This is a genomic window from Streptomyces sp. Pv4-95, from assembly GCF_045782725.1.
Classification (GTDB): domain Bacteria; phylum Actinomycetota; class Actinomycetes; order Streptomycetales; family Streptomycetaceae; genus Streptomyces.
On record NZ_CP127172.1, the window covers coordinates 229337 to 285048 of the forward strand.

A 55712-nucleotide genomic window follows, 5' to 3' on the forward strand; every position below is an offset into this window, starting at 1 on the left:
GCGACTGCCGTAGCGCATGAGGGGCTTGTCGAGTACGGGCTTGGGGTCGGCCACAGGGGTCGAGGCGATGGCCTGCATGGGTACCTCCCGACAGCGGAAACCAATTACGTGACTGCCAGTATCGATATGCACCCATGGCGGGGCAAGGGGTCGGGGCGAGTTGTTTCGATACGTGGTGCGCACGCGCGGCGTGGCCGAAGCCGGGCGCGGCGAAGCGAAGCGACGCGAAGGGCCGACTACCCGGCATGCGTGCATGGATTCGGTGCGTGGACGCGTGCGTGCGTACGCGCCAGAAGCGTCAGTCGGGGTACGGCCGGGCGCCGACTGCCCGGCCGATCAGGTCCACCATCGATTCGACAAGCGCCTCGTCCGGTATCCGCTGCTCGCCGACCAGGCGGAAGAACAGCGAAGCCGCCACGAGCGTCGCAGCATCCGTCACGTCGGCGTCCGGCCGTACGTCACCGCGCGCGATCCCTCGCTCCAGCAGGTGCCGCGTCTCGCTCATCACGCGGGACGTGTAGTCGCGATAGGTCCCGGGCTCCGCTCCGGCCTCCGCGGCGGCACCGATCACCCCGGCGAGCAGCCGACCCACGCCGGGCTGCCGATAAGCCTCCATGCGCGCCGTCAGTACGGCCCGCAGCTCTGCCCGGAAGTCGCCCATATCAGGCACGGTCAGCGGGCCGATCCGGGACTCCATGGCGGCGATGACGAGGTCCTGCTTGGTGGGCCAGCGCCGGTACATCGCAGGTTTGCTCACCCCGGCGCGGGCCGCCACGGCGTCCATGGTCAGCGCGTTCATACCGCTCTCCGCCACCAGGTCGACAACGGCGTCGAGGACGGCCCGCGTGACGTGCTCCTGACGCGGCCGGCCCGGCCCCCTCCGCGTGCGATGCACCTGCTCGTCAGCCATGCGGTGACCCTACGCGGCCCCCGACCGCGCCGCTCGTGGGGGATGTGGCACCTCAGCCGCTCACCACACACGCCGCCTCGGCCAAGTCACCCCGGAGCATGCTTGGCGATCGTCCCGGTGAGCGTAGGCAGCTCCCGGCCCAACACCAGCACGCGCGGCATCTTGTGGCGATCGATCCGCGGCACCCTCCAGGTGCTGTTGCGCACCGTCGCGCGGCACCACCACGTCGGCCGCGGCATGAGGAGACGTGTGAAGCCGTACGGGTGGGGCCCCGGGTTGAGCCCCACCCGTGCCGACGGTCTGCGGATCAGCCCGTGACGCGCCAGGTCAGCGCCGCGGACAGGTGCTTGCGCAGGGCCGGGGTGCGGACCGCGCGCGTGGGGTCGGCGGCCTTGGCGGTGACGGTGTGGGTGCGGCCGTCGGCGGGGACACCGAGGGATCCGGGCTCGACCGAGGTCCGGCCGCGGGCGGCGGCGACCTCGTGGCCGTCGACGTACCACGTCACCCGCGCGCGGGCGGCCGGGGTGACGCGGATCCGGTCGTCGCGGGACAGGGACTGCGCGGTGCCGACCCTGCTGGTCAGTACGCTCGCGTGACGGTAGAAGCCGGCAATCATGGCCTCGCGGCCCGGGAGGTTGAACTCACGGCCGAGCGTGCGCATGATCGAGTTCTCGGTGGGGCGGTTGAGCCCGAACTGGTAGTAGCCGCCGCCCTCGTACGCCCCGACCGTCCCGCCGTCCGGCGACTCCTGACCGATCCAGCGGTACCACTTCTGCTGCCGGCCGGTCATCTCCTCGGCGGAGAGGGTGGAGAGGTTGACCTCGGTGGGCTCGGGACCGGAGTACGTCCCCGGCTGCCCGTAGTCGTATTCGTCGGCGAGCTTGCCGAGCGAATGGCCCGTCTCGTGCACCGCGATCTGGTCGGACTGGGCGTTGTCGGAGGAGGCGGTGGCGATGCCGTCGTATCCGACCTGCGAGGAGACGGCGTTGTAGCCCGCGCCGCCATACTTGGTGGAGTTGGACAGCACGACGACGAGGTCGGCGGCGGGGGCCTTGGCCGCGTACGACTCGACCTTGTTGGTGTCGACGCAGAGCAGCCGCTCGGTGCCGTCGCAGAAGAACGCCGAGCCGAGGGCGGTGTCGCGGGTGACGTCCTGGGTCGGGTCGCCGGAGACACCGGAATCACGCGAGACGGCGTCGACGGCCCAGACGTTGAACAGGCCGGTGTACGAGGCGTACGGCTCGACCTCGGTCATCTTGGCCCACTTGGCGCGGATATCGGCGTGGAAGTCCTCCTGCTGCGCCTCGGTGTATCCGTCTCCGACGAAGACGACGTCCAGCTTGCTGTCGACGGGGCCGCTCTGGACGATCGAGGTGACGTCCCCGTCGGCGGCGATGGACGCCTTGTCGGCCGGTGACAGCGGCTTCGGGGCCGCAACCTTGGTGTGCCGGGGGTGGCCGTCCGGGCCGGTGAAGTACTCGACCGTCTGCTGGGTCTCAGGGGATTGAGGGGTCGGCGCCGGGGCCGCGCCCTGGGCCGTGGTCGCGGCGGCTGTCGCGGCGACCACGGCCGCGAGGGTCGTCCCGATGACCGCTGCGGTACGTCCGGATATGGAGGTGCGTCTACGCATGTGGGGGTCCTCCCGAAGCTCACCGCGACGGCGGCGAGTTGAGCCAGATTTTGGCGCGGCTCAATGTATGGGCTCGGGAGGCGACGGACAACGGGTGTTACTCAAGTGACGTGTGATGAGGGGTGGTTCAGGCCATCAGCCCTCGGCGGTGGCGGGATCCAGGAAGCCGCCCCGCAGATGCAGGAGAACGCCGCCCGGACGATCGCCGATGCGGGCGGCCCGGGAACTTCCGGTTGTGCGGCCGCTTCCCGCACTGGGGGCCGCGCCCTGTGCTGCGGTGTCCGCGGCGACGGATCAGTGTGGAGGTACGAGGAACCCTTCGACCACGCGGCGGACCTTGTCCACGACGCCGTAGGCTTCCTCGTCGCTCATCCGCAACGCGGTGTTCGCGGCGATGAGAACCGCGTCGATCTGGAAGGCCGCGAGCTCGACATCGAGTTCGGCGATCTCCCCGGCGTCGGCGGCGTGTCGCAGCTCGGCGGCAAGGAGGGCCCGCCAGTCCCGCTGGCACTGGAACAGCGCGTCGCGGACACGCCCGGGGCGGCTGTCGAAGTCCGCAAGATTCGCCGCCCAGAAGCATCCTCCCGGGAACAGCGGCACCTCTGCGTACTCCACCCACCGCTCGATCAGCACACGCACTCGCGCGGCGCCACGAGGTGCGGTCCGAGCGGGGTGGACGACGGCGTCGTTGAACACGTCACGGGCCACCTCGACCGCGGCGGCTTGCAGGTTCTCCTTCGTCCCAAAGAGGGTCTGGACACCGCTCTTGCTGATCCCGAGGTCGGTGGCCAACCGCCCGAGGCTGAGTCCGCCCAGCCCTTCCAGTGAGGCCACGTCCACGGCATGGCGGACGATCGTCCGCCTGGACCGCGCGCCACGCAGCAGGCGCTGATCCGAAATCACCGCGTCGCCCCCCTCACCGCCGCCCGAGTGGACGACGGCGTCCGCATCCGACCGCTGCTTCCGTTCGCTCATCGCCGTCATTTTGCCAGACGCTCTTGCCTAAACGTACGACCGGTCGTACTTTTTGTTTGGGGCGGCCATCTGAGCGCCCTTCATCGCGGATTCCGGCCCCGCACGCACTCGGTTCGGCCCTTCGAGTCCGCACAGCAACAAACGGGGGTGCACGTACATTGGACGGCCATCGAATGTTCGAACTGGCCCAGGAGTTGGCAGTCGCCAAGAGCCGGCAGGACGTACCCGCGGCCATGAAACTCTTCCACCGCGACATGGTTCTGGAGGCTCCGGCATTCGGGACGACCGCCCGTGGCCCGGATGAGAACGAGAAGGCGCTCAACGCGTTCTTCGCCTCGTTTCCCGACTACAGCGTCGAACTCCAGGGCCATGCCGACAACGGCGACGCGCTGGTCTGCTGGGGGACGGCGAGGATGACCATGACGGGCGACCGGTTCCGCGTGGTCCCCAACGGGAGGCGCGCCGAGCTGCCCGTGTTCATCCAATTCGCCTTCAAGGACAGCTTGATCGCCGGCGAGCGGTTCTTCTTCGATCTGTCCGCACTCTGCGTCCAGGCAGGCGTCTCGGCCGACGCAGTCAGGCGAACGCTCTTCGGGGACGCCGTGGATCCCGTGGGTCCCGTGGATCCCGTGACGCTGCCGCAGGGGCATCACCGCCCAGGCTTCTTGGCAGCGCGCCACCCGCATCCCCCGTCTTCGACCAGCCGGATCGAACCGATCAAGGGCGATGAGAAATGACAGCAGATCCAAGGGCCAAGACAGACCCCAGGGTGAAGACTGTCGGCGAGATCAAGACCGCGCATCTCTTCGACATGGTCGTCGACTTGCGTCCGCGGCTGAACATCGGCGACGGCCCACTGGGACAACGGGTCCTTTTCGGCGCTGCCGGCGGGACGTTCCAAGGGCCGGGGCTACGGGGCGAAGTGCTGGCGGGCGGCGGCGATTGGACGTTGTTCCGCCCCGACGGAGTGATGACCCTGGACGTCCGGCTGGCACTGCGCACGCACGATGATGCCCTTCTGCACATGACCTACGGCGGCCGCTGGGTCACCCCACCCGACCTGCGGGCCGACATGGCCGATGCCGTCAAGAGGCACCAGGTCGACCCCGCTCGCTACTACTTCCGAACGAATCCGCTCTTCGAAACAGGGGCGAAGCGATACGCGTGGCTGAACGACATCGTCTGCGTGGGGTCGGGATACCTGGTCGAAGGCGGAATCGCCTACAAGGTCTCACGCGTCGCGTGAAGACCGCGTCGGCTAGCGGCGGCGCGTCGCCCAGACATAGCCCCGCGTGCGGGCGCCCCGTCCCCGGAAGGGGGCGAGGCGCCCGCATCCCACGCGGAAAGGGACATCAATGAGGAAGGGGTTACAAGGGGCGGACCATTTCCGCTTGCGGACCCTTCTGCCCCTGGGTGACCTCGAACTCCACCCGCTGGTTCTCTTCCAAGGCCCTGTATCCGTTGGTCTGGATGGCCGAGAAGTGCACGAACACGTCGGCGCCGCCATCGTCCTGGCTGATGAAGCCGTACCCCTTGTCCCCGTTGAACCACTTCACAGTGCCTGTTGCCATCGGTCCCAGTCCTTCACTCAGGTTCCACGGTGCGCTCGTGACGCCCGGACACGGCCCGAATCGAGCAGCCTCCGGAGCTTGATCATTTCCTCCCGCCCCAGCAAAATCCAGCATCCTCCCTGCACCTCACCCTTGGGGATGAACCAAACCTCACAGGTCACGGCTCTCCCCCGGGACTCCGCGCAGGGCCCGCGCACCGATCGCGCCTGCCGGGGTGTGTCACCAGGTGTGCGCGACGTCCACGATCAGCTGGCCACCGGACTGCTGCACGCGGAACGGCAGCTTGGCGCGCACGCCCAGGCCGACCTGCGTCTGGCCCTCGAAGCTCGCCCCGAACTTGGTGTCCTTGAAGGTCTTGTAGCCGGAGATGTTCACCCCCGGCAGCGGCTTGCCCGCCTTCCCGGCGTAAGTGAGCCGGCCGGACGCCGGGTCGTAGCTCGGCGTGGACACATAGATCTGGAGGATGGCCCCGCCGCCGACCGGTATCCGCTCCCCGGACCCGTCCTGGTGGAAGGCGGGGACGTAGCCGACGTGGTAGCCCGTCTTGCCCGGTCCGCTGCCGATGTCGAAGACCATGCGGTCGAAGCAGGGGTTCTGGCTGGTCGTGATGTTCTTCAGCGGCTTGGTGTTCTCGTTGGCGGCCGACTTGGTGCCGCTTCCCCAGGCGGTCGAGCAGGCAGCTGCCGGGGCGGCCTTGGCCACCGGACCGCTCGCCGCCTCGGCCACCCCGGCCCCGCCGACCAGCCCCACGCCCGCCAGCACGAGCGCCGTGGACGCCGTTCCCAACCGTCGCATGATGTACCTCCACAACAGGATGTGCGTACGACTTCGCGTACGAGTGCACGTGATAGGAGGGCAGGGACGGCGAAGGCGTTGCCCTGCGGGGTGGCTTCTGGCCAAACGGTCGTCGAAGTTGTCGTGAAAGGTGAGCGGCCCCGGCCAGGAACGGTTCGCCAACCGGCCCGCATCGCGCACCAGGGCCTGACGGAACCGGCGAGCATACGTCTCAGCGGTACTCCAGGGGCCGCTCGGCGCGTTCGTCAGCAACCGGCGGTCCGGGCGTCGTCGCCTCTCGCCGGAGCTGGCCTACGCAGCAGGATCCCTTTCCGTATAGCCCGGGCGCGAGACCTGAGAGATCTCCCCATTGTGATCGGGGGGCGTCGGGGTGAGGCAGAAGACGCGGATGTCCCGGCCGGCGCGGGCAGCGTACGTGTCGTAGAAAGGCAGGGCCAGCTGGATGCGGTGGCGTTGCTGTTCCTTCTCGGAAGCGGTGAGCTGTCGTGCACTCACTCTCCAGGAGCTCCCCTGAGCGGAAAGGGTGGCTTGAGGGTCGTGGAGCAGGTTGTTGCTCCACGCCGGGTGGTTGGGGCGGCCGAAGTTGCTGCCGAAGACCATCCAGGTTCCATCTTCGGCTCGATGCGCGGACAGGGGCGTGGCGCGTGGGGCACCGGTGCGGTGCCCGGTGGTACCCAGCACGATGGTGTCCAGGAAGAGCCGGCTCGGCAACAGGCGGCCCCCGGTCAAGCGGTGGATCAGCAGATCGCACTGGGGCAGCACGTAGGGGGCGAGTCGCGTGACGGCGCGGTTGGTGGCAAGGCGGGCGATGAGGGGATGCGTCATGAGCCGGTCTCTGTCCTCGGAGGCGCAACGGGCCTGTAGGGGAGGTGCTGTGGCGGGCGTTGATCGGGTTGACCGTTCACGGGCCACGCAGCGCAGGCGCGCTCAGCCATCGCGGTGATGGTGAGTGCCGGGTTGACGCCCAGGTTGGTGGGAACGGTGCAGGCGTCGGCGATGTGCAGGGACGGGTAGTGGTGGACCCGGTGGTAGAGGTCGGCGACGCTCCTGGCGGGGTCGCTGCCGATCGGACAGCCGCCCATCAGATGCGCGGTGACCGGCAGCCCCAGGGCGGTGCTCCACAGCAGACCTGCCCGACCGCCGATGTGCCGGGCGTAGTGGTGCGCTACGGCCTCCGCAGCAGCGAGCCGTACGAGTTCGGGCTGCGGGCTTCCTGGGCGAAAGGTCATCCTGCCGTGGCGGTAGCGGCTGGTCAGGTGTGAGTCGCCCTGCTCCATGGCGAAGAACACGGCGGTACGACGGCCGAAGTCCCGCCAGGGGCGGCAGGTCAATCGTGCGAACAACGCTGCGGGATGCGAGCCCTGCCCAAGTCTGCACAGCTGAACCAGCAGGTCCGGGTGCGGCTGCAGCGCGGAGCTGATCGCGACACCTGGTCCCACATCGAAGCCAGGTGCGGACGCGGCGGCGAAAACCTCGCGGTTGGTCCGTGTCCGCGTGCCCAATGCTTGCGACATCTGCGGCAGGTGCGGCCGCGATCGGTGCAGGAGTTCCATGGTCCCCCACGCGCCACCGGCGAGAACGACCTGACGTGCAGTCAGCACCACCCGGCGTCGAGTGATGCCGATGCTCTGGAGCGTATGCACCTGCCAGGTGCCGTCCGGCTGCGGGACCAGTCGGCGGGCCTCGACCATGGGCCGGATGTCCGCCCCTGAGCGTTCGGCCAGGTACAGGTAGTTGTGGTCGAGAGAGTTCTTGGCGCCGGCGCGGCAGCCGAGGGTACAGCGTCCGCATTGCGTGCAGCCCGCCCGAGCCGGCCCATGGTCGCCGAAGAAGGGGTCGGGTACGGTCCGGCCGGGCGGGCCGAAGTGGATACCCACCCGGGTGGCGTGGACGGTTCCGGACACTCCCAGCGCATCGGCCGCCAGGCGCAGGACGTCATCGCCGGCTGTCGGTCGCGGAACGGTGGTCGTGCCCAGCATCCGTTCAGCCAGCGCGTAGTACGGGAGGAGTTCCGCCTCCCAGTTGAGAGCCGAGTCCCAGCAGGGGGCCCGGAACACCGGCGCGCCGGGCCTGTAGTGCACCCCTGCGTAGACGAGGGACCCACCGCCGACCCCGATGCCCATCAGGGCGATCAGCCGGCGGCGTACCCGTAGGCGTGCGATGCCCCGGCACCCGAGCCATGGCGCCCACAGCAGGCGGTGGGCCTGCCAGGGGGATGTGGCGAAGTCCTCCGGACGCCACCGCCGCCCGGCCTCGAGAACGGTGACGCGGTAGCCCTTCTGCGCCAGACGCAGCGCCGTCACGCTACCGCCGAACCCGGAGCCAACGACGACCACATCGCACGAGCCCACCCCGTCCACACCTGTCGTCACAGCCAGTACATTGCCGATCGCTAGTTGTGCTCGTGATCGAGAGAGAGCCCGTGGCTGTTTCCGCCCTTCCCCCTGCCGTGCCGACCGCTCCTGGAGCTCTGCCCCTGCTCGGGCACGGCCCGAGACTCGTGTGCGACCCGCTCAACTTCATGGCCTCGCTCAACGAGCTGGGTCCCCTGGTACGTATGCGAGGCCCTGTCTTCACCCCTGATGTCTACCTGGTCAATTCGCCGGAACTCCTCCATCAGGTCTTGGTGACCGAAGCCCGCAACTACGCCCAGGGCAGGATCACCAGCGGAGTCGGTTCCCAGTTCGGCGTCGGCCTGGTGATGGACCTGGAGTTCGAGGGGCTGACTCTCTTCGAATCGCACCGCCGGCACCGTCGCGCCGTGCAGCCGGGCTTCCACCCGCAGCGGATCGCCGCCCGGACGCCGGAGGTCCGGCGGGCCACACAGGAAGCCATCGCCCGGTGGCGCCCAGAGGCGACCGTCAGGGTGGACAAGGAGAAGGCCCAGCTCGCCTACTCCGTCAACGCCCACGCCATTTGCGGCGACACCCCTTGCCCGCGAACACGTGGTGGCCGCCCTCGCATCCCTGTCCTCCCAGACCACCCATGGCCTGTACTGGCGACTCTCACTCCCCCAGCTCGCCCGCCTCAGGCATGTGCCGGGCACCGGCCGGTTCCAGCGTGCCGTGTCCGATCTGCGCACCGCCGTCACGGCCGCTGTCGCGCATCACCGCAGCCAGGGCGCGACCGGCGATGATGTCCTCTCCCTGCTCCTGCAGGCCCGTTACGCCGACACCGGCGAAGCGCTCGGCGACGAGCAGATCATTACCGACACGCTGTTCCTGGCCTGGGCCGCGGTCCACGGCCTGAAGGATGTACTGCCCCATGTCCTCTACGAGCTGGCGCGACATCCGGAGGTAGAACGTCGCGTGCACGAAGAGGTCGATTCCGTTCTGGGCGGCCTCCCCGTACAGGCCGAGGACCTGCCCAAACTCGAGTACAACCGACGCGTCGTCAAGGAGACCCTGCGCCTGCACCCCGCCGTCTGGATGCTGGCCCGGCGCAGCCTCGTCCCCGTGCGCCTTGGCCAGGCAGAACTCCCGGCGGGCACCGAACTCGCCTACTGCAACTATGCGATGCACCGAGACCCCACACTCCACCCTGATCCACTGCGCTTCGACCCCGACCGTTGGCTCCCCGAGCGCGCGAAGACCCTGCCACGCTGCGCCGACATCACCTTCGGTGCAGGGGTGCGCAAATGCATCGGCGACGCCTTGACGATGAACCAGATCCTTACCGCCCTGGCCACCATCGCCGGTCGCTGGCAATTACGCACCGCGCCCAGTCACCGCTACCGGCCGCACGCCCGTGTCATCATCTCCCCCGGCTCACTGCCCATGACCTGCCACTTCCGCAGCGCATGATGCAGGCACCCCAGACCGGCCCGGGCTCGTCCCGCGCCCTTGGCAACGCATGCACGATGTCACCGCGCGGGTCCCGCCTCCGCAGACGGTGATGAAACCGGCAGGTGAAGACCGAGCGTGCCTGTGGCGACCGGACTGCACCGCGCAGGGGGCCGGCTCTGCTCGTATGCCTCACGGTCTAAGGCGGGTGGCCTCCCACCCTGGCTGCCGCGCCGCAGACGGTGGCCACGTTGACCGGCCGGAACGGGGATGCCTGCCCGGATGCCGCGCCTGCTCAGGTGCTGACGGACAGCGCGCGAGGAGTACGCGCAGTCGGCCGGCACTACGTCCGGCCGGGTGCGGGGCCGGACGTAGTGCCGGCCGGGAGCACGCAGGCGGGCCATCCGTTCAAAGCGTGATCGTGGGACATGACGCCGTTCTTGTGAGTAAGGCAGTCGGCGCGTCTGCCGATTGCCACTACCGAGTCATTGCGCTCTCAGCTTGCGGCTTCCGGCTCGGCTCTTCGCGATGTTTCGTGTCTTCTTCCTGCCGGCTGACTCGGCGAGCAGGGCGAGTACCGCCGGCGACGTCGACTCCACGGCGAGGAGGCGCTGCATCCAGTCCGTGACCCTCGCCAACTCGGCCGGTGTCGGCACGTGACCGTCCTTGACGGACAGGTAGAACAGCCAGTCGTGGATGCGACGGCGGATGAACTCGCGGAACTCCTCCGTCTTGAGCTGGTCGGTCTCTGGCAGCAGTTCGGCGGACCACTGCCGGAACTCGGCGGGACCGGTCACCTTCGTCGCGATGCTGTCCACGAGGGCGACCACCGCCGTCTTGGACGAGATCTCGTTGGGGTCGCGCAGGATCGTGGCCACGATCGCGCGGTCTCGGTCACGGCTCCGCGCGGAAGCGGTCACCGAGATGACGCGTTGATACACGGACGATCGAACGTGCTCGTCCGCGACGGCATCGTCGATGTCCACGTCGAGGATGCCGGCCCCCGCGAGCAGTTCGGCAACATCGGTGCGCAATGTCATCGCTTCATCCCCTCCCGCAGGGTCGGTTCCTGGCGGCCGCGCGTCGCTCCCGCTCAGCCTGCTTCTCCGCCTGCTCCGCCTGGTTTCACCTGGTTTCGCCTGCCGAGCTTCCTGACCGCTTTCCTGATCCAGGTCTCGTAATGCTCCACCGCTTGTTGCTGCTTGCGTGTGAGCTCCAGTTGGCCGTCGAGGGGGTGGCCGTTCGGCCCGATCCTGACCTCGCGGTCCCCGGCACCGGTGACATGAGCGTGCGCCAGCTTGGCGTCATCCTCGTGCACGCCGATGCGCACAGCGTTCTTGCCGGACACCGAAGCAGCCCAGTGCCTCTCGTTCGGATCACGCCGCAGACGAGGGGCCGGGCACCTGCGTATCTGTGGCTCCGACGAGATGCGGTCGATTTTTCCCCCGGACCTGATCCACACCTCAGCGCTTAACGAGCCACAGCGCGACCATCGTCTCCTTCATCGCTTCCGTCCATGTCGCGCGGCCAGATGGCGATGGCGATCAGCACGGCCGCCCATATCCCCAGCGGCATGACCGGCCAGTAGTAGGTCGGCTCTCCCTTCTGCGCACAGCGTGCGCCCCAGATCCCGGACATGATCACCGCCCCACCGAGCCAGTAGCGCCATTCGGCCAGCCACTCCCTGAGGTCTTTGCGGTCCTGCTCCGAGCGGGTCGGCGCCGGTGCGGGTAAGTCGGCTGTCACTACGGCGAGGTCAGCGGCCGTACGCGCCTGCAGGGCGCGCTTTGAACGGATCTCGTGCTCATGCTGACCGAGTCGTCCCTCGGCTAGCCCTGCCGCCAACACACCGAGTGCCTCGTCGCGGTCACGGTCCGAGACCCGCACAGCGGGCACGGCAGGCTCACGTCGGTCATCCACCACTGTCTCCTTGCGGCTCCGTGCAGCACCTCACCTGACGGGAGGTTAGAATACGACTGTATCTCAAAGAAGGGAGCGCGATCGATGCCCAAGACCGTCGACAAGGAGGAACAGCGCCGGCAGATCGGCGCGGCCCTGCTCCAGTTGGTCGCCGACCGCGGCCTCGACGAGGTCAGCGTGCGCACCGTGGCCGCCGCAACCGGCCGCTCCCCCGGCGCCGTTCAGAAGTACTTCCGCACGAAGGACGAGATGCTCACGTTCGCAGCCGAACTGGCCGGTGAGCGGATCGAGCACCGGATGGCCGAGGTGAACACCGCATTGCCACTACGCCAGGCGCTGCGCGACCTCATCCTGACCACGCTCCCCGTGGACGCCGAGCGACGGGCCGAGGCCACCGCGCAACTCTCCTTCGCCGTCCACGCGGCACACCACCCCGGCCTTGCCACGATCCGGCAGCAGGTCGACCGAGACATCCATCAGGCACTGGCCGCCTGGCTGGAGCGGGCCGGGCACGAAGCCAACGCGGCGGTCGTCGCTGATGCCGTCATCGCACTGTCCGACGGCCTGGCGCTGCGCATGCTGTACGCCCCGCAGGAGCAGGAGCACCTGCTCACAGTCCTGGGCCGGGCGCTGGACACCCTGATCCCGGCCACCCATGGGACAACCCCGCGTCTCCGCGAGTAGGCCGGGGAGACCGGGCGTTTGCGCCCACAGGAAATAGCCGGCGCAGTTGCTCGCGAACCGCGCGTGAGGAATACGCCTTGTCCGCCAGGCCCACGCCCGGCTTGGCGCGCGGCTGACGACGCCGTCGGGGCAAGCGCAGGCGGGCCATGACATCCGTGAACGCGGGTACATGGCGGCCTGTCCGGCGGCGAGACCGAACGCGAGAGGTCAGCAGCGGGCATCGGCCGCGAGGTGGAGCTCGGTGATCAGTCCGCCGCGAGACCGGCCACCGGCATGGGTCCGGCTTGTCGACTGTCGGCCGGTCTCGCGGCTGGCCCCGGGCGCGCGCCGGCGAGCATCAGGCGCCCGGACGGACGGCCGCTCAAGCTCCCCACCAGCGCGACGCCGAACCGGCCGCTCCGGTCGACTTTGGCTCACCGGAACCGCCAGGCCACGTCATGTCGCGCGGTCATCGTGCCTGGCCGGGACCTAGTGGACGCTGAGGAAAGCGTCCAGCTCCCTTTCGAGGGCGACCTTCGGCTTCGCGCCGACGATGGTCTGGACGACCTCACCGCCTTGATAGACGTTCATGAGCGGGATCGACATGACCCCGTACTTGGCAGCAGTCGCCGGGTTCTGGTCGATGTTGAGCTTGACGATGTCGATCTTGTCGCCGTGCTCGGCCGCGATCGCTTCCAGCGATGGGGCGACCTGACGGCACGGACCGCACCATTCGGCCCAGAAGTCGACCAGGACGGGCTTGTCGCTCTTGAGGACATCTTCCTCGAAGGAAGCGTCGGTCACGGTCTTCAGGGCCACGAGGGGCTCCTCTTCATCAGTTCGGGCCGAACAACACTGGAACCACAGCCCTGCCGGAAGAGCGACGGGCAGCGGACGGGCAGCGCCCGGCATCCACAGCAACACGCGGCCGGAGCACTGCGCCTGGAGCCCAGTGTGGCCGACTGCCTCACCACGCCACTGCCGCCTCACCGACCCAGCCCGGAATCGGCAGGCTACAGAGGGCGGACGCTGTACACGTCGACATAGGAACCGGGCCTTCGTGGTGCCAGGTGAGAAGCAATGCTCGGCGAGGGGAGGGCGTCCCGGTGGTCGAGCCAGGCACCGGCCCGTCCTGGGATCGGCATGTTCAGCATGGCCTCCTCCCCTGCAGACCCACATCCTCCTGGCTCTTCGGACGTGGGTCACCGCCGAGGAGGCGGTGCGTCGGATCCGGGAGGTTCGGCGGATGACGACGAAGCCCTTCGCCGTGAACCTGGTGCTGGACTTCCCGGTCGACGAGCTTCTCGACGTCTGCCTGGCGGAAGGCGTACCGGCCATCTCGACGTTCTGGGGTGACCCCTCGGCCGTCGCCGAACGCGCACGCTCGGCCGGCGCCCTTCACCTCCACACGGTCGGATCCGTCGCGGAGGCCGAACGCGCCGTTGCCGCAGGCGTCGACGTGATCGTGGCCCAGGGGTACGAAGCGGGCGGCCACGTGCGCGGGGAGACCACCACGATGGCGCTCGTGCCCGCGGTGGTGGACGCCGTGCACCCGGTGCCCGTCATCGCGGCCGGCGGCATCGCCGACGGCCGCGGACTCGCCGCCGCGCTGGCCCTCGGGGCGCAGGCCGGATGGCTGGGCACCCGATTCCTGACGGCATCCGAAGCGGCCACGCACGAGGTCTACCGGCAAGCCGTACTCCAGGCGGCGCCGCAGGACGCGGTGCACACGCGGTGCTTCGACGGCGGCTGGCCCAACGCCCCACATCGGGCCCTGCGCAACTCCACGCTCCGCGCCTGGGAGGCCGCGGGCAGTCCGGACGCGCCGAACCGTCCCGGCGAAGGCACCGTGGTGGCCCGGAGCACCCACGGACGGGAATGGCCGCGTTACGAAGACATGGCCCCCGTGCCCGGCATGTCAGGTGACGTGGAAGCGCTCGCCCTCTACGCGGGCCAGAGCGCCGGGCTTGTGCACGACATCGCCCCGGCGGGCCGCATCGTGGCGGACATCGCCGCGGATGCCGCAGCCCTCTTGAGGCAGCCGCGGGCCCTCTGATACCCGGTCGGCTCCCCGCACACCGCAGTGACCAGAGGAGAGAGCCCGCGACTTCGTGCAGCGCTTCCACGGCTTGCGCGACGGGTCCACCTCGACATCGATAATTGCGTTGCGGCCCTCGGCGGCCTTTCCGGCCCGCACCGCGTCGAGCGCCGCAGTGATGTCGCCGGCAGCTGCGATGTGGTCCTCCTTCAGCAGCATCATCTCGGAGAGATCGAGCCGGTGACTGCTGCCGCCTCCGGAGTAAACGGCGCATTTGGCGAGGGCTCGTAGGTCAGGGCCCGATTACGCGTGTCGAGCACCTGCACGCCCAGGTCGCCGACCAGGTCAACGTACCGCTTGGTCAAAGCGGCTATGCCGCAGAAGAGTTGCAGGAAGTTCAGCGCAGTACGCTCCCCCGTCATCAGGGTGCGTGTCTCACCGTTGAGGCGGATCACCGCCTGGCCCTGCTGAACGAATGCCCTTCTGGGGAGGTTCGTCCACGACAACCTCGGGGTCGAGCTGACGGAAGACCTCGGAGACGATGGGCAGGCCACTCACGACACCGGGCAGTTGGCGATGATCTCGGCCTCGGCGCGCAGCCCCGCAGCCCCGCAGGCACGCTCCGGCGGGTGGTGATGTCGTCGTCCGAGCCGTCCTCCGTTAGCGCCAGGGTGACGGCGAAGCTTTTGTCCGCCAGGGGGAATACGCCGGTTACGGCGTCTGATCCATGGGGCCGGGCGTCTTGAGGTCCGCGGCCCAGCGTTCCGCCCACCCGTGCAGGCCGGCGAGCTTGTCGCACGCCTCTTTTCCGAGTGCTGTCAGGCAGTAACTGTCATCGGTGCCGCGATCCACCAGTCGCGCGTCGAGCAGTTCGAGCAGCCGCTGGCGCAGCACGCTCGACGACATCCCGTCACACCGCTGCTGCAATACCCGGAAGCCCAGCGGCTGATCGCGCAGTTCCCACAGGATCCGCAGGGCCCACCGTCGGCCGAAGAGGTCGAGTGCGGCCATGAGGGGGCGTCCGGTGGTGGAGCCGCGGACTGGGTGACCTGGTCTGGGTGTCGAGGGCATCGCGCTAGTGGTTCCTCTCCACGAAAGCTGGTGCTTCGTTTTCAGAAACACTACGCTCTCTCCGGTGATTTGAAAATCGAAGCACCAGGGGGAGTTCATGCCCGAACGGAAAGTGACGCTGCAGGCGCCTTACCCACCGGAGACCGGAGAACCGCTGCGCCGGATGACCACGCCAGGCGCGGAGAACGATGTAGAGGGGGCGGCCATGCTTGCGACTTGTGAAACGCCAGATGCGGGTGGGCCCCTCTTCGCAACCCTGGCCACCGAGGCGAACCAATGACCACAAGCCGCGGCATCCGCACATCCAACGGACGGTTGCTGGTTCCCACGTTGCTGTTCATCGCGCTCGTGGTCGCGGTCGTCGGCAGTCTCGGAGCGCCTCTGATCACTTCGGTGGCAGGCGAGTTCAGCGTCTCGCTGGCGACTGCGCAGTGGACACTTACCGCCCCACTGCTGGTCGGCGCGATCGCCACCCCGGTGCTGGGCCGGCTGGGCGCCGGCCCGCGCCGCCGTCAGGTCACCCTGGCAACCCTGGCCGTCGTGGTGGCGGGCAGCTTCCTGGCGGTGGTGCCACCGTCGTTCGGCTGGCTGCTCGCCGGACGGGCCGCCCAGGGCACGGGGTTGGGGCTGACCGCACTGATGATGGGCGTCGCCCGCGACCATCTGCCGGCGGCACGCTCCGGACCGGCAATCGCGTTGCTGTCGGTGGCCTCCACTGTCGGCATCGGCGTCGGCTACCCGCTGGCCGGGCTCCTGACCGACATGGCCGGGCTGCGCGCGGCCTACGGACTCGGCCTGCTGATCACCACGGTCGCGTTGGCCGCCGCCTGGTGGTCGGTGCCCCAGCCGCCGACCGGCCGCTCGGCGCCGGTTGACGTGCCGGGCGCAGTGCTGCTGGGCAGCGGCCTGGTCGCCCTGCTCTTGGCGATCGGCGAGACGACGACGTGGACCGATCACCCGGTGTTCGGCGCCGCACTCCTGGTCGTCGCCGCCATTTTGATCGGCACCTGGGCACGCCGGGAGCGCCGCTGCACTGCGCCGCTGGTAGATCTCGCGCTGCTGCGCAGCCCCGCGGTGGCGGGGGCCAACGCTGTCATGCTGCTCGGCGGCATCGGCATGTACCTGCTGCTGACCCTGGTGACCCGGTACGTGCAGACGCCCGATTCGACCGGTTACGGGTTCGGCGTCGACGTCTTCGTCGCGGGCCTGGTGCTGGTGCCGTTCTCCGTGCTGGGATTCGTCGGCGGCAAGCTGGTACGACCGTTGAGCGTGCGGCTCTCCCCTGCGACAGTGCTGGCGCTTGGGGGCACGGCCGTGCTGGTAGCGCTGTTGGTGTTCGCGCTGAGCCGCAGCCAGCTGTGGCATTCGTTCGCGGTGATGGGCGTGCTGGGTTTGGGCGTCGGTGCCTTCTCGGCAGCCATGCCCGCCGCGATCCTCTCCGTCACCCCGGCGGAGGAGACCTCCAGCGCGATGAGCTTCAACCAGGTGGTCCGCAGCGTCGGGTTCTCGATCGGCAGCGCACTGGGCGGCCTCACCCTGGCCGCGCATACCCCCGCCGACTCAACGTTCCCCACCGACACCGGATTCACAACAGCATCCTGGATCGGCGCCGCCGCGATGGGGATCACCGTCGTCGCCGCACTCACGCTTCGACAAGCACCGGACTCGACCACGACGGGACCGGCTGACCTTCCGGAACAGATCACACAGCCGGGGCAGCATGATCCGCGCGATCGGGTTGTCGGTGATATCCGCGGCAATCAGCAAGACCGTCGTTAGCAGGCCGAGCCTGTCCGTGATGACGTGCGACACCTGCCGTTGATCTTCTTCCCGCCGACGTAGCCGCGTGAGGCCAAGGGGGCTGAAGCGGCTGCTGCCTTGACCGACTGCGCGTCGATGATCGCCGCGGTCGGGCTCGCGGTCGCAGGCCGCGAGGAGTTGACCCACAGGTGCGCGACACCCGGCCCCATGCTGCGGCACTGCACGATGAGCAAGTGGACTCTCCCTGGTTGCGCCACGCCGGGAACTGTCCTCCCCCGCCGAGAGCTTGTGTAGCGTCCAGGCGCATGGACTGTGAACTGATAGAAGGAGACGCCGAGTTCGGGCGCCTGATCGCCGAGGTCGAAGAGACCGGCGAGCGCGTCCGGCTCACCGCGGACGGCGAGCCGGCGGGAGTGCTGCTGGCGGCGGCCGAGCTCGCGGCACTGGAGTACTGGGCCGCACGTCACAACAAGGGCGCGCGTCCGCAGGACGACCCGGCCCCCGAGTACCCGCCGGGGCCGACGGCGTACGGGCCTTACCTCGGCTACAGCCATCCGCACGGCGGGATGACGCTGACTCGGGGTGGAGCGGTCGTGGCCGAGCTGCGTGACGCCGAAACGCTGGCGCAGCTCGAACAACAGGCGATGTACGGGCGTCAGGGGTACATGGGCCCGAAGCAGTCGGCCGCGTTCGCAGAGTTCCTTGCCCGTCAGACTCCGGTTGGCGACGACCGCTGAATGGCCGCCGGTTGGATGACACTTGCCCACGAGCGGTAACGCGGGGGGCGTACGGCCGGTCGAGCGATCGGGGTGGGCGAGGGCGGCGGTGCCGCGCCGAGTGCCTCGGTGAGGGCGATCAGAACTTCGGTGACTTGGACGCCCTGGCCGAGCCGGCTCCCTGTTATTTGCCCGCATCGAGCAAGGCGGTCAGCTGGAGGCGATGCTGGGACGAGGCCCTGGGGGCGGGCCGGCTGATGTGGATCATGATCGGCGTCGCACAGGTGCCAGCCTGCCTGGGGATGCCGGCCGCCCCGTAAGCTTCCGACTCGCTGGGAATCTCGGTCTGCGAGGCGGGGCCGAAGAAGTCCGCCGCGAAGTGTGGGAGTTCGGCGCCCTGGTTCGCCAGCCGTAAACGGGCCGCCTCACGACACCATCGTGGAGATCACATGCCCCTCGACAGACCGCGCTATCTGCTCGTACGGGCCCAATCCGAGCCCTCCCCCCTCTACGAGTCGTACGACTTCGGGACGTACGAGGACATCGGGACCTTCACCGTCAACGTGCCGCTGGACGACTCCGCCCTGAGCCTGTCGGAGGACCTGACGCACGCGCTGCGCTCATGGTCGCTTTCCCGCCCGCCGAGCGGATTCGCCGCCGGCCCGGACCTGCGGGAGCAGGTCGAACAGGGCCTGGTGGTGGCTCAGCGACTGGCCGCGCATCTCGGACCGTCGTGGGCGGTGCGCTACTGGGACGAGCTCCGCGATACACCGAAGTGGGTGTGCTGGGCCTGCGATTGCCTTCATTGGGAGCGCGACAGCCACGGCGCCCCTCCGCACCCGGTGGACCTCACCGTCGAGGGCGAGTTCCAGTTCGGACCGCTGCGCTCCGAAGGATTTGGGGACTTCTTCCCCGATGATCCGGCCGCCGCCCTGAACCTGTCCGACGGCCTCGTCGCCGCCCTGTACAGGTGGGCGGACGAGATCGACACCACCCTCAACCTGGACATCCGCGACAGGGTGGAGGGCAAGTACGACGACGCCTGGCAGCGGCTGTTTCACGAGGGCAGAGACCTGGCCAGGCAAGTCGCCCGCGAACTCGGCCCCGGCCGGACGGTGATCTACAAGGGCCTGGCGAATGGCGGCCTGGCCGCGATGACCTACGTCGCGTGGCGGGGGGACCGGGAACTGCCCGCGTGAGCCGCGAGGCGGGGCTGACGTTCGGTGCGGGCGGGGCGATCCTGGCAAGCGCCCGCGCCGTGCTGGTGCGGACCATCAAGGCGGTGGGGTCGCGAGCGGGGCCGACCCTGGTCGGCCACAGCCGCACCGTCTCCTTGGGCAAGCCCCGCGTCCGCCAGCTCTGCCCAGCCCCGCCCCAGAAGAACTGCAAGTGAATGACCAGCCCCGCGTTCGACCGGCAGCCGACTCAGCGCCCCAACCCGACCGCCGGGCAACACCACGCGGTGACACCAGCGCTAGCTCTTTGCCCTGGCCCATCAGTCCGGATGCTCAACCACTCAGGTCTGACATTGCTTCGTGGACGCGGGAGACCAACCGCTCCAGGCGGCGCCGTCGGCCTTTGCGTGTACGCGGATTTCGACCTTCACTCCGGGGGCGCATACTCGGGTCGTGCTTCCCACTTCGACGGGACCGATGGCCTCGCCCGCCCGGACGTAGGCACGACCGCTGCCTACTTTCACCCAATGGCCACCGTCGACAACACGGAAGAACGCCTCGTATGAGACGTTCAGCGCCCTTGTTCCGGTGTTACGCGCCTTGATGTGCGCGGTGATTTCTCGAGTAGGGAATTCACCGGCAGATCCTCGCTGGGCACTGATGCAGCCATTGATGGCTACCCGACCGGTCGATACACCCCCGCCACAGGAGATCGCTGCGGCATGAGCATTGGTCGGTACCGCCAGCATGGCGAGTGCGGCTCCGCCCAGGATCGTTCCGATCCGCCTTGAGTCCAATGTCCCGTTCCCCTCTTTGAGTGCGTTGTCTCTCAAGGGACCTTGGCTTGCCTTTAGCTGCGGCGAGCAGCCTCGCAGAGTTTTCCACCCGAATGGGCGCCAGTGGTCCAGGCCCCGCAAGGGCCCCCTAAGGCCCTGTAATGGAGCGAAATGCGAAGCGCGGCCCCCACGAACCCTCAGCGCGGTACGGGCAGCCTCACCCGAGGCCAGGCGGGGTACGTGCTGCTGAAATTGGCCGGACGCGTGAGCCAGCGGTCATCGGGTTCTGGCACGGGCGCGTGGCGCGCAGCTTTCCCCTCTCCTTGACTGTCCGCCCATCGTCAAGCGCACGAGGCCACCGCGACCAACTACCTGACCGAACTCCGCGCCGCAGGCGCCTTCCTCTGGTCTGACGATGCCAAGCGAAACTGCCTAGTCGTCACGGACGGCCAGATCGAGGAGGCCCGGGAAGCGGGCGTCGAACTCTTCGCGGCGCAGGCGGTTCAGTCGTTTGGTGCCCTGGTCGCGCTGTTCGACGAGGCCGGCGTCGCGCAGGACGGAGAAGTGGTGGCTCTTGGCGGCTCTGCCGACGGATACGTCGAAGTTGCTGCAGCTGAGCGCCCAGTCGGGGTGGCCTGCCAAGGTGCGGACCAGTTGGATGCGCACAGGGTCCGCGAGGGCGGACAGGGCGGTGAGAACGGGGACTTCGTCGGGGTGGGTGTGTACGGGGGCAGGTCGGTGCCCTGCGGTTTCAGCCTGCTTCGGCATCCCTCTGTCTCCTCCACGACTCTCGCACCCTTGCTGAATGTTCGATCGCCATCGTACATTGCCAATGTTCGCTTTCAGTTGAACATTCTGCGGCAGGCAGCTGATGTCGACCGCCGCCGCCTACAACAACCCGGCCCGGGCAGCCCCATGCTCAGGCCCAGACCCGCGGATGGAGCAATGCAGCAAAGCAGCGCGGCCCAAGGGTTCTCCGCCGTCGCGGGCAGGGTGCCCGCGCCCTGTCTCGTACTGGCCGGAGTGAGCGGGATCCAGTTCGGAGCAGCCCTCGCCCCCAGCGCCTATCCCCAGGCAGGAGCCGCGGGAGTGGTGTTCCTGCGGCTCCTGATAGCCGGCGTGATCCTCTGCTTGCTGTGGCGCCCGAGGCGCCAAGCGCTCAAGTCGGCCAAGGGGGCCTGGAAGACGGTGCTCGCCGCCGGGGCCCTGCTCGCCGGACACCACATCGCCTTCTTCGAAGCCGTCAGCCACATCCCGCTCGGGATCGTCGCCACGATCGAGTTCCTCGGCCCCCTCGCCATCGCCCTGGCCGGCTCCCGCCGCGCGCTCGACCTGCTCCCCGCATGCCTGGCAGCAGGAGGCGTACTCCTGCTCAGCGGCGGAGGCAGTACCTCCCTGCCTCCGGTCGGCCTTGCCTTGGCCGCAGCGGCCGCTTGCTGCTGGGCCGGATACATCCTGGTCTCCGCCCGCATCGCCACCCGCCTCAACGGCGGCCAGGGCCTGGCCCTGGCCATCACCTGGGCGGCGCTGCTCAGTGCCCCCTACGGCATCGCACACGCCGGCACCGGCCTGCTCGACCCGCACGTCCTAGGGGTGGCGGCCGTCGTGGCATTGGTATCCAGCGTCCTCCCGTACTCGCTCAACCTGGAAGCCCTGCGCCGGATTCCGCCACGCGTCTTCGGCGTACTGACGAGCCTGGAGCCGGCCGCAGGCGCCCTGTTCGGCCTGCTCGTCCTCGGCCAGCACCTCGACCGGTCCCAGTGGCTCGGCATCGCCGCAGTCGCCTGCGCCTCCATCGCCGCGACCTACCCGGGCCGCGGAAAGCACGGGGCTGCACGCGTCCGGACAGCGGGCGGCTCTCTCCGTGAAGAGGAATCCGCGCGGCACGGGGCCGGCCCCCCGTGCGGTCAGCGCTCCAGCGCGAGGGTGGCAGGCCGGCCGGGTGCCGGCCACGGGAATCCACGCACCGCGGCGGAGGTCCGCGGTGAGGAACACCTGGTCCAAGCGCCAAGCCACCCGAGTACCACACACAGCTCGTAAGGCTCTCCCCTGACCGCGACGGCCCGCTCCCGCCGATCGACCAGCGGGAATTCGAGCCTCGCGCGGTCGGCCGCCCGGCGCAGCGCGGGCAGGATCTCCCCCACCGGACGGCTCCAGGAGATGCCCATTCCCAGAGTGGCCATATGGAGACAGGGAAGATGAGTACGGCAACTCACGCCACGGCGGCGTCTGCCGACGACGATGAGAGCGCCATCGTCCAGCCGGGAGACCGCTCATGCTCAGCCGTATCGCCGACACGCTCGTACCAACCTTCGGCCGCCTGTCGGTGACCGCCGATCCTGGCGCGGAGTTCGCGCCGGGCACACTCATCGTCGCCAACCACACATCCTTGGCGGACCCCGCGGTCGTGCTGGCCGCCCTGTACCGTCTCGGCGCCGAGCCGTTGATCATGGCAGCCGCCGGCCTGTGGCGCACTCCGCTGCTCGGTCGCGTCCTCACCCGCGAAGGACATATCCCCGTGCACCGGGGCGACCGGCGTGCCGCCGCGGCGCTCGATACCGCGGCGCGGCACCTGGAGCAGGGACGGCTGGTCCTCATCTACGCAGAAGGCGGGCTGCCCCGCCGCAAGGACGCGGCCGAGGCGGCACCCGGTACCTTCCGCAGCGGCATGTCCCGGCTGGTCGAGCGCACCAACTCCCCCGTCGTGCCCGTAGGACAGGCCGGCGCACGCCGGGTCACCTCGGGAAGCATCGCCAAGCAACTCTCCGGCCTGGCCACCGCACCGCTGCGCCGACCCACCCTGCACGTCCACGTCGGAGCCCCGCTGCAACTCGCCGACGACCACGGCGGGCGGACCGCCAAGGCCCGCACAGCGGTGACGGCTGCCTGGCGCACCGCAGCCGCCGGCCTCGGAGAACCGGCCGCACTCGCCGCGTAGACCTCGCTCTCCTCGCCGTCCAACAGACGGTGGCCGGCGAAACCGGCGTCGGTTTCATCGGGTGTCAGGTGACCCGCCAGATCTCAGACCGGCGGGACAAGGATGACGAGGAGAGGAGCAGCAAGAGAGCGGCCACTGTGGCGATTACGGGGTCCTGGTGACCTGGGCGCGGCGGCGGGCATGGAAGAGGCGGCAGGAGACGGGATTGTCGTCCTCGGGCGCGTTGAGCGTCTCGATCTGCTCGACCACGAAGCCCTGGTCGACGAGGAGGTCCTCCCAGAGTTCCGGGCCAAGCACCCACATCCGTACGTCGAGCGGCGTGTCGTGGCCCGCGAGGGGGAGGCGCTCGGTGCGAGCGGTGAGGGCCCCCGACGGGCCGCGCCCGTCCAGGCTTGTGTGCAGGACGGAGAAGACCAGGCGGCCGCCGGTTTTGATCGTGGCGGCGAGGGCCGGGAGCAGGCGGCACGGGTCGATGTAGCAGAAGCCGTGGACGGAGTAGACCAGGTCGTACGGATCGGCTTGGCGGAGGTGGTCGACGGCGTCGGCACGGTGAAGGGCGAGCCCTGGCAGATCGCCGTACCGGGCGAGGGCGCGTTCGTGCTGGGTGGGCGAGGCTTCGACGGCGTCGATGCGGGCACCGTGGTGCCGGACGAGGAACGCGGCGTACTTGCCGATCCCGGAGCCGAGGTCCAGAACCCGCAGTCCGCCCAGCTCGCCGAGGACTTCGGCGCCCGGTCCGGTGGGCCAGAACCCCCAGGCCAGTCGGTCGACCTCGGGTACCGGCGTGCCGCGCTCGAAGTGATGCGCGCCGTACTCGGTCCATGCTCGGGTGTTCGTCGCCTCGGCGCCGGTATCGGTATCGGTATCGGTATCGGTATCGGTATCGGTATCGGTATCGGTATCGGTATCGGTATCGGTATCGGTATCGGTATCGGTATCGGTGCCGGTGTCAGTGTCGGTGCTGGTCATGGTGCTCCTGGGGACGTGGTTGAACGGGGAGGGGGGTGGGGCCGCGCCGAGACGCGGCCCCACCAGGGATGGATGAGGGAGGTCAGCGGTCCTGGGCGAGCGCGTACAGCTCGCCCAGGAGACTTCCCTCGGTCGCGACGAGGGCGTCGAAGGTGCCCTCTTCACGGATGCGCCCTCGGTCGAGGACGATGACCCGGTCGGCCATCCGCACGTTGTCCAAGCGGTGCGTGACGACCACCGTGATCCGGTCCGGAGCCATCTCGCGGAGCTTGCGGAAGATCAGATGCTCGCCGCGGGCGTCCATTTCACTGGTCGGCTCGTCCAGGATGAGCACGGCCGGCTCGCGGTACATCGCTCGCGCGCAGGCCAGGCGCTGCCACTGCCCGCCGGACAGCTCGTGTCCGCCCCACACCGAGCGGGCGAGCAGGGTGTCGAGCTCGTCCGGTAGCCCCTGGAGGACCTCGGTCATCCCGACGCGGTCCGCCGCATCCCAGATGCGTTCGTCGGTGTGCTCGCGGGGCTGGCCGAGGGTGATGTTCTCCCGGGCGCGCAGTGGCCAGTGCCCGTTCTTCTGAGGGACGAGGCCGACGTGCCGCCATGCCGATTCCGCGTCGGCGGTGGCGAGGTCGGTGTCGTCCCACCGGACGGTTCCGCCGGTCGGCATGGTCAGGCCGGTGAGCATGCGGATCAGGGTCGACTTGCCCGCGCCGTTCTCGCCGACCAGGGCAACGACCTCGCCGCGGTTGAGGGTGAGAGTGATGGGGTGCAGGGCGGGCGCGTCCTTGTTGGGGTAGGTGAACTCGGCCTCGCACAGGCGGATTTGCTGCGGCGCCTTGGCCTGTGTGATGCCGCGTGCGGTGGTCATGGAGCGGACTTCATCGATGAAGTGGTAGTAGTCGCTGAGGTAGAGGCCGTGGTGGAACATCACCGCGCCGTAGCGCACGATCGCGTTGAGGGCGCGTCCGGCTGTCTGCGAAGCGACGATGGCCGTGCCCGCGATCGCCGCGGACATGGCCCCGGAGAGGGCGAGCGCGGCCAGCGCCGCCCACATTCCGAGCGTGAACAGGCCCGCGAGGGATGCCGCGAGCAGCGTCACGAGCAGGTACGGGCGGGCGCCCTCGAGTTCGCGTCCTTCGACCCGGTCGCACATCGCCCGGTACCAGGAGTGCAGGTAGGGGCGCATGGTGTTGGCGCGCAGTTCGTCGGCGAGCTCGGAGGTGGTGAGCCACCAGCGCATCATGCCGCGCACATTGCGGGCGGAGATGGTGCGGTCGTGGACGCGGTAGTCGATGCGTGCGGCGATCACCCCGCCCAGTCCCCTCGGGATGACCGACAGCAGCAGCACGCCCAGGAGCAGCGGGTGAAGGGAGGTGAGGACGGTCGCGGCAGACACCAGCTGGACGAGGCCGTTGGTGAGCGTCTTGGCGTCGTCGGCGAGGTCGACCGCGCGCAGGGCGCCGATCTCCGCGGCCTGGCTGCGGTCGGTGAACCCTTCGGTGTCGTAGGCGGACAGTTCGGCCTTCATGTGGAGGTCGACCAGGGTGAGATCGGCGGCGGAGGCGATCTTCGGGTTCAGGCGGCGGGTGGCCCAGTCCGCGAGGATCCACATCCCCGCGCCTGTCGCCATCGCGATGACCGCGACGGTCAGTGCCGGCCATGCCTCCCGGAGTCCCGTTCCGGCGTCGGAGGTGGCGAGGTGGGGCAGGGCCTTGGAGACCGCGGTGAGCATGACGGCGGTACCGAGGCCGGACAGCAACTGGCACAGGATGATCGTGATCGTCATGCGCCGGTCGACGGACCAGGCCAGCCGGGCCGACTGGGCGAGCGCCGTCGGGATCCGGCGGGCCATGTCCCACAAGGTGGCGTCGTCCATGGCCCGTCGGTGCTTGCGCCCGTTGTAGTCCAGCTCGGGAGGCGCCGAGGGCTGCGGATCTGCCGAGCGTGCGGCGGGCACGGCCGCTGTGTCGCCCGTCGCGGGCACGGACTGCGGCACGGCGGTCGCCGCCCGTTCTGTGGCGATGCTGGGCCGCTTCACGCGAACACCCCCGCCATCAGCCGGTCCAGGGTGCGTCGCCCGCGCGCGGTGACGTACGGATCACCGTGCGCCTCGCCCCAGGTGAGGGCGCTCACCGCTTCCAGGCCGGACAGGCACTTCAACACATGGCCCTCTTCCGGTGTCAGCTCACGCCCGTATCCGCTGAAGCAGGCGGTGCGCAGCCGCGGCTTGTCGGCCCACACTCCGCAGGCCAAGGCGACGAAGTCCTGGACGACCGGGGCGAATCGGGACCGTTCGAAGTCGATCCAGGCCGCACTCCCCGACCAGAGGAGGTTCCTCGGCCAGGCGTCGCCGTGGATGAACCCGAGCGGCAGCGGCCCCACCATGCGCAGCTCGGCCGCCAGGTTGCGCACGAGCGCGCGCTCCGTCGGCGTCAACCGGTCCCCGGCCTGCTCCAGTTGCTTGTCCACGCCCTGCGCTGCGGCGTACAGCGCTCCTTCGGCCTCTCGGCGCCAGTGGCCGGTCAGGTCGCCGGCCGCGTGAAGCCGGGCCAGGAGGAGACCGCCCTGCCGGTGCGCCTCGTACTCCTCGGCCGCCGTGAGCGGGAGTTCCTTCACCGGTCGGCCGGTCACGGCGGTCGTCAGCAGCGCCAGGTGCTCGGCGCTGGACGCTCGTAGCTGAGGTGCTCGGCCGGCGCCCAGCGCGGGCGTCGCGTGCCGCATGGCGAGCGTCTCCCTCTCGTACATCCGCGCCTTGGGGGCGATCTTCAGGTAGAACCGGCAGCCGTCGGCGCGCACGAGTTCCCAGACCCGGGAGTTCTCCCGCGGGTGCGAGGCGTCCCGGACGTCGTCGACGACCCCGACCTCTCGCTCGGCCCAGCTGCGCAGAGCCGTGGGGAGAGCCTTCGCGCCGCTCATGCCCCCCACCTCGTTGCCGGTCGTGATGCGGACGCGAACGGGGCACGGCGCGCGTCCGTCGGGCGCCGGAGTACCGCGGGCTTGACGGGCTGAGCGGGAGGGTTTTCGAACGCGGGGTGGGCGGTGGGAAGAAGGCGCACGGGATTCACGGATTTCTCCTCGGTAGGGATCGGGTGGAGCACCCCGGACAACGTCGCTGATCACGGGGCCGATACGGGGCGGACCGGGCGACTTATCGAGCACAGGTTCGAGGTGGGGTGGGGAGGGCAAGTGCGGTCGGCGCACCTGCCCGTTCGATTCACTCGTCAAGGGGACAGCGGCGAAGCCGTAACCCCAGCGGGGGATTGCGTGAGGGCGTCGAGAGCACCGGTCTCCTCGGTGAGGTGTGGATGGGAGCTGCGATCGAACCTTCGGCCACGCCACTGACAATCAGGCGGTCACGGCGCCTGAATCCGGACATTCCGAACGGCACTTTCGGCGGCGGATGAGAGTCCTGGATCGGGCCGGATGGCCTGGGACGGAGCCGGAAGAAAGGATTCTCGAACCGGTCGAGAGGGTCCCGTGGTTGAGCGGGCGACGAGATGGCTTGATCTGCCCGCACAGTGGCGCCGGCCAGGTCGGACTCCGGGGTGGCGGACCGCGAACAGGGTGACCGGCGGCTAACCTCAGCCCCTTCAGCGCCGGACGCCCACGAGGGTGCGGTTCACGAACTCCGCCCCGCACGCGCCCGAAGCACCGCTACGGTTCGACGCCCCGTCCGGGGTCCCGTGACACTGCTCGGCGGTGAGCCGTGGCCTGCCGGAAGGTGACGAAGGAGCGCAGCATGGCCATTCCCGCCCCGCACATCCACGACGCGATCACCGCTTACCTGCACCGCCATCCGGACGAGCAGGCCCTGCTTCAGCCGCTCCTCGCCCGCGTCGCGGAGGGCCGCGACGTCACCGACCGCACCGACTTCGACGGCCATGTGACCGCCTCGGGCGTCGTTGTCAACGACGGGGACGAAGTCCTCCTGGTCCATCACAAGGCCTCGGGGCGACGCATCCAGCCTGGCGGACATTGCGAGGCGACCGACCGCACCCTGGCCGACGCCGTACGGCGGGAGATCGCCGAGGAGACCGGCGTCACCGCGCTGGAGCCGCTCTGTGGCGGGGAGCCGGTCCACATCGACGTCCACCCGATCGATACCCGTCCCGACCGAGGCGAGCCGGCGCACGAGCACGTCGACGTCCGCTACGTCTTCCGCACCTGGGGAAACCCCGAGGTGACCTTGCAGATCGAGGAGGTGGCCGACGCCGAATGGTGCGGCCCCTCGCAGCTGGGCGACCCCGTACTGCGCGCCCGCGTCCTCGGCGTGCTGGGACGCCCGCAAGAAGGCCGCCCGGCCGAGGACGACCCGTACGGCACCTTGGTGGTGATCACGAACGTGGCCGGCGAAGTCCTCATGCACCTGCGGGACGAGAAGGAAGGCATCTGGGCGCCGGGCACCTGGGCACCCATGGGCGGCGGCGCGGAACCGTACGACGCGGACCCGCACGCCACCGGTGTCCGCGAGCTCCGCGAGGAGGTCGGCCTCCAGGACATCGAGCTCTCCCCGATGTTCCGCGTCGACTCCGACGGCTACCCCGTCCACGTCTTCCACGGCCGGTGGGACGGCGACCCGACCACGCTGGTTCTCAACGAGGGCACGGCCCTCGCCTTCATCGCGCAGTCAGACTTCGACCGGCTCCCGATGAACGCCTCGGTGAAGCAGGACACGCGTCGCGTGCTGGACCTGGTCACCCCCAAGCCGGCCCCGTACGGCTACGGCACCCTCTCGCTGATCCGCAACACCGCGGGACACCAGCTCATGCACCTCAGGGACAACAACCCGGGCATCTGCTGGCCCGGCACCTGGTCACCCATCGGCGGCAAACCGGAAGCCGAGGACACCGGCCCCGCCGCCACGATCCGCCGCGAAGTCCGTGAGGAGGTCGGCCTGCAGGTGCCACTTGAGCACCTGTTCACCCACACCACCGACTCCGGACATCTCACCTACGTCTTCCGAGGTGAGTGGGACGGCGACCCCGACAGCCTCGTCCTGACCGAAGGCACCGCGCTCGCGTTCGTCGACCCCCGGGACCTGCGCGGCCTGCCGATGAGCCCGCCGGCCCGGTACGCCGCCCTCCGCGCGCTATCGGACGACCTTGAGGACCAGGCCCGCGCGGATGGCATCCGCGACTTGGTCCCCGCGGGCGCCATCGTCCACGACAACGCCGTTCTGTTCGTGCGGCGCAGCGCAAACGACTACCTCGGGGGCGCCTGGGAGCTCCCCGGCGGCCGCTGCGAGAAGGACGAATCCCTCCTGGACTGCCTCACCCGGGGGGTCGGCGAGGAGACCGGCCTGGCCGTCCGGACGGTTGACCAGTACCTGGGTCACTTCGACTACACCAATGCACGCGGCCGCACCAGCCGCCAGTTCGTCTTCACACTGACCCCCGACAAGCCCGGCCCGGTCACCCTGACCGAACACGACCGCCACCAGTGGATCCGCGACACCGACGAACTACCTTCCACCACGCTTGAGTTGCGGACTTTCCTGGCCACGCACCTGCCGCGACGCTGAAGCGTGCCTTCACGGCCGCCACTCCCCTTGCGTCCATGGCCGGCGGCTTCCACGCGGCCGGATACTTGTCGCCCTTGGTGCGGTTGGGCCCCTGACTGACGGCGACGGGACTGCGCAGGATCACGGGGTCCAGCCCGAACGCCGAAAATCAGTAGCTGTCGTCCCGGTCGGCAAACCACCGGCGCGCGGCTTCCAGCCCTGCCTCGTTCACGCCCGGACCCTCTATGCCCGTAAGGTCCCCGCGGGCGATCCTGCCTGCGAAGTAGACGGCCTGGCCGGCCCAACGGAAGTCGAGCATCGGGCGCAGTGCTCGCTCCACCTCGTCGCGGGTCAACGCGCCTTCCGCCACATAGGCATCGATCAGCGGCCGCATGGAGTCCGCCCCTCGATACATCACCAGCGCCGCCAGATCGTACGCCCGCGGCCACACCCCGGCCCCGCTCCAGTCGATCATCCCGCAGACACCACTGACCGGATCGAGGCGGAAGACATCCGGGGCCGGGTCCCCGTGCACCGGCCCCCAGGTCAGCGTCGGCAGGTCGAGTTCCTCCAGTCGGGACATGACCTCGGTGATCACCGGCCTGAGCCAGGGGCGTACATCCAGGTGCTCCGAGGGTAGGTAAAGACGGGCAGGTGCTGTGCCCTCGCTGTTCCGCACACCGAGCGCGCGATGGGCGCGAGCCAAGGTGGTGCCCATCACTCCCAGCTCGGTGCGCGATTCCCCGGTCAGCCCACGGCCTTCGACCCAGCGCAGCAGAGCCATCACCTGGCGGCCGAAGGGCACGACCGACAGCCCGCTGACCGTTGCCAACGGCGCGCCGGCCGGCATACCCGCTCGCTCCAGTCGATGTGCCAGCTCAAGACCGAAGACAAATGGGTCCTTGGCCTCCGGCGGTACCGCCTTCACCACCCAACGGGTGCTCCCCGAGCGCGCCTCCCAGGTCAGGGAGTTCATTCCGCCTTCGAGAGGTGTGACTTCAACCGCATGAAGTGCCCAGTGTTCTGCAAGTAGCTGGGCAACGGATGGAAGGTCGCGGGGCGCCGGATCGGCATCCGTGGCGTGGTCGGGCGAGGCAAATCGGTCGGCCATCGTGGCAATCCTCCGCACGGGGCTGGGGGCATCCCAGAGTAAGGGCGAAGAAATGCCAACTCATCTTGTTTTAGGCTCCGTTGCGCTTCCGGGGCGATTCGATAAGGACTCTCCGCCGGTGGCCGGTACCTCGCCTGGCAGCCACGGCCGAGTGTGCTTCCTCGACGGTGACGAAGTCCTGTTCCCGGGAGGCATCGGTCAGGCCGCGGAGATCCATGAAGTGCCTTTCGCGAGCCGAGCCTGCGTCGTCATCGACGTCACCGCGGCCGACGACGGGAACACCGCGGAGGCCGCCGCCGGGCTCGGAGAACTGTGGCGCTCCAGCGGTCCCCTCCGCCCCTGGGCGCACCCGTCGCGCCGGAAGCCGATCGGCTCACGCGGCAATCAGTTGCGGACGTGGCCCCCCACGCTCTTTCCGCTCGGCGGGCAGAGCCGGCAGCGCACGCCCGGCGCGGTGGCCGCGGGCGAATCCGCAGCGGCCACCGCACAAGGCGAACCGTCAAAGAAGCCCCAAGCCCAGATCCAGGTCCAGGAGACCGTGGTCGTCGTGGTGGTCGTGGTCGTGGTGGTGGTGATGGTGGTGGTCCCGGCTCGCGGCCTGCTGTACGGCCGGAGCGGTGGGGACGGCCGCGGCTGCGACGCCGACGGCTGGGACCGCCAGTGCCGTGGTGACGCCGGCGATGATCAGGGCGTGGGCTATGCGCTTCATGCTCATTCCCTTCAGTTGTGGGGCGTGCGTACGCCTTTAGGGGCGCAAACGGACGCTCACCACGCTGCACGTCCCTTCCGGGCCCGTCCTGCTAAACGCCGCTGGGAGGGTGACGTCGTCGGAGGGACGGCGATGCCATTGGGCAACGCCACGCCGGGCACTCGGCTGGCCCCTGCCGCCTCGTCCCGCGGCAGCGACGCCGCTACGGTCGCCGTGCAGCCTGATCCTGAGCTCGCCGTGCAACCTGGCCCTGGGTGGAGGCTGTGGGCACCGACAGGATGGGGCGCTGCAGCCCGCCACACGGAGCGTTCCCCTCCGGACGGGAGTGCCGCCAGCCGTGCGGCGCGCCGAGAGGAAGAGACATGACTGCCTCGTACGAGACCATCAGCACCCGGATGGACGGTAACGTCCTGTCCGCCACCTTCAGTGCCCCGCCGATCAACCTCATCGGCCCCGAGGTCGTGCGCGACCTGGTCGGGCTGCTCGATGAACTCTCCCAGCCGGCCTCTGCTCGCGTGGTGGTCTTCGACAGCGCGGATCGCGACTTCTTCTTCCCGCACGTCGACATGACCAAAGTCGCCGAGTACACCGCTGAAGCCGCCAAGGCCGGAGGCCCGGGCGACGCCTCCCTGGGGATGCTGTTCCGCAAGTTGAGCCAGGTCCCGGCCGTCACGATCGCCAAGCTGCGCGGCCGGGCACGCGGGGCGGGCAGCGAGTTCCTCCTCGCCTGCGACATGCGCTTCGCCTCCCGGGAGAACGCCCTCCTGGGCCAGCTCGAAGTCGGCGTCGGTGCCCCGCCCGGCGCGGGAGCGATCCAGCACCTCACCCGCCTGCTGGGCCGGGGCCGAGCGATGGAAGCGGTGCTGACGTCGGCCGATTTCGATGCCGACCTCGCCGAACGCTACGGATGGGTCAACCGCGCGGTGCCCGACGCCGAACTGGACGAGTTCGTCGCCGGCATTGCCGCGCGCATCGGGGGCTTCCCCCGCGATGCGCTGATCGCGACCAAATCCGCCATCAACGCCATCAGCCTGCCCACTCCGGCCGACGTACGCGCGGATGCCGCCCTGTTCCAGCAGCTCGTGCGGGGTGAGGGAGCGCAGCAACGCACGGCAGAGCTGTTCAAGCGGGGCTTCCAGACCCGTGGCCGTACCGAGCTCGAACTCGGTGACGCACTGGGCGAATTGAAGCCTGCCGACTGATGCAGGCGTCCACAAGGGCCTGGGTGTCAGCGGGTGGTGAGCACCATCCGGAAGCGGGCGGCCCCGGCCATCATCTTTTGAAAGGCATCCTCGGCCTGGTCCAGCGGCGCGATCTCGGTCATCGGGCGGATGCCGTGCAGTGCGCTGAACGCCATGGTGTCCTGGACGTCCTGCGCGGTGCCGGACGGGTGGCCTCGGATGATCTTGCCGCTCATGAGGAGCTGCGCCGGGCTCACTCCCAGCGGCTCGGGGTCCGCGCCGATGACCACCAGTTCACCGCGGGGCCGGAGCCCTTCCACGGTCGCCGAGATGGCGTCGGAACTGGGAACGGTGGCCAAAACGACCCTGGCTCCGCCGAGAGACTGCAGCGCGTCCGCGACAGGCGTACCCGCCGTGCTGTCGATGTAGTGGTGAGCGCCCAGCTGCTTGGCGAAGTCGGCCTTGTCGGCGCCGCGGGCGATGGCCACGGTCTCCAAACCCATGGCTGCCGCATACTGCACTCCTAGGTGCCCCAGGCCCCCCACGCCGAGTACGGCCACCAGATCGCCCGGCCGGGCGGAGCTGCGCCGGAGCCCGTTGAAGGTGGTCACCCCCGCACAGGCCAGAGGCGCCGCATCGGACGCCGCCAGTGCGTCGGGGATCCGGACCAGGGCATCAGCTGGTGCGATCACGGTCTCGGCGTATCCCCCGTCGTACGCCCACCCCGGAACCTTCAGGTTCTCGCAGACGATGAAGTCGCCGCTTCTGCAGGGCGTGCAATGGCCGCAGCTGCCGCCGAACCAGCCCACCGCCACTCGGTCGCCCACCTGCCAGCCGCTGAAGGTGCCCTCGCCGACCTCGTCGATGCGCCCGGCGATCTCGTGCCCGGGGACCACGGGGAACTCGACACCCGGCACCAGGGCGTTCATGAAGAGAACGTCGCTGTGGCAGACCCCGCATGCCTCCACGGCAATACGTACGTGGCCGGGGCCCGGCTGCGGTGTCTCCCGTTCCACGATCTCCAGCCGACCACCCGGTGCGGCCACCTGTGCGACTCGATGTGCACTCATCGGAATCTCCCCGGGTACGGGTTCATCAGGCGCCCCTGTTTCCAGCAAACCAGCTCCAGGCCCAGCACGCACACGGAATGGGGTCGGGATGGATCATGGATGGAGGGGTCGGCGTTGCAATAGCCGGGACGTGGCGAAGGAGACCGCCGGCAGACGCCTGATCCGATGCATCGGTATCGCGCCTGCAGGTGGCTGCTGCCTCTGCCCTTGGAAGGGTGCGGGCCGAGCGGGCGGTGTGAAGTCCACGCCCCTCTTGCTCACTGAGGTCGTCGGCCGAGGAGACAGAACTCGTTGCCTTCGGGGTCGGCCAGGACGACCCACGACTGATCACCCTGGCCGATGTCGACACGCTGCGCGCCGAGAGCCACCAGGCGAGCCACCTCGGCATCCTGGTCGTCGGGGACGAAGTCGAGATGCAGTCGGCTCTTGGCCTTCTTGGGCTCGTCCAACAGAACGAACTCCAGCCCCGGCCGGTGATCCGGCGTCGGGCCGATGGCGAACTCCACGTCGGAGGAGTGGGTCACCACCCAGCCGAGGGCTTCGGCCCACCATTGCCCCAAGGCCGCGGGATCAGCCGAGTGGACGATGACATTTCTCCATTCCAAGGTCATCCGGCGAGTCTAGGTCTTTCAAGGAGGCATCGCGCCCCGAAGTCCCAACACGTCTCCACAGGGCATGTCCTCAAGGAGCCTTGTCACACCGGTGGCTTGCCCGACCGACAGTGCTACCGGGCAGGTTCCGTCCAGGTGACCGGAAGTTCGTGGACGCCGTAGATGTTCATATCGGTCCTGAGTCGCACCTCGTGGGCGGGGATGGCGAGTTCGAGGGTCGGGAAGCGGCGCAGGAGTCCGTCGAAACCTGCGCGCATCTCGATACGGGCGAGTTGCTGGCCGAGGCATTGGTGGATGCCGTGGCCGAAGGACAGGTGACCGCGGGCGTTGCGGTGGACGTCCAGGGTGTCGGGGTTGTCGAAGCGCTGGGGGTCGCGGTTGGCGGCCAGGAGCGAGACAACGACGGTCGACCCCTTTCCGATTGTTTCGCCGCCGAGTTCGATGTCCTCCGTGGCGTAGCGATAGAAAATGTCGGCGACGGACAGGTAGCGCATGAGTTCCTCGACGGCGCCGGACATCAGGGCCGAGTTGGCGCGCAGTTGGGCCACCTGCTCGGGGTGTTCCAGGAGCGCGAAGGTGCCCATCGCCAGCATGTTGGAGGTGGTCTCGTGGCCGGCGAGCAGCAGCAGGAAGGCGATGCCCGTCAGCTCCTCGATGGTGAGGTCGTCATGGCGGGCGAGGTCGGACAGTATGTCTTCGCCGGGAGCGGAGCGTTTGCGCGTCACCAGTTCGGCGAGGTAGGTGGTCAGTGCGCCGTACGCGGCCATCTTCTCGTCGAGAGACTGGTCCTTGACCATGAACTTGGCGGAGTTGACCTGGAAGTTCTCCCGGTCGTCGTAGGGGACACCGAGCAGTTCGCAGATCACCAGTGAGGGCACCGGCAGCGCGAACTCCTTGACCAGGTCGACCGGCGGGGTAAGGCACGCCATCTCGTCCAGTTGCCGTTCGACGATGTCGACGATGTGCTCTTCGAGCTGCTTCATGCGTTTGACGGTGAAGGCGCCGGTGAGCTTGCGCCGCAACCGGGTGTGGTCGGGCGGGTCCATGGCGATGAACAGGCCCGGCACCTGCGGGGAGGGTTCTGTGGCGACGGGCATGCCGGGGGTTTCGTACGGCACGTGGAGAACGCCGAGGTCCTGGCGGGAGCTGAACCGGGTGTCGGCCATGAGCTGCCGGAGCGCGTCGTAGCCGGTGACGATCCAGCCCTCATGGCCGTCGGGGAAGGCCATGGGGCTGACGGGGCGGGCCTCGCGCAGCACGGTTATTTGGCGGGGAGGGTCGAAGGGACCCGCATCGCGCTCCATGGGGAGGCCCTGCGGGATGGGAACCGATTGACTCATCGGATTTCCTTTCGTGGTGGATGGTCGCGGCCGCATCGCGACGGTTCTGCAATTGACCGGCACCGGCGATGCCGGGCAGGTGGACGGCGGGACAAGGTTGAACAGCGCTGCCGCGTCTGCTCGAAGACCTCTGTCGGCCCATCCGGGCCGACTCCGGCCGGCTCCGGGGGCGGACCGCTGCGTCGCCGACGACCAGCACGATCTCGACCGCTCCCGACCGGATGGTTGTGGCTCTGCTCCCTAGAGGCTTCGGGCGGTGATGTCGCCGTGGGAGGTGGTGGCGCGGATGTCGAGTTCGGCGGTGCCGTTGTTCTTGAGGGCGTTGCTGACGCGGCCGTAACCGGTGCCGGCGTCCAGGGCGGCCGAGACGCCGGCCGCGGCGCCGACGGAGATGTCGCCGGACTCGGTGCGGAGCACGACCGTGCCGCGCACGGCCTCGGTGATGCGGATGCTGCCCCTTGCGGTGCTGATCTCCGCGGGGCCGCTGAGCCGGCCGACCTCGACGTCGCCGTCGCTCGCGGTGAGGCGGACGCTCGCGGCCTCGTCGATCTTGATCCGGCGGTATGCGCCGTCAAAGACGACGTCGCCGAGACGGCCGACGCCGCGGAGTTCGGAGGCGGCGGCCTTGGCCTCGACGCGGGAGCCGACGGGCAGTTGGACGGTGACCTCCACGGATCCGGAGGGGCCGAAGAGCTGGTTCGTGGGCTCGGGGGTGTGGATCCGCAAGACGCCCTCGGAGTAGACAACCGTGGTCTGTTCGGCGGTCTGGACATCGCGACTCTTGGAGGGGTTGGCCGGCAGGACCTCAACGGTGGTGTCGGTGCGGTCCGCGGCGATGAACTGGACGCGTCCGGCAGGGACATCAAGGACGGCGGAGATCGGGGCGGGGGTGTCGAACTTCTGCATCATGCTCTCCAGTGCTCGCTCACTGTTTCTGACATGGGAAACGCTACGTTGCGTTCAGAAACTGAGCAACAACCTTGCTGCGCACAATCCCTATATCCGCAGGTAGTTGAAGGGATTTCATTGCAACGTGTTGTCGGGTAACGCAACGGCGATACCCTCGTTCATTGCAATGGATGAAGAGTGAACGCTATGGTGAGGGAAGCAGGAGCACCCCGAACGACCACCAAGGAGACAGCGATGCCGGGAGGCAGGCTCACCCAGACCGAACGCCAGCAGATCGCGCTGGGACTGGCCGACAGCCTCCCCTACGCCGAGATCGCCCGGCGCCTCCACCGTCCGACCTCGACGATCACGCGTGAGGTGATGCGCAACGGCGGCCCCACCGCCTACCGCGCCGACCTGGCCCAACGGGCCACCGAACGCCGCGCCCACCAGCGCAGGCCCGCCTCCTCCCGAGACACGGAGTCAGCCCCACAGCCTCACGGACGCAACGCCGAAGCCGTGGCCGAGTACGAGGAAACCCTCACCACCGTCCTCATGGCCTCCGGCCTGACGAAGATGACAGCCCGGGTGCTGACCTGCCTGGTCACCACCGACGCGGGCAGCCTCACCGCGTCGCAACTCTCCCAGCGCCTCCAGGTCAGCCCGGCGTCCATCTCCAAGGCGATCACCTTCCTGGAAAGCCAGAGCTTGGTTCGCCGGGAACGCGACGAACGCCGCCGCGACCGCTACGTCGTCGACAACGAACTCTTCTACCAGGCCACGATCGCCAGCGCCCGAGCCAACGACCAGCTCGTCGAAACCGCACGCAACGGCGTCGCCATCCTCGGCCCCCACACCCCCGCCGCCACCCGCCTGGAAAACATCGCCCGCTTCCTCGACTTCATCAGCGAAAGCATCACCCGCGCCGCCGAACAGGCCCGCGAAGTCCTCCACACCAAGCCCGAGACAGCCTCAAGCAACGCCGCCCAAGCGGGCCCACACCACCAATAGCGACAACGGAACTCCAACGCGGCGGCCCGCCCACGACAGCAAGCCGTCGGCAGCGCTACGACCACCCTCGCCCGACACGATCGTCGCCGACCGCGGCAAAGTCCGACATCACCGTGCACACAACCGGTCCAATGCCGACCGGCTCTCATCGTCCGCGGCGCGGCAGATCAGCAACCGCTGGTCCGTGTCTTGAAGTGGCATGAGGAGTTCGAAGTGCACGGCGATCACACCGACGTCAGGGTGCCGCATCACCTTGTGCCCTCGGCCGTTCACCTTGACGTCCCGCTCCTCCCAAAGTCGTGCGAATTCCTCGTCATGAGTGGTGAGTTCGGCGATGAGTTCGGTCAACGCCCGATCCTCCGGATGCGCGGCCCAGGCGGCGCGCAGGTGGGCGATTCCCTCCCGCACGACGCGTTCGCGGTCGACGTAGAACTCTCGTATCTCCGGATGCATCAGGCACAGCCAAATCACATTGCGCTGCCGCGGCGGCAAGGCGTCGAAATCCACCAGCAGTCTCGCCATTTCGCCGTTCCAGGCCAGGATGTCGTAGCGGTGGTTCGTCAGCATGGCCGGCAGCGGTGACAAGTCGGCGACCAGCCGGGCCAGGGGCGGGGTCGCAGTGGTGGCGGGTCTGTCGGCGTTTCGGGGGCGCTGCCGCGTCAGGTCGAAGAGGTAGGCGCGCTCGTCAGGGGCCAGCCGCAGGGCCCGGGCCAGCGCCTCCACCACGTCCACCGAGGGCCGCAGGCCGCGGGCCTGTTCCAGCCGCACGATGTAGTCGATGCTGACCCCGGCCAGTTCGGCGACCTCTTCACGGCGCAGCCCCGGGGTCCGCCGGGACCGCCGACGCGACGGCAGACCGAAATCGCGCGGGTCCAATCGCTCGCGCCGTGTCCGCAGGAACGCGGCCAGCTCTTGTGTCGCGTCCACGGTGCGGGTCGTCATGCCCGGTCCAACCACCAGGGTAGGACCGGTGTTCCCAGGATCCTTCTTCCCTTACCCCCGGCTCGCGGCGGTCGCAGGCTTGTTCTCGACGACGCACCACAAGCACAGGAGGATCTGATGTCGCTCACCCTCGACACCTACCGGCTACTGGGCCGCTCCGGGCTGCGGGTCTCACCCCTGGCACTGGGCGCGGCGACCTTCGGCACCGAATGGGGCTGGGGTGCCGAACAGGACGAGGCACGCAAGCTGTTCGACCTCTACGTCGAGCGCGGCGGCAACTTCATCGACACCGCCAATACCTATACGAATGGCAGCTCCGAGCGTCTGCTGGGCGAATTCACCCGAGACAACCGTGAAAGCCTGGTGCTGGCGACGAAGTACACGACGCTGCGCCGGCCGGGCGACCCGAATTCCGGGGGCTCGCACCGCAAGAGCCTGTTCGCGTCGGTGGAATCCAGTCTGCGACAGCTGAACACGGACTACATCGACCTGCTCTACCTCCACGTGTGGGATTCCACGACACCGGTCGAGGAGATCCTCCGCGGCATGGACGATCTGGTGCGGCAGGGCAAGGTCTTGTACGTGGCGATCTCCAACGCCCCGGCCTGGCAGGTGTCACGTATGCAGGCGATCGCCGACCTGCGCGGCTGGTCGCCGCTGGTCGCGCTGCAGATCGAGTACAACCTGATCGAACGCACCGGGGAACGTGACCTGATCCCCATGGCACGCGAGATGGGGTTGGGCGTGATCCCGTATTCACCGCTGGCCGGCGGGGTCCTCACGGGCAAGTACAGGCGCGCCGACCTGACCGCGACGAACGTCGCATCCGGCGACGGCACCCGCAAGAGCTTCAACTCCGCCCTGGGCACGGTCACCGAACGCAACCTCGCCATCGCTGATGTCCTGAAGGACGTCGCCGCGGAGCTGGGCCGCACATCCGCCCAGACCGGGCTGGCCTGGACCCTGCGCAACCCGGCGGTAACAGCACCGATCATCGGCGCCCGCACCCCCGCACAACTGGAGGACAACCTGGGCGCACTGGAGATCGACTTCACCGCCGCACACCTGGCCCGCCTCGACGAGGCCGGCGCGATCCCGCTCGGCTTCCCGCACGACGTGCTCGCCAGTGACCACATCCGCAAGGTGACCGCGGGCGACCTGAAGCTCGAAGCCCGCCGCTGATACCGGAGGAGCAGCCCGGCGGCTCTGGCCTCGACGGCCGATCACGGTCTCGGGCGGCGCTCCCGAGGCGGTCGGCCGTCGACGTTCGACAAGACCGACTATCGCGAGCGTCACGCGGTCGAATGCGGGATGAAAATGTCTCAGTCGCCACCGGGCCGTGGCCGCGAGGAACGACGAACTCGCCGCGTGCGCTACGAGGCACGCGTGTTGGTCACAGTCCTCAATTCGAAGGGCTGTGACCAACACTTTCGCAACAGGCCCTGGGCCGGTGGCCTGCTCAGCAGGTGCTCGGTGCGGCCTTGCCGGAGAAGCGGTCCGCGAGCCAGGGGATGCCCTCGGCGACCGTCCCCTCGGTGGCGGCGATGTGGGTGGGAATGTAGTTGCTGGCGAACTTCACCGTCGCGCCCTGGCGGCACCAGTCGGCGGCCAGATTCTTGCCGACCTGGTGAGGGATGACGTCATCCAGAACGCTGTGGGAGAGCAGGATGGGCAGTGCGGGCTTGCGCTTGCCGAGCTGCTGCTCCGCCACGATCGTGTTCCACGGGGCGTGCTTGAGCCGCTCCGTGAGCGGGCGGCCGTCCACGGTCAGAAAGCGGGATTGCAGGAACGGGTACTTGCCGATGGCCTGCGTCGTGCACTGGTTGTCCCGCAGGTCACTCGTCACCCGCTCGCCACGGGCGTTCAGGTACGGGGCGATGTCGACGCCGTACCCGGCGGCGAGGCCGGAGAGGGCGTAGTTGAAGAACGCGGAGTAGGCGGAACCGTCAAGGCTGTCGGCCACCTTGTTCATGTCCGCGGGGGGAGCGCCGACGACGGCGCCCTTGATCTTCAGTTCGGGCGCATAGGTATGGGCGAGCTCGGCGGCGGACGCCGCGGCGCCGCCACCCTGGGAGTAGCCGTAGAGCGCGACCGGGCCGGCATCCGGGAGGTCCGCCTCGTCCAGATGCTGAGCCGCTCGGATGGAGTCCAGAACGGCGCGGCCCTGCACCTCGCGGTTCATGTACGTGTGGACTCCGGGCGTGCCCAGCCCCTGATAGTCGGTCACCACGACGGCATAGCCCTGGTCGAGCAGCTTCTTGATGGGCAGCGCCTCGTACTCGGTTCCCTCGGCCATCTGGCGGGAGGGGGCGCACTTGTCCGCCAGTCCCTGGGTGCCGGGCGCGAAGGCGATGATCGGCCGTGGGTCGTGGTGGGGAGTCCTGGGGGTGAGGACGGTGCCGGTGACCGCGATGGACTTCCCCACGCGGTCGGTCGTGCGGTACATGATCCGGTGGACGTTCGCCTTGACCTTGAACGCCTTGAGGGGGTCGAGGTAGAAGGCGCCCGGCTCCGAGCTCATCACGTCACCGTTGTCGGCGGCCGGACTCGTCGGCAGTTCGCGCGACAACTGCCGGTCGGCGGCTGCCGTCCCGGGAGAAAGGGTGAGGGGAAGAGCAGCGGCGATCGCGGCGATGAATGTTGCCACGGTACGTCTGCCCGGAGCGCGACGACACAGCACGAGGTCTCCTCATTCATGGGGGGGGGAGGGAGATCCATTAGCTATCGGAACTCCGGTGGCCAAAAGAGGAGATCTGCTGAAATGTGACTCGAACGGGCTACGATCTGCGGCTCACGCGGCGCCGTAGCGCGCGGGCGAGAAGTATCAGCGCCCTGGCGTTCGGTGGCGCTACATCCAAAGGCGCTCCGTCCAGATGCGCTCCATCTGGGACGCGTTTCAGCTGGGATGCCCTCGTAGCGGATGGGCAGCCCAGGGCATGAGCTTCACTTACGCACCAGGTGGGCCTGGGAGATCTGCGAGTGGTCAACCGTCAACCCGCCGACGGCGCGCAGCATGAGCGCGACCTCGGACGAGGGCGTGAGCGACGGGTGGACGCACCGGAAGTAGAGCTGCCACCTGGGGCGACTTCCTCACCTGCGCCGAAGGAATTTCGCTCCGCGAAAGTGCCGGCCACTACGGTGCAGGCCAGTTTCAACGACGAGCCGGCCGGATCCCTGTAGGCGGGGGCCGGTGAGAACAACCGCTGGATGTCCTCACCGGCCCCCGCCACGGTGATGACTACTCGTCCCCCGCCGACCGACGAGGGGCATTCACAGGCGGCAAGGCATTCAGCCGCGGCAGCAGCTGAGCGGCGAGCAGCGTGGAGAGCGCCGAGGTGTCGGTGCCGGTTCCGGTGCCGTCGGTGCGGACGACGACCGGCTGCGGGGCCTTGCCTGCGAGGATCGCACCGACTTCCAGTCGCCGGCGGGCCAGTTCGTACTGGAGCACCACGCGGTTGTCGCGGTACGCCTGTGCGAGGCGGCGCTGGGCGCGGGCCTCGTTCTCGGCGGAGATCAGTCCGCTGCGGCCGCGGGTCTCGATCTCGAAGCGGACCTTCTGTGCGTTGGTCTCCTGCTCCTCCAGGAGCTGGGCCACCGCCTCACGGGCCTTGTTGAGTGCGGCCTTCACCTCGACGATGCGCGCGTCGCGCACCTTCTTCGCCCGCTCGATGTCCATCTGCAGACTGTCGATGCGGCGCTTACGGGTCAGGCCCCACTCCTGCTCGTAGGCGGTCCGTTCCTTGGCGACCCGTTCCCGGGTGGCGAGGTGCTGCTGGTACTGGGCGGGCAGCTGAACGTCGGGGATGTTGGAGCCCGTGATGCGCACTCCGTAGCGGGAGAGCTGGCGATTGAGCAGCTCCTGCATATCGGCGACGTCCGAGCCGCGCAGGTCGTAGGCGCGCTCGGTCTTCACCTGACGGCCTCGCTGCCGGATGGCGTCCTGCACCGCGCTGGACAGCACCAGGTCGAAGTTGCCCGCCCCAATGGTCCGTACGAACAACACCGCATCGGTGATCTTGAACTTCAGGAAGAACTCGATCGACCGGAGCGGCACGTTCTCGTGGGTGGGGCAGGCGACCACGGGGGCGGAGTAGGGGATCTCGGTGGCGGTGTCCACCACGAAGTCGACGCGTGACCACGGGTGCCACAGGTAGTGCCGGCCGGGGTCCAGGGTGCGGGTCACCGCGCCGTAGCGGGTGAGGACGCCGTTGGTACCCTGCTCGATCTCGGCGATGGACGAGCGCCACCACCACAGCAGACCGGCGAACACCAGGAGCGCCCCGCAGACGTAGCTGAGGGCGGCCAGTGCGCCGGAGGCGGCGCCGACCGCGCCGTCCGATCCGCCGATGTTCAGCATGAGACCGGTCAGCAGCGCGAACGCCCCGAGCCACAGCAGCAGCAACCACCACAGCCTGCGGTGCTGGCGAGGGATGATGACGGGAATCAGCTTGCCCGCCTCCCCGCCGCGCAGCAGCTGGCGGATCTCACTCCACGGGGCCACCTCCTCGGAGATGACCGACCTGCGGTCGCGTGCGGTGCTCACTGCCCGTCCCCCTCGGCTTCGTTCTCGTGCTCAGGTGTTGCCGGTGCCTGCTCCGGTTCTGCGTGCCCGACGACGGCGGGTACGGTCGGCCGTTCGGCCTCCAGCAGAGCGGCGATCTCTTCCTCGCGCCCGGAGATCCGGTCGCCGACCTCCGCCAGACGTGCACGCACGGCGGCCATGTCCTCCTCCGAGAACAGCTCCGCGCCCCGCTCGCCGACCAACTCCCGTGCGAGCGCCAGGAAGTCCACCCCAGCAGCACCGTCGGTGCCGGACGAGCCACCGATCCGCACGAGCCGGGGCAGATGGTCCGCGACCTCTTCCAGCGTGTCCAGTACCTGCTGCTGATAGCGGTACTCCAGAATCTCCGGTGCCTCGGCCGCTGTCACCGCGCGGATGTCCAGCGCCTGCGCCTCCAGCAGCGCCGCATTGGCCTTGGCTTCCGACTCGGCCTGCACATACCGCTGCCGGGCCAGCGCCTCGGCGCGGTTGGTCTCCCGCTCCTCGGCCGTATCCATCTGCGCCTGGTACTGCGCGATATCGGCCATGATCGCGGAGAGCGTCTCCTGGCGGGAGGCCAGCTCCTTGGTCAGGTCACCCTCGTCCTGCTCCTTGCGCAGGTGCAGCGCGTACTCATGGGTATAGGCGTCCTTGGCCACCCGCACCATTTCCGGTGCTGCCAAGTCCATGCGATACGCACGGTCGGAGGGCTCGGCATGCGTGATGTTGGCGTTCGTCAGCTCCACCGCGGGCCGGAACTGCTGGTTCAGCTGCTCCAGCAGCCGACCGGTGTCCTCGCCCACCATGTCGTAGATCCCCGCGGCCTCCTGCTCATAGATGAGGCTGCGGATCGTTTCGCTGACCGCATTGCTCAGCTTCTCCTCGAAGCCGCGCACCGCACCGAGCGTGTAGACGAACTCCACCGGGTCGCTGATCCGGAACTGGATGAACAGGTCGATGGAAGCCTTCACCCCGCCCTTGGTCGGGGCCTCACGCACCGGCGCGTTGAAGGGGTATTCGCGGGTGGTGTTGATGATGTACGACACCCGCTTCCACGGGTTGAGCAGGATCACCCGGCCCGGACCGACCACCTGTTCCAGCTTCCCGAAACGGGTGATCAGCGCCTGGCAGCCGTCCGGCACCATCACCATGCCCTGCCGCCACCACACGAAGGCGACCGCCGCCACCGACAGCACCCAGTAGTGGATCCCGAAAAGCGGATGAGTGAACGCGCCGGCGCCTGTCGCGGCGACGACGGCGCTGCCCACCACTCCCAAGACCAACAGCAGCAACACCGGCAGCATGCTCAGGAACGAACGGCCGCGCGGAATGACCATCGGGCAGATCGCATGGACCTTCTGCCCGCCTTCGCGCCGCTGCTCACTGCGGTTGAGCACCTCCCGTGCCTCATCCAGCGGTACGGTCTGCTGCGTCATGATCGTGTCGATGCTGCCGCCCTGTTCCCGGGCGGCAGGGAAGTCGGCGGGGTCCATACCGTCGACTTGCGACTCCCTCGCCTCACGCGAGGTGCCCGCGTCGCCGGACTCCTCCGCCGACGTGCCGGCCTTGAGTCCGCTGCGGCGTCGCAGCTCCTCCTCGGCCAGTCCCCGCAGTTCCTCGTTTTCGGACACCGCCCGTGCGAATCTCCGCACGCTCTGGCTCCCTGCCACAAATCCCCCTTTTGGATCTCTACGTGTGCGATCGGCTGCGCATAAAGCGCCACCTCCATCACATCGCATGCCTCGTGGGCGGAACGCGGCGGGTGTACGGCCCGCCCTCACGTTCTTCGCGGACCCTTTCATCACCACCGGCGACCCCATCGACAGCGACGTCGTCGAGGAGCACTCCCCCACCCTGCCGGCGGAGCTCTCCCCCACCCTGGCGGAGCGATCGCCAACACCCCGACATGGACGACAACAGGCGACGGGACCATCCGGTATCAGACCGAAAGCGAGCAGACCGTGCCGCCGTCGAGGGCGGCCAGGCCGGTGCATGCGCGTCCTCGCCAGAACAGGGAGCAGGTGAGCGCGGGTGGCCGCCCCCGAACTCCATTTCCCGCCCCTGGTGCGCCCTGCCCTTCTCCCCCAGGGCGCATCACAGCGGTGTCTGGAGCTTCCGGCGCGAACATGAGGCAGGTTCCCTGACCCTCCGGGCGGTACGGGGTCGGCTCCGGCGGGCACGCAGAAACGAACGTGTCCCGAGTGCAGGGAACGCGATCACTCCAACGAGGCTGGGGAACAGAGCCGGGTCGTCGGCACCCGGGTGCAGCACGATCGCCAGTAGCTGGGCAGCGGCCAGCGCTGCCAGGCCGAAGTAGATCCACCCTGCCCACACGGGCCCTTCTGACTCGGTACAGGGTGGAATCGGTGCAGTGGCACTGCGGTGGACCATTTTCCTCGTGTACCCAAAGGCATCCAGTTCATGACGACCGCCGTCGGGGAGACGCCGACAGTGGCCCCTCGCTTAGGAAGAAGCCGCGCCCCAAACAATCATTTGGGATTCCGCGCCTAGTGAGCTGTACAGGACGGCCGGCGTCTTTCCATCGGTCCGCAGCGAACCACGGGCCGCCCCGGGCCTCGGCCGGGCCGTTGGCGCGGCCGGCAGGAGATCCGACCCGTGTGCGCATTCTTCCGGCACAATCGAATCCGTCATGGGAGGCAATCAGTGGCAGCCCGTAAGAGCAGTGGCGGCACTGCCGCCAAGGTGCGAACCAGCGACGTCATCGCGTTTCGACTACACGCGCACAACCTCACAAACCGTCAATCGTCCGACGCGCTGAACGAGGTGGCGGGTGCGTGCGGAATTCAGAACAGTCCGCCGGGTTCGGCACTGCTCGCGCTGCACGCCCGCGTCGAGGGCGTAACCCAAGGCGGCTGCGGCCACCTCATCGGCGAAGAGAAGAGCCTTCTGCAGACCTGGTGCATGCGCGGGTCGCCATTCTACTTCCCGACCGTCGACGCGCCTGTCTTCACCACAGGTGTCCTGCCTGCCACCGAGACGGCCCGGCTCCATCTGATCTTCGGCGTCGAGCAGGCGCTGAAGGGACTCGGGATGGGTCTGGACGAGGCGGTCGACATGGCCTCCGCCGGGATCGGAGCCGTGCTGTCGGGGCGGCAACTGGGAATCAACGAACTCGGCAAAGAACTGGCCGAGCGCATTGCGGATGACCTGCCACCCCGTCAACGCAATACCTGGCAGGCGAGCGGCCCCTACGACGCACAGCAGACACTGGGCGAGGGGGTCGTGCACTTCTGTATGCGGATGCTGGCGCTGCGTGGCATCGTCTGCATCGCACCGCGCAGCGGAAACAAGGCACCTTTCGTCCTTCTTGAGGAATGGCTGGGCAGCCCCCTGCCGCAGACGGATCCCGACAGCGCCCGCGCCGCTCTGCTGCGTCGCTATCTGCGGTGCTACGGCCCGTCCACCCGTAAGAACTTCGCCGCCTGGGTCGGTGTTCGTACCGGCGACGTCGACCCGTGGTGGAACTTGCTGGAGGACGAGCTGATGCCGGTCGAAGCCGGTGGCAGCCAGGCATGGATCCTCGCCGACGATCTGGACACGCTGCAGTCGCCACCTGAAACGCGCGGGGTGCGACTGCTGCCGCCGCGCGACCCGTACACGCAAATGCGCGACCGGGAAACCATCCTCGAAAAGCAGCACCATCGCGTGCTGTGGAAGCCGGTCGGCGAGCCCGGCGCGGTGCTTACCGACGGTGCGATCGCCGGTATGTGGCGGCCCCGCAAAAGAGGTAGCAAGCTGACGTTGACGGTCAAGACGTTTCGGCCGCTGAGAACCGAACTCCGCAAGCGCCTGCACGAGGAGGCCGACCACGTGGCCGAGCTGCGCGGCGCGGCGGCGGTACAGGTCGAGTTCGAGGACCGGTCTGGCAGCCGTCGGGCAGCGCCTTGAGCCGGATCAGGCGATGATCGAGTGCCGGCACCCAGCCGCGTTCACCGACCAGCGGCCAGAACTGCCGCGAGGCCCTCTTGCAGGTCCTTGACGAAATACTCGGGGACCTCCATCGCCGCGAAATGTCCCCCGTTTTCGGGCACCCTCCATCGGACGATCTGTCGGTACCGCTCCTGCGCCCAGGGGCGCGGACACTTCTCGACGTCGCGGGGATACATGGTGAGTGCTGACGGGACGTCGACCCGAAGTTCGGGATCGAGCGAGTTGTGGCTCTCGTAGTAGATGCGGGCCGCCGATGCGCCGGTCCGCGTCAGCCAATACAGGGTGACGTCGTCAAGAACCCTGTCCATGGAAATCGTCTCGAACGGGCTGTCTTCGGTGTCTGACCACTCGGCGAACTTGTCAAGGATCCAGGCCAGAAGCCCAACCGGTGAGTCGACGAGAGAGTAGCCGATGGTCTGCGGCCGAGCCGCCTGCTGCTTCGCGTAACCCGCGCGGTGGCTCCAGAAATCACGGGTCTCCTCGGCCCACTCGCGCTCGACCGCCGTCAGCCCGTCCGTTGGCAACCCGGGCGGCCCCTCCGCGAACGTTGTGTGGATGCCGAGAACGTGCGCGGGGAACCTGCCGCCGATAACCGTGGTGATATTCCCTCCCCAGTCGCCGCCGTGGGCTGCGAACTTGCTGTAGCCGAGCCTTCCCATCAGTTCCACCCATGCGGCCGCGATCTTTTCGGTTCCCCACCCGGTAGTGGCCGGCTTGTCGCTGTAACCAAAGCCCGGTAGCGACGGGACCACGACGTGGAACGCCGGCGCGTCCGCGTCTTTCGGATCTGCCAACTCGTCCACTACATCAATGAACCGGACAATGCTGTCCGGCCAACCGTGCGTCAAGACCAGAGGAGTGGCATCCGCTCGCGCGGATCGGCGGTGCAGGAAGTGGATTCCCAGATCATCGATGATCGTGCGGAACTGGCCGATGCGGTTAAGGCGCTCCTCGAACGACCGCCAGTTGTACCCGGTGCGCCAATAGTTCACGACGTCGACGAGGTCGGCGAGCGGAACGCCCTGTTCCCACCGGCGAGGGTCGGGCCCGGCGCGGTAGACCGTCTCAGCCTCCGGCAGTCGCGCCGCGGCCAGTCGCGCGCGCAGATCGTCGAGGTCAGCGTCAGTTGCGTGAGCTTCGAACGCTTGCACATCGCTGGTGGGGCGGGGCATGAGACCTCCTGGCCATCGTGGAACCGTCATAGCCGGTGCGAACCGGCTATGACGGTTCTACCGTGCCTTCATGTCGGCATGCAACCAGCTAAGGTGGTTCCATGCGTGCTGGATTTCCTGACTTCCGCCTCGGTAACGTGCTGGCGACCAGCTTCACGGGGACTCTGTCGGAGCGTCATGGCGACGCCGTGGAGCGCATTCCCACGCCACAGCGACTCGTCGACTGGCTAGCAGTGAACGGCCTCGCCGTGGACTCCTGCACCACTGCCCAGCTCGACCTCGCTCGGGAACTGAGAGAGTCCATTCACGCCGCCGCGACAGCGGCCGCGATCCAGGACGCTCTCCCCGCGCCTGCGGTCCAAGTCATCAATGACCGCAGCGCTCAGGGCCGGGCCGCGGCGATCCTGACGCCCGAGGGCAAGCGGCGATGGCGGCTCAGCTCGGCCTCCTGCGTGGAAGATGCCCTCAGCGTGATCGCCGCCGACGCGATCAGCATCATCGCGGGCGAACGAGACGGAAAATTGGCCTTGTGCGCATCACCAACCTGCCAAGCCGCCTTCTTCGACACCAGCCAGAGCCGCACCCGCAAATGGTGCGACATGAACACGTGCGGGAATCGTCAAAAGAAGGCCCGCTTCAACGCCAACCAGCGCAAAAACACCAGATCAGCTGATTGATCCGCACAACACAGTCACGCGGCGGCTCGCCCATGCGCCATTCGGGCGCCGCCCCACGACGCTACTGATGCGGGGACGCGCACTCACCCCGCGGGGAGTCCTGCCCAGCGGGCCAGTGCTTGGGCCCGTTCGGCGCGGCGGGTTTGCACGGTCGTGGTGCGGGTGGCCCAGGCGACATGGCCGTCGGGGCGGACGAGGATTTCCTGCACCCCGTCGAGGTCGGTGCGGGAGTCGTGCGTGGTGACGGTGAAGGTGGCCACCCGTCGCCCCCAACCCGTGTCGACGGCCCGCGCCATCCCGTCGTCGTGCCCCGCGAGGCCCAGCAGGACGAATCGGCCGTGCGGCAGGAGTTCGTAGAATCGGACCGCCGCCGATCCGACCGCCGTGAGCGCGATATCGGGCATCCGCCGTCCCGCCAACGGGTGTGCCTGGTCGTCGGCGGGCGGATAGCCGGTGTCGAGCGCGGAAACCAGCCCGGCCAGGCGGCGGTTGACCTCCTCGATGCCCAGCAGCCCGGTCATCAGCTTGCGCAGCGCGGCGGCCGGCCGCTGATAGGAGGGCAGCAGGGGCAGCTCCGCCAGTAGTGTCTGGACCTCGGTGTTCTCCGTGACCGCCTGTCCGACCGGATACCGCTCGGCGTGGTAGCTGTCGAGCAGACCCGGCGGCGCCCAGCCGTTGATCTCGGCGGCGAGCTTCCAGCCCAGGTTCATGGCGTCCTGGAGTCCGGTGTTCAGGCCCTGACCGGCAGCCGGGAAGTGGATATGGGCGGCGTCTCCCGCCAGCAGGACGCGTCCGGAGCGGTAACGGGCCGCGAGGCGGGTCGCGTTGCCGAACCGCGACAGCCAGCGCGCCCCCGCCACCCCGCAGTCGGTGCCGCAGATCCGCACCAGGGAGGACCGGAACTCGTCGAGCGTCAACGGCTCGGCGGCCGGTGTCCGCATCCGCTGTGGATCGATGAGGACGATCCGGGTGAGGCCGCCCGTCCCGCCGGCTGCCGGATCGTCCGTGTCCGCGTCCTCCGGCTCCAGCGGTACGGCCAGTACGCCATGAGCCCGCGCGCGGTCGAGGGCCGCCGGGTCGACCGTCACGAAATCGCCCAGCGCACCGCTCAGCGTCTCGTCGGTACCCGGAAAGCCGATCCCGGCGGCCCGTCGCACCACGCTCCGGCCGCCGTCGCACCCGACCACATACTGTGCGCGTACGGTCTCCACTACGCCGTCGGGCCCACGGACATCCACCTCGACACTGTCCGCGCCGGAACTCCCATCGCCCGCGTCGCCCCCGGCGTCCTGGCGCAGCCCGACGACCTCGTGCCCGCGCCGGATCGCGACATCGAGTTCCCTCGCGCGCTCCTCCAGCAGCTGCTCGGTGCGCGCCTGGGCGAGGAACAGGGTGTAGCCGTGCCGGGTGTCCAGCGCGCTGAAGTCCAGGAGGGTGTCCAGTCCCGCGAAGTGCCACCCCGGTACGGGACGACCGCGGGCCAGGAACCGTTCGACCAGGCCCCGTTGGTCCATCAGCTCGATACTGCGCGGGTGCAGCGTCAGCGCCCGTGAATCCCGCTGGGCCGCTGCGCGCCGTTCGATGATCTGGACGCGCACGCCGGACAGCGCCAGTTCGGCACCGAGCAGCAGTCCGGTCGGGCCCGCGCCCACCACGATCACCTCGGCATCGGTGTCGGGACGGGTGCCGGTATCGGCGGTGAGATCCCTGACGGCATTCATGAGTGGCCTCCGGTCGTGTTACTGCTCACCATTTAATGAACGATGTTCACGTGAACGTTGTTCACTATAGTGAGGTCCATGAGTTCCGCGTCAACCCCTCGCTCCCCCGCCGCCGCGACACGGGGCCGTCCCCCGAAACTGGACCAGGCACGCACCGTCGAGGCCGCCTTGGCACTGCTGGACGAGGTCGGGCTCGATGCCCTCACCATGCGGCGGCTGGCCGAGGCCATGGACGTACGGGCCGGCGCGCTGTACCGCTACTTCGCGACCAAGCACGAGCTGCTCACCGCGTTGGCCGAAACACTGCTCGCCGACTGCCTCACCCGGCCGCTCTCGTCCCCGGACTGGAGCGTGCGCCTGGCCGAACTGGCCCGCCGGATGCGTACGGCACTCCTCAGCCGCCGTGACGGTGCCCGCGTCTACGCCGGTACGCACTCCACCGGAGACCACACCCTCGGCTTCGCCGACACCCTCGTCGGCGTGCTCCGGGAGGCGGGCTTCACTTCCGGCGACGCGGCCCGTGCCGCCCTCACGCTCGTCAACTTCACCATCGGCCACACCCTGGAGGAGCAGGCCGCAAGCCAGGTCGCGGGCGACGGGCCGGCGGACCCCGACCGACTGCGCGCCGCGGTGACACCGGAGCGACATCCCCACCTCGCAGCCGCGTTGCCGGTGTTCACCAGCACGGACTTCACTGCCCACTTCGAATTCGGGCTCGCGCTGCTCATCGACGGACTGCGCGCGATGGGGCCCGGCGCCACGCCCTCGGGGAGCGGCGATTGACGTACGCGTGGCCAGTTGTGAGGAGCGGATGCTGGAGAACGGGTCGGCGGATCGCTCAGGGCTCAAGCCCGGACCGAAGGATTCGCCAAGGCCGGCTGACCCATGCACTCACCCGACGGCTGCCCAGTCGTCCGGCTCGATACCGCGCAGGTGTACCCGCTTGCCGGCCCAGAACGACGCCATCCCCGGTTTCCTCACGTCGCATGTCCCGCATGTCGTGAGTTCCAGGCTCTCGCCCCCTTGAGACACTCTGCGGCCTGGCTTGCAGAGGGCCAGCCGGCTCCGCTCAACGCTCGTGAGGAGGTGCGAAACGAGAGGTCAAGGCGCCCAGCCCTCGGTGCGCCGATGACGATCCAGTCCCACGGAGGCGAACTCGTCGTTGGCCGCAACCGCCGACGCTCCCAGCCTCCGGAGAGCCTGCGAGATCGGGCTGCCGACGGATGAGGGCGGCCGTCCCTCCGAGAGGTGAAGTGGTCCCAGCGCGACGGCGCCGTCCGCCCAGACGGCAGCATGCTGCTCGCCGACACCGCCGAAGTACTCGGCTTCCACGTAGGCCACCAGGCCGCCGCCTGCTGACCAGTTCGCGAGATGCTTGTCGAATCCTCCTGGCAGCCTCCAGAACCCCAGCGGGCCCTCGGTGCCGTCCGTCGCAGCATCGAAGAGCTGGTCCGTCATCGGCATCAGCGACAAGCCCTGACCGAGAGAGAGACCACCCGAGCCTCGGGAAATTCCTGTGAAGCGCCACGGAGCACCTCGTCGTTGGCGATCACAGCCTGCAATTCATAACCCATCCCCGCGTCCCCTCCCCTGGCCGGATGCCCCAACTTGTCGCAGCCCTCACTGCGAATCCGCTGCCGGGCCTCGGCGGTGCTGGAGGCACGCCCATAGGCCCAGCCCAAGAGCCCTCACAGTGTCCCACCGCAATGGGAAGAGAGCGCGGAGGTTTCAGCCTTACGGCCGCGACGACTTCGGCAACGTGAGGATCTCGGCTCCGTCCTCATTGATGGCGATCGTGTGCTCGCTGTGTGCCGTCCGGCAGCCCGTCGCGCTTCGGAGCGTCCACCCGTCGGCGTCGGTGACGAGTTCGGCGGTGTCCGCCATGACCCACGGCTCCAGTGCCAGCAGCAGACCGGGGCGCAGTCTGTATCCACGGCCGGGCCGTCCGGTGTTCCCAACGTGCGGATCCTGGTGCATCGTTGACCCGATGCCATGGCCTCCGAATTCGGTGTTGATCTCGTATCCGGCCTGGCTGAGGACTGTTCCGATGGCGTGGGAGATGTCGCCGATACGAGCTCCGGGTCCGGCGGCGGCGATGCCTGCGGCCAGTGCGCGTTCGGTTGCCCTGATCATCGCGAGGCTCTCCGAGGGCTGCGCGTTTCCTACGACGAAGCTGATGGCCGCGTCCGCAGCGACTCCGTACCTGGAGACGGCAAGGTCAAGTGTGAGCAGATCGCCGTCGGCGAGCGTGTAGTCGTAGGGCCGCCCGTGGAGCACGGCATCGTTGACGGCGGTGCAGATGTAGTGGCCGAACGGGCCGCGCCCGAAGGATGGCGCGTAGTCGACGTAGCAGGACTGCGCCTCCGCCTCGGCGATCATCGCCTTGGCCCACCGGTCGATGTCCAGGAGATTCGTGCCGATCGCACTCCGGCCCTTCAGTGTCTGCAGGATGTCTGCGACCAGGGCGCCTGTGTCTTTCGCCCGGGCCAGCAGGGCGGGGTTCAGGATCTCGATCATGTGCCACTTTCCTCATGGACCAACAACTATACCGGTCAAACTATACCGGTATTAGAATGGGCGCCATGGTCAGACTGCCGCTCACTCCCGCAGAGGTCGCACGCGGCCAGCGCCTCGGCGCCCTCCTGCGTCGGGCCCGAGGAGAACGCTCGATGCTTGAGGTTGCGCTCGACGCACGCGTCTCACCGGAGACACTCAGGAAGATCGAGTCGGGCCGCGTGGCCACCCCCGCCTTCCCGACCATCGCGGCGATCGCCGATGTCCTCGACCTCTCCCTCGACGCGGTGTGGGCCGAGATCAGCCGGTCCGACAGCGGCATGGGACCGGCGAACGCTGATCACGGCGCACGTGAGCAGCTGACCGCGTAAACCTCCGTCCCACAGCAGCCGCGGCGAAGAGCGCATCATCATCGATGCTGGTGACCCACCATCTTGCGGCCGCACCCACGCCGGCGGCAGCGACGACCTGGCCATTCCCACATGCCCCCAGGGGGATCCATCCCATCCCCCATGGAATCCGGATCCTGTGCCGGAAGTGGCCGTCTCGGGAGGGCCGTGGTGAGACCGGCGAGAGCGTTAACGGGCGCGCGGCGGGGAAGTCGGGGGCTGACACGACCCCATGGGCAGACGCGCGTCGTGGTGTCGCACGGCAGGACCGGGAACGGGCCACTGACCTGACCTAGGGTGGCCTGGTGACAGTGCGTGAGCGGAAGCGGGAATATCGCGGCGATCTGGTGACGGTGGGTGCGCGGAAGCAGGATGGCCGCCGCGATCTGTGGGCGGTGGCGGCCGCAGTCGCGCTCTTCGTGCTCGCAGTGGTCGTCGGACGTGCCGTCAACAGGACCATCTCCGGGTCGGAGGGCATTCTGCGGCTGGGGTGGCCGCCGCTGTACGCATGGTGGATGCCGCACGTCGGCCCGGGGACCCCGGCGGCGCTGGCCGTCGCCGCGCTGGTGGTGATCTACGGCCCGACGGCCGCGAGGCGCCTGTCGTGGCGGGTGCTGGTGCCTGCCGCTTGGGGCGCGGCGATGGCTTGGACGTGGTCGCTGGCGCTGGTGGACGGCTGGGGGCGCGGGGTCGCCGAGCGGCTGACCACGAGCCTGGAGTACCTGCAGTCCGTGGACGGTGTGCAGGATGTTCCGGCCTTTCTGGGGGACTTCACCAACCACATCCTGGTCGGATCACCGCACATCTGGCCGGCCCATGTAGCCGGCCACCCGCCCGGCGCTCTGCTGACGTTCGTCGGTCTGGACCGTGTCGGACTGGGTGGCGGCGCCTGGGCGGCGGCCTGGTGCATCACCATCGGGTCGTCGTTCGTGGCCGCGGTCCTCATCACCGTCCGGGCTCTGTGCGGTGAGCAACTGGCGCGGCGGGCGGCCCCGTTCCTGGTGCTGGCGCCGGCGGCGGTATGGATCGGGGTCAGCGCCGACGGCTACTTCGCCGGCGTCTCCGCCTGGGCGATCGCCCTGCTCACACTGGCAGCCACCCGCACCACCCGCATGCCGCGTCTCGCGTCGCTCGGCGCCGGACTGCTGTTGGGGCTTGCCTGGTACCTCTCCTACGGCCTGATCGTCCTCGTCGTGCTCGGCGGGTCCGTCCTGCTCCTGGCCCGGTCCGCCCGCCCGCTGCCGTACGTGATCTTGGGGGTGCTGCTCTGGGTGGCGGCCTTCACCAGCGGCGGCTTCTGGTGGCCCGACGGCTACTTCACCCTTGTCGAGCGCTACTACCAGGGCGCCGCGGGGGTACGCCCGTACGCCTACTTCATCTGGGCAAATCTGGCCGCCCAGGTGCTGACGGTCGGCCTGGCCGCGGTTGCGGGCCTGCGCCGTGCCTCCGGCCCTCTGTGGCCGGCCGTGCGAGGGATGCGGCGAGCGTCGCCGACCGGGCGTGGTGCGCTGTCCGTGATGGTCGCCGCTGCGTTGTGCATGATGCTGCTCGCGGATGTGTCCGGCATGAGCAAAGCGGAGACCGAACGCATCTGGCTGACCTTCGCGGTCTGGCTCCTCCCCGCCTGCGCACTGCTCCCCCGCCGTCATGTCTGGTGGCTGGCCGGGCAGGCAACACTGGCGCTGCTGGTCAACCATCTGTTGCTGACGGGTTGGTGACCGCAGGTCGGGCTTACGGAGGAAGGCCGGCCAGGGAGTCACATCTGCAGACGCGTTAGGGCAAGCGCGTGCGCGCCTAGGTGAGTCCCGCGGGAGGGTAGGGGAAAGCCCCTATGCCTGTCGACGGCCGGGCTCCTTCGGCGGGGGCTCCTCCTGGCCTCCCCGCGGCTCATGCGCACGCCATATGGCGACCACCAAGCAGAGGGCGGAAGCTGCGAAGAGGGCAGCGGCGATCAGCAGCCAGCGGCCCCAGAAGACGTCGGCAGACAGAGCCGTGTACGCCGTGAAGCCCGGGACCTTGTTGAGGATCAGCGGGTAGAAGACCAGAAGCAGCAAAAGGGCGACAAAGGCGGGAAAGCGAACGTAGTTGATCCACCCGACTGGTCGACGGGAACGGCTCGTCGGCTTTCGATGCCTGAAGGCCCCTTGCACGGCACGGTCGGTGACGGTGTAGAGGGGAAGGAAGACCAGGTCGTGCAGGAGCGCGGCGCCGATGAACCACATGATGACACCGAGCGTGTCTCCCTTCAGCAGCCGGATTCCGGCGTACACGGTCAGGATGAAGGAGCACAACACGAGCAGGAGATGAAGAGGGGACGCCCCGTAGCGTTGCCGAATTCCCTTCATGAGGCTTCTCCCGCCGTTCCGAAGGTGAGCCGGGTGACCCATTTGGTGTTGTGCACGCCGGGGTTGGCCGGAACGATGATCCGTGCCGGATAGCCGTGGTCCGCGGAAAGACTCGCACCATTTACCCGCAGGGCGAGCAGCGACCGAACATCGCGCACTTGGTTGTCGCGCAGATGCGTCGAGCTGAAGGCGCCGCCGCGCTGTGCGGACTCGACGAACACGCCCGGCGGGCTCTGCCCGAATCCGACCCGGGCTGCGAGTTCGGACAGTCGCACACCGCTCCAGAGCTGGTCGTCGGTGGACCAGCCCTCCACGCAGGCGATGGGAAGTTCGGCCGTGTGCTGTGGCAGGGC

54 protein-coding genes and 1 pseudogene (2 of these 55 running past the window's edge) are annotated in these 55712 nt (G+C 68.7%); 20 read left to right on the plus strand and 35 right to left on the minus strand.

All coding sequences use genetic code 11. From position 1 onward, the window contains the following. The 4 genes from QOM21_RS01040 to QOM21_RS01055 all read right to left on the minus strand — a co-directional run. A protein-coding gene (locus QOM21_RS01040; protein ID WP_407547585.1) for a TauD/TfdA dioxygenase family protein crosses the window boundary here: on the minus strand, positions 1-78 show its 5' portion. It extends 858 nt beyond the left edge of the window; the window shows 78 of its 936 coding nt (coding positions 1-78); it begins with the start codon at positions 76-78; its stop codon lies beyond the left edge, outside the window. A 220-nt stretch (positions 79-298) separates the two neighbouring features. Next, positions 299-910: a TetR/AcrR family transcriptional regulator gene (locus QOM21_RS01045; protein ID WP_407547586.1), complete on the minus strand. Its 612-nt coding sequence runs from the start codon at positions 908-910 to the stop codon at positions 299-301. Between the two features lie 307 nt (positions 911-1217). Continuing rightward, complete coding sequence (locus QOM21_RS01050) at positions 1218-2540, minus strand: M64 family metallopeptidase (RefSeq protein ID WP_407547587.1); 1323 nt, start codon at positions 2538-2540, stop codon at positions 1218-1220. 294 nt (positions 2541-2834) lie between these two features. Continuing rightward, positions 2835-3515 (minus strand): TetR/AcrR family transcriptional regulator, encoded by a 681-nt coding sequence (locus QOM21_RS01055; RefSeq protein ID WP_407547588.1) that lies wholly within the window; start codon positions 3513-3515, stop codon positions 2835-2837. 173 nt (positions 3516-3688) lie between these two features. Between QOM21_RS01055 and QOM21_RS01060 the strand changes: the two genes are divergently transcribed. Next, positions 3689-4252: a nuclear transport factor 2 family protein gene (locus QOM21_RS01060; protein ID WP_407547589.1), complete on the plus strand. Its 564-nt coding sequence runs from the start codon at positions 3689-3691 to the stop codon at positions 4250-4252. Between the two features lie 32 nt (positions 4253-4284). Next, the gene (locus QOM21_RS01065; protein WP_407547590.1) at positions 4285-4761 is read left to right on the plus strand and encodes a DUF3237 domain-containing protein; all 477 of its coding nucleotides are present in this window, start codon (positions 4285-4287) and stop codon (positions 4759-4761) included. Between the two features lie 121 nt (positions 4762-4882). Here the strand turns inward: QOM21_RS01065 and QOM21_RS01070 are convergent, their stop codons facing one another. The 4 genes from QOM21_RS01070 to QOM21_RS01085 form a co-directional block, all read right to left on the minus strand. Then, positions 4883-5086, minus strand: a complete 204-nt coding sequence (locus QOM21_RS01070; protein ID WP_407547591.1) for a cold-shock protein — start codon at positions 5084-5086, stop codon at positions 4883-4885. 219 nt (positions 5087-5305) lie between these two features. Further along, complete coding sequence (locus QOM21_RS01075; RefSeq protein ID WP_407547592.1) at positions 5306-5881, minus strand: hypothetical protein; 576 nt, start codon at positions 5879-5881, stop codon at positions 5306-5308. Between the two features lie 291 nt (positions 5882-6172). Continuing rightward, on the minus strand, positions 6173-6706 hold the full coding sequence (locus QOM21_RS01080; protein ID WP_407547593.1) for a nitroreductase/quinone reductase family protein: 534 nt from the start codon (positions 6704-6706) through the stop codon (positions 6173-6175). After that, on the minus strand, positions 6703-8253 hold the full coding sequence (locus QOM21_RS01085; RefSeq protein ID WP_407547594.1) for an FAD-dependent oxidoreductase: 1551 nt from the start codon (positions 8251-8253) through the stop codon (positions 6703-6705). Before QOM21_RS01085 ends, QOM21_RS01080 begins: the two co-directional genes overlap by 4 nt. Before the next feature lie 663 nt (positions 8254-8916). Between QOM21_RS01085 and QOM21_RS01090 the strand changes: the two genes are divergently transcribed. Next, the gene (locus tag QOM21_RS01090; protein WP_407555539.1) at positions 8917-9684 is read left to right on the plus strand and encodes a cytochrome P450; all 768 of its coding nucleotides are present in this window, start codon (positions 8917-8919) and stop codon (positions 9682-9684) included. 464 nt (positions 9685-10148) lie between these two features. Here QOM21_RS01090 and QOM21_RS01095 read toward each other — a convergent pair whose 3' ends face one another. The 3 genes from QOM21_RS01095 to QOM21_RS01105 form a co-directional block, all read right to left on the minus strand. Continuing rightward, positions 10149-10703, minus strand: a complete 555-nt coding sequence (locus QOM21_RS01095; protein WP_407547595.1) for a hypothetical protein — start codon at positions 10701-10703, stop codon at positions 10149-10151. Positions 10704-10756: 53 nt separating this feature from the next. Continuing rightward, positions 10757-11011: a hypothetical protein gene (locus QOM21_RS01100; protein WP_407547596.1), complete on the minus strand. Its 255-nt coding sequence runs from the start codon at positions 11009-11011 to the stop codon at positions 10757-10759. A 122-nt stretch (positions 11012-11133) separates the two neighbouring features. Next, complete coding sequence (locus tag QOM21_RS01105; protein WP_407547597.1) at positions 11134-11583, minus strand: DUF1707 domain-containing protein; 450 nt, start codon at positions 11581-11583, stop codon at positions 11134-11136. Between the two features lie 84 nt (positions 11584-11667). On the opposite strand from QOM21_RS01105, the gene QOM21_RS01110 reads away from it, so the two are divergent. Continuing rightward, positions 11668-12267: a TetR/AcrR family transcriptional regulator gene (locus QOM21_RS01110; protein WP_407547598.1), complete on the plus strand. Its 600-nt coding sequence runs from the start codon at positions 11668-11670 to the stop codon at positions 12265-12267. A gap of 468 nt (positions 12268-12735) precedes the next feature. On the opposite strand, the gene trxA is transcribed toward QOM21_RS01110, so the two are convergent. Beyond that, entirely contained in the window at positions 12736-13065 is a 330-nt protein-coding gene (trxA, locus tag QOM21_RS01115; protein WP_407547599.1) for a thioredoxin, read from the minus strand. Positions 13066-13492: 427 nt separating this feature from the next. On the opposite strand from trxA, the gene QOM21_RS01120 reads away from it, so the two are divergent. Further along, on the plus strand, positions 13493-14302 hold the full coding sequence (locus tag QOM21_RS01120) for an NAD(P)H-dependent flavin oxidoreductase (protein WP_407547600.1): 810 nt from the start codon (positions 13493-13495) through the stop codon (positions 14300-14302). A 144-nt stretch (positions 14303-14446) separates the two neighbouring features. Here QOM21_RS01120 and QOM21_RS01125 read toward each other — a convergent pair. The 3 genes and pseudogenes from QOM21_RS01125 to QOM21_RS01135 form a co-directional block, all read right to left on the minus strand. Further along, positions 14447-14521: pseudogene (locus tag QOM21_RS01125) on the minus strand (hypothetical protein); the annotation flags it as partial. Next, positions 14503-14739: a hypothetical protein gene (locus tag QOM21_RS01130; protein ID WP_407547601.1), complete on the minus strand. Its 237-nt coding sequence runs from the start codon at positions 14737-14739 to the stop codon at positions 14503-14505. The gene QOM21_RS01130 and the pseudogene QOM21_RS01125, both read right to left, overlap by 19 nt. Positions 14740-14995: 256 nt before the next feature. Further along, on the minus strand, positions 14996-15295 hold the full coding sequence (locus QOM21_RS01135) for a winged helix-turn-helix transcriptional regulator (RefSeq protein ID WP_407547602.1): 300 nt from the start codon (positions 15293-15295) through the stop codon (positions 14996-14998). A gap of 336 nt (positions 15296-15631) precedes the next feature. On the opposite strand from QOM21_RS01135, the gene QOM21_RS01140 reads away from it, so the two are divergent. The 4 genes from QOM21_RS01140 to QOM21_RS01155 all read left to right on the plus strand — a co-directional run bounded on the left by QOM21_RS01140 (position 15632) and on the right by QOM21_RS01155 (position 19225). Beyond that, positions 15632-17134 carry an MFS transporter gene (locus tag QOM21_RS01140; protein WP_407547603.1) on the plus strand — a complete coding sequence of 501 codons (1503 nt, stop codon included), beginning with the start codon at positions 15632-15634 and terminating at the stop codon, positions 17132-17134. 287 nt (positions 17135-17421) lie between these two features. Continuing rightward, complete coding sequence (locus tag QOM21_RS01145; RefSeq protein WP_407547604.1) at positions 17422-17853, plus strand: type II toxin-antitoxin system Phd/YefM family antitoxin; 432 nt, start codon at positions 17422-17424, stop codon at positions 17851-17853. A 428-nt stretch (positions 17854-18281) separates the two neighbouring features. Beyond that, positions 18282-19031, plus strand: coding sequence for a hypothetical protein (locus QOM21_RS01150; RefSeq protein WP_407547605.1), 750 nt, complete (start codon positions 18282-18284; stop codon positions 19029-19031). Continuing rightward, a complete protein-coding gene (locus tag QOM21_RS01155; RefSeq protein WP_407547606.1) occupies positions 19028-19225 on the plus strand; it encodes a hypothetical protein in 198 nt (65 codons plus the stop codon). Before QOM21_RS01150 ends, QOM21_RS01155 begins: the two co-directional genes overlap by 4 nt. 990 nt (positions 19226-20215) lie before the next feature. Here the strand turns inward: QOM21_RS01155 and QOM21_RS01160 are convergent. Further along, positions 20216-20551: an ArsR/SmtB family transcription factor gene (locus QOM21_RS01160; protein ID WP_407547607.1), complete on the minus strand. Its 336-nt coding sequence runs from the start codon at positions 20549-20551 to the stop codon at positions 20216-20218. A gap of 177 nt (positions 20552-20728) precedes the next feature. Here QOM21_RS01160 and QOM21_RS01165 point away from each other — a divergent pair, with 177 nt between their 5' ends. Both QOM21_RS01165 and QOM21_RS01170 read left to right on the plus strand, forming a co-directional pair. Beyond that, positions 20729-21823 (plus strand): EamA family transporter, encoded by a 1095-nt coding sequence (locus tag QOM21_RS01165; RefSeq protein WP_407547608.1) that lies wholly within the window; start codon positions 20729-20731, stop codon positions 21821-21823. A gap of 235 nt (positions 21824-22058) precedes the next feature. After that, positions 22059-22721, plus strand: coding sequence for a lysophospholipid acyltransferase family protein (locus tag QOM21_RS01170; RefSeq protein WP_407547609.1), 663 nt, complete (start codon positions 22059-22061; stop codon positions 22719-22721). A gap of 144 nt (positions 22722-22865) precedes the next feature. Here the strand turns inward: QOM21_RS01170 and QOM21_RS01175 are convergent, their stop codons facing one another. The 3 genes from QOM21_RS01175 to QOM21_RS01185 form a co-directional block, all read right to left on the minus strand. Continuing rightward, a complete protein-coding gene (locus QOM21_RS01175; RefSeq protein WP_407547610.1) occupies positions 22866-23690 on the minus strand; it encodes a class I SAM-dependent methyltransferase in 825 nt (274 codons plus the stop codon). 82 nt (positions 23691-23772) lie between these two features. Beyond that, the gene (locus tag QOM21_RS01180; RefSeq protein WP_407555540.1) at positions 23773-25539 is read right to left on the minus strand and encodes an ATP-binding cassette domain-containing protein; all 1767 of its coding nucleotides are present in this window, start codon (positions 25537-25539) and stop codon (positions 23773-23775) included. A gap of 182 nt (positions 25540-25721) precedes the next feature. Continuing rightward, positions 25722-26603 (minus strand): phosphotransferase enzyme family protein, encoded by an 882-nt coding sequence (locus tag QOM21_RS01185; protein ID WP_407547611.1) that lies wholly within the window; start codon positions 26601-26603, stop codon positions 25722-25724. A gap of 823 nt (positions 26604-27426) precedes the next feature. Between QOM21_RS01185 and QOM21_RS01190 the strand changes: the two genes are divergently transcribed. After that, positions 27427-29208 carry an NUDIX hydrolase gene (locus tag QOM21_RS01190; protein WP_407547612.1) on the plus strand — a complete coding sequence of 594 codons (1782 nt, stop codon included), beginning with the start codon at positions 27427-27429 and terminating at the stop codon, positions 29206-29208. Positions 29209-29356: 148 nt separating this feature from the next. Here QOM21_RS01190 and QOM21_RS01195 read toward each other — a convergent pair whose 3' ends face one another. Both QOM21_RS01195 and QOM21_RS01200 read right to left on the minus strand, forming a co-directional pair. Next, a complete protein-coding gene (locus QOM21_RS01195) occupies positions 29357-30298 on the minus strand; it encodes a phosphotransferase enzyme family protein (protein ID WP_407547613.1) in 942 nt (313 codons plus the stop codon). 499 nt (positions 30299-30797) lie between these two features. Continuing rightward, complete coding sequence (locus QOM21_RS01200; RefSeq protein ID WP_407547614.1) at positions 30798-31007, minus strand: hypothetical protein; 210 nt, start codon at positions 31005-31007, stop codon at positions 30798-30800. Positions 31008-31369: 362 nt separating this feature from the next. On the opposite strand from QOM21_RS01200, the gene QOM21_RS01205 reads away from it, so the two are divergent. Continuing rightward, positions 31370-32209, plus strand: a complete 840-nt coding sequence (locus QOM21_RS01205) for an enoyl-CoA hydratase/isomerase family protein (protein ID WP_407547615.1) — start codon at positions 31370-31372, stop codon at positions 32207-32209. Between the two features lie 26 nt (positions 32210-32235). Here QOM21_RS01205 and QOM21_RS01210 read toward each other — a convergent pair whose 3' ends face one another. The 4 genes from QOM21_RS01210 to QOM21_RS01225 all read right to left on the minus strand — a co-directional run bounded on the left by QOM21_RS01210 (position 32236) and on the right by QOM21_RS01225 (position 36115). Beyond that, positions 32236-33258, minus strand: coding sequence for an alcohol dehydrogenase (locus QOM21_RS01210; protein WP_407547616.1), 1023 nt, complete (start codon positions 33256-33258; stop codon positions 32236-32238). A gap of 257 nt (positions 33259-33515) precedes the next feature. Then, on the minus strand, positions 33516-33869 hold the full coding sequence (locus QOM21_RS01215; RefSeq protein ID WP_407547617.1) for a VOC family protein: 354 nt from the start codon (positions 33867-33869) through the stop codon (positions 33516-33518). A gap of 113 nt (positions 33870-33982) precedes the next feature. Next, on the minus strand, positions 33983-35209 hold the full coding sequence (locus QOM21_RS01220; protein ID WP_407547618.1) for a cytochrome P450: 1227 nt from the start codon (positions 35207-35209) through the stop codon (positions 33983-33985). A gap of 240 nt (positions 35210-35449) precedes the next feature. Continuing rightward, positions 35450-36115 (minus strand): DUF4097 family beta strand repeat-containing protein, encoded by a 666-nt coding sequence (locus QOM21_RS01225; protein ID WP_407555541.1) that lies wholly within the window; start codon positions 36113-36115, stop codon positions 35450-35452. A 237-nt stretch (positions 36116-36352) separates the two neighbouring features. Here QOM21_RS01225 and QOM21_RS01230 point away from each other — a divergent pair, with 237 nt between their 5' ends. Then, entirely contained in the window at positions 36353-37108 is a 756-nt protein-coding gene (locus QOM21_RS01230) for a helix-turn-helix domain-containing protein (protein ID WP_407547619.1), read from the plus strand. A 108-nt stretch (positions 37109-37216) separates the two neighbouring features. Here QOM21_RS01230 and QOM21_RS01235 read toward each other — a convergent pair whose 3' ends face one another. Continuing rightward, entirely contained in the window at positions 37217-38050 is an 834-nt protein-coding gene (locus QOM21_RS01235; RefSeq protein ID WP_407547620.1) for a helix-turn-helix transcriptional regulator, read from the minus strand. Between the two features lie 117 nt (positions 38051-38167). Between QOM21_RS01235 and QOM21_RS01240 the strand changes: the two genes are divergently transcribed. Then, complete coding sequence (locus QOM21_RS01240) at positions 38168-39232, plus strand: aldo/keto reductase (RefSeq protein WP_407547621.1); 1065 nt, start codon at positions 38168-38170, stop codon at positions 39230-39232. 277 nt (positions 39233-39509) lie between these two features. On the opposite strand, the gene QOM21_RS01245 is transcribed toward QOM21_RS01240, so the two are convergent. The 3 genes from QOM21_RS01245 to QOM21_RS01255 all read right to left on the minus strand — a co-directional run bounded on the left by QOM21_RS01245 (position 39510) and on the right by QOM21_RS01255 (position 44221). After that, positions 39510-40697 carry an alpha/beta fold hydrolase gene (locus tag QOM21_RS01245; protein WP_407547622.1) on the minus strand — a complete coding sequence of 396 codons (1188 nt, stop codon included), beginning with the start codon at positions 40695-40697 and terminating at the stop codon, positions 39510-39512. 591 nt (positions 40698-41288) lie between these two features. Beyond that, on the minus strand, positions 41289-42593 hold the full coding sequence (locus QOM21_RS01250; protein ID WP_407547623.1) for an SPFH domain-containing protein: 1305 nt from the start codon (positions 42591-42593) through the stop codon (positions 41289-41291). Continuing rightward, the gene (locus QOM21_RS01255) at positions 42590-44221 is read right to left on the minus strand and encodes an SPFH domain-containing protein (RefSeq protein ID WP_407547624.1); all 1632 of its coding nucleotides are present in this window, start codon (positions 44219-44221) and stop codon (positions 42590-42592) included. Before QOM21_RS01255 ends, QOM21_RS01250 begins: the two co-directional genes overlap by 4 nt. Before the next feature lie 1033 nt (positions 44222-45254). On the opposite strand from QOM21_RS01255, the gene QOM21_RS01260 reads away from it, so the two are divergent. Continuing rightward, positions 45255-46499: a winged helix DNA-binding domain-containing protein gene (locus QOM21_RS01260; protein ID WP_407547625.1), complete on the plus strand. Its 1245-nt coding sequence runs from the start codon at positions 45255-45257 to the stop codon at positions 46497-46499. A 41-nt stretch (positions 46500-46540) separates the two neighbouring features. Here QOM21_RS01260 and QOM21_RS01265 read toward each other — a convergent pair whose 3' ends face one another. Further along, complete coding sequence (locus QOM21_RS01265) at positions 46541-47713, minus strand: epoxide hydrolase family protein (protein ID WP_407547626.1); 1173 nt, start codon at positions 47711-47713, stop codon at positions 46541-46543. 101 nt (positions 47714-47814) lie between these two features. Here QOM21_RS01265 and QOM21_RS01270 point away from each other — a divergent pair, with 101 nt between their 5' ends. Beyond that, positions 47815-48390: a CGNR zinc finger domain-containing protein gene (locus QOM21_RS01270; protein WP_407547627.1), complete on the plus strand. Its 576-nt coding sequence runs from the start codon at positions 47815-47817 to the stop codon at positions 48388-48390. Positions 48391-48473: 83 nt separating this feature from the next. Here the strand turns inward: QOM21_RS01270 and QOM21_RS01275 are convergent, their stop codons facing one another. Next, a complete protein-coding gene (locus QOM21_RS01275; protein ID WP_407547628.1) occupies positions 48474-50111 on the minus strand; it encodes a monooxygenase in 1638 nt (545 codons plus the stop codon). A gap of 78 nt (positions 50112-50189) precedes the next feature. Here QOM21_RS01275 and QOM21_RS01280 point away from each other — a divergent pair, with 78 nt between their 5' ends. Further along, on the plus strand, positions 50190-50894 hold the full coding sequence (locus tag QOM21_RS01280; protein ID WP_407547629.1) for a TetR/AcrR family transcriptional regulator: 705 nt from the start codon (positions 50190-50192) through the stop codon (positions 50892-50894). Positions 50895-51212: 318 nt separating this feature from the next. Here the strand turns inward: QOM21_RS01280 and QOM21_RS01285 are convergent, their stop codons facing one another. Beyond that, positions 51213-51569, minus strand: coding sequence for a hypothetical protein (locus tag QOM21_RS01285; protein ID WP_407547630.1), 357 nt, complete (start codon positions 51567-51569; stop codon positions 51213-51215). A gap of 276 nt (positions 51570-51845) precedes the next feature. Then, positions 51846-52628, minus strand: coding sequence for a type I methionyl aminopeptidase (gene map, locus QOM21_RS01290; RefSeq protein ID WP_407547631.1), 783 nt, complete (start codon positions 52626-52628; stop codon positions 51846-51848). 65 nt (positions 52629-52693) lie between these two features. Between map and QOM21_RS01295 the strand changes: the two genes are divergently transcribed. Both QOM21_RS01295 and QOM21_RS01300 read left to right on the plus strand, forming a co-directional pair. Next, the gene (locus QOM21_RS01295) at positions 52694-52996 is read left to right on the plus strand and encodes a helix-turn-helix transcriptional regulator (protein ID WP_407547632.1); all 303 of its coding nucleotides are present in this window, start codon (positions 52694-52696) and stop codon (positions 52994-52996) included. Between the two features lie 329 nt (positions 52997-53325). Continuing rightward, the gene (locus QOM21_RS01300; protein WP_407555542.1) at positions 53326-54732 is read left to right on the plus strand and encodes a hypothetical protein; all 1407 of its coding nucleotides are present in this window, start codon (positions 53326-53328) and stop codon (positions 54730-54732) included. A gap of 111 nt (positions 54733-54843) precedes the next feature. Here the strand turns inward: QOM21_RS01300 and QOM21_RS01305 are convergent, their stop codons facing one another. Both QOM21_RS01305 and QOM21_RS01310 read right to left on the minus strand, forming a co-directional pair. Next, a complete protein-coding gene (locus QOM21_RS01305; RefSeq protein WP_407547633.1) occupies positions 54844-55359 on the minus strand; it encodes a hypothetical protein in 516 nt (171 codons plus the stop codon). Continuing rightward, positions 55356-55712 carry the end of a molybdopterin-dependent oxidoreductase gene (locus QOM21_RS01310; RefSeq protein ID WP_407555543.1) on the minus strand. The gene runs 936 nt beyond the window's last position, so only the last 357 of its 1293 coding nucleotides appear in the window; its start codon lies beyond the right edge, outside the window; the stop codon is at positions 55356-55358. Before QOM21_RS01310 ends, QOM21_RS01305 begins: the two co-directional genes overlap by 4 nt.

Excerpts from the sequence above, each read along its gene's own strand:
- QOM21_RS01045 (WP_407547586.1), bottom strand. The coding sequence starts at position 910 with ATGGCTGACGAGCAGGTGCATCGCACGCGGAGGGGGCCGGGCCGGCCG.
- QOM21_RS01050 (WP_407547587.1), bottom strand. The coding sequence starts at position 2,540 with ATGCGTAGACGCACCTCCATATCCGGACGTACCGCAGCGGTCATCGGG.
- QOM21_RS01055 (WP_407547588.1), bottom strand. The coding sequence starts at position 3,515 with ATGAGCGAACGGAAGCAGCGGTCGGATGCGGACGCCGTCGTCCACTCG.
- QOM21_RS01060 (WP_407547589.1), top strand. The coding sequence starts at position 3,689 with ATGTTCGAACTGGCCCAGGAGTTGGCAGTCGCCAAGAGCCGGCAGGAC.
- QOM21_RS01070 (WP_407547591.1), bottom strand. The coding sequence starts at position 5,086 with ATGGCAACAGGCACTGTGAAGTGGTTCAACGGGGACAAGGGGTACGGC.
- QOM21_RS01075 (WP_407547592.1), bottom strand. The coding sequence starts at position 5,881 with ATGCGACGGTTGGGAACGGCGTCCACGGCGCTCGTGCTGGCGGGCGTG.
- QOM21_RS01080 (WP_407547593.1), bottom strand. The coding sequence starts at position 6,706 with ATGACGCATCCCCTCATCGCCCGCCTTGCCACCAACCGCGCCGTCACG.
- QOM21_RS01095 (WP_407547595.1), bottom strand. The coding sequence starts at position 10,703 with ATGACATTGCGCACCGATGTTGCCGAACTGCTCGCGGGGGCCGGCATC.
- QOM21_RS01110 (WP_407547598.1), top strand. The coding sequence starts at position 11,668 with ATGCCCAAGACCGTCGACAAGGAGGAACAGCGCCGGCAGATCGGCGCG.
- QOM21_RS01120 (WP_407547600.1), top strand. The coding sequence starts at position 13,493 with ATGACGACGAAGCCCTTCGCCGTGAACCTGGTGCTGGACTTCCCGGTC.
- QOM21_RS01135 (WP_407547602.1), bottom strand. The coding sequence starts at position 15,295 with ATGGCCGCACTCGACCTCTTCGGCCGACGGTGGGCCCTGCGGATCCTG.
- QOM21_RS01140 (WP_407547603.1), top strand. The coding sequence starts at position 15,632 with ATGACCACAAGCCGCGGCATCCGCACATCCAACGGACGGTTGCTGGTT.
- QOM21_RS01145 (WP_407547604.1), top strand. The coding sequence starts at position 17,422 with ATGGACTGTGAACTGATAGAAGGAGACGCCGAGTTCGGGCGCCTGATC.
- QOM21_RS01150 (WP_407547605.1), top strand. The coding sequence starts at position 18,282 with ATGCCCCTCGACAGACCGCGCTATCTGCTCGTACGGGCCCAATCCGAG.
- QOM21_RS01160 (WP_407547607.1), bottom strand. The coding sequence starts at position 20,551 with ATGCCGAAGCAGGCTGAAACCGCAGGGCACCGACCTGCCCCCGTACAC.
- QOM21_RS01165 (WP_407547608.1), top strand. The coding sequence starts at position 20,729 with ATGCAGCAAAGCAGCGCGGCCCAAGGGTTCTCCGCCGTCGCGGGCAGG.
- QOM21_RS01170 (WP_407547609.1), top strand. The coding sequence starts at position 22,059 with ATGCTCAGCCGTATCGCCGACACGCTCGTACCAACCTTCGGCCGCCTG.
- QOM21_RS01175 (WP_407547610.1), bottom strand. The coding sequence starts at position 23,690 with ATGACCAGCACCGACACTGACACCGGCACCGATACCGATACCGATACC.
- QOM21_RS01180 (WP_407555540.1), bottom strand. The coding sequence starts at position 25,539 with ATGGCCCGCCGGATCCCGACGGCGCTCGCCCAGTCGGCCCGGCTGGCC.
- QOM21_RS01185 (WP_407547611.1), bottom strand. The coding sequence starts at position 26,603 with ATGAGCGGCGCGAAGGCTCTCCCCACGGCTCTGCGCAGCTGGGCCGAG.
- QOM21_RS01190 (WP_407547612.1), top strand. The coding sequence starts at position 27,427 with ATGGCCATTCCCGCCCCGCACATCCACGACGCGATCACCGCTTACCTG.
- QOM21_RS01195 (WP_407547613.1), bottom strand. The coding sequence starts at position 30,298 with ATGGCCGACCGATTTGCCTCGCCCGACCACGCCACGGATGCCGATCCG.
- QOM21_RS01200 (WP_407547614.1), bottom strand. The coding sequence starts at position 31,007 with ATGAAGCGCATAGCCCACGCCCTGATCATCGCCGGCGTCACCACGGCA.
- QOM21_RS01205 (WP_407547615.1), top strand. The coding sequence starts at position 31,370 with ATGACTGCCTCGTACGAGACCATCAGCACCCGGATGGACGGTAACGTC.
- QOM21_RS01210 (WP_407547616.1), bottom strand. The coding sequence starts at position 33,258 with ATGAGTGCACATCGAGTCGCACAGGTGGCCGCACCGGGTGGTCGGCTG.
- QOM21_RS01215 (WP_407547617.1), bottom strand. The coding sequence starts at position 33,869 with ATGACCTTGGAATGGAGAAATGTCATCGTCCACTCGGCTGATCCCGCG.
- QOM21_RS01220 (WP_407547618.1), bottom strand. The coding sequence starts at position 35,209 with ATGAGTCAATCGGTTCCCATCCCGCAGGGCCTCCCCATGGAGCGCGAT.
- QOM21_RS01225 (WP_407555541.1), bottom strand. The coding sequence starts at position 36,115 with ATGCAGAAGTTCGACACCCCCGCCCCGATCTCCGCCGTCCTTGATGTC.
- QOM21_RS01230 (WP_407547619.1), top strand. The coding sequence starts at position 36,353 with ATGCCGGGAGGCAGGCTCACCCAGACCGAACGCCAGCAGATCGCGCTG.
- QOM21_RS01235 (WP_407547620.1), bottom strand. The coding sequence starts at position 38,050 with ATGACGACCCGCACCGTGGACGCGACACAAGAGCTGGCCGCGTTCCTG.
- QOM21_RS01240 (WP_407547621.1), top strand. The coding sequence starts at position 38,168 with ATGTCGCTCACCCTCGACACCTACCGGCTACTGGGCCGCTCCGGGCTG.
- QOM21_RS01265 (WP_407547626.1), bottom strand. The coding sequence starts at position 47,713 with ATGCCCCGCCCCACCAGCGATGTGCAAGCGTTCGAAGCTCACGCAACT.
- QOM21_RS01270 (WP_407547627.1), top strand. The coding sequence starts at position 47,815 with ATGCGTGCTGGATTTCCTGACTTCCGCCTCGGTAACGTGCTGGCGACC.
- QOM21_RS01275 (WP_407547628.1), bottom strand. The coding sequence starts at position 50,111 with ATGAATGCCGTCAGGGATCTCACCGCCGATACCGGCACCCGTCCCGAC.
- QOM21_RS01280 (WP_407547629.1), top strand. The coding sequence starts at position 50,190 with ATGAGTTCCGCGTCAACCCCTCGCTCCCCCGCCGCCGCGACACGGGGC.
- QOM21_RS01285 (WP_407547630.1), bottom strand. The coding sequence starts at position 51,569 with ATGACGGACCAGCTCTTCGATGCTGCGACGGACGGCACCGAGGGCCCG.
- map (WP_407547631.1), bottom strand. The coding sequence starts at position 52,628 with ATGATCGAGATCCTGAACCCCGCCCTGCTGGCCCGGGCGAAAGACACA.
- QOM21_RS01295 (WP_407547632.1), top strand. The coding sequence starts at position 52,694 with ATGGTCAGACTGCCGCTCACTCCCGCAGAGGTCGCACGCGGCCAGCGC.
- QOM21_RS01305 (WP_407547633.1), bottom strand. The coding sequence starts at position 55,359 with ATGAAGGGAATTCGGCAACGCTACGGGGCGTCCCCTCTTCATCTCCTG.